Source organism: Deinococcus fonticola, from assembly GCF_004634215.1.
GTDB lineage: Bacteria > Deinococcota > Deinococci > Deinococcales > Deinococcaceae > Deinococcus > Deinococcus fonticola.
Map to the genome: position 1 here is coordinate 1 of NZ_SMMH01000021.1, position 54,840 is coordinate 54,840.

The following is a 54,840-nucleotide window of genomic DNA, read 5'->3' on the forward strand; positions in this document are numbered from 1 at the left end:
GAAGCGGCGTATTCCTACCCTCGAACGACTTCGGGACGAAGTCGAATCCTGGGTGAGCGCCCGAAATGCAGCGGGGGTAAAGATCAATTGGCAATTCTCGACCCAGGATGCCCGTCGCAGCTTTGGTCGGCACTATCAAGCTATCCGTATTAATTGAACGCTGTACTAGATCATCTGGCAGATGACCGACAGCGCAGGCGCGTCTACGCTTGAAGACATGAACTTCCTTGAATTCTTCGCCATTGCTGAGCAGGATCGAGACATTTTGAATCCGATCGGCCCGGAGAAACTGGAGAAAGTGGCTGCTTATGCTGGCCTGCGCGACGGCCTGAGCGTGCTGGATGTCGGAAGCGGCAAAGGAGCACTTTTACGCCAGTGGGCCCGGAATTGGGACATCCGGGGCGTGGGACTGGAGCTGAACCCTGCTTTCGTACAGCAGGCGCGCGAATTGACGCAGGCCGCCGGCCTGACGGAGAAGCTCTCCTTCTGGGAAGGGAAAGCGCTGGATTTTCCGGTGAAAGTGGCCGGGTATGACGTGGTCGTGTGCCTTGGCGCGACATTTGCCATTGGCACGTTCAGCGAAGCCGTCGCCTGGATGGGTGCCCAGTGAAACCGGGCGGCGTCCTGATCGTCGGGGACGTGGTTCTCAACAGTGAGCAGGCGGTGCGCGAAGCCCCCCAGAATCTTGTGGGCTGGAGCCACCTGCCGCCCACGCTGGCGGGCCGCTGCCAGGAATTCCAGACGGCAGATGTGGAACTGATCGGTCTGAGCGTGTCCAGCACCGACGACTGGGATCACTACACCAGCCTGATGTGGAGTGCGGTGGACAGGTGGGCCGCACAGAACCCCGAACACCCCAACCGAACTGAAGTACTTCAAAACGTGCAGGAAGGCAAAGTGAAATACCTGAACTGGGAGCGCGAGCATCTGGGCTGGGCGGTCATGGTGGGCCGCGTGACCGGATAAAGGGCTCAGGCCCTCATGCGGCATCAGCTTCCCTCCGGTAAAATGTTCATTCTGTGCCTCAAGCCAGCGTGGCAAGAGGCTTTCGGCGGAATTCGCAAGACGCTGCGATGACCGACACCGTGAAGGAGCGTCCAAAATGCACCCATACTCCAGTCTTCCGGCTCATAAACCGGATGCGCCTACAGACTTCCGTCTGGGTGCATCTACTCTTACTCGCTTTGCTCGCCGCCCTACGGACGTGGAGGTCTGCCATGCATAAAGTCGCTATTGTGGGCCGACCCAACGTCGGCAAGTCCAGTCTGTTCAACCGCCTGATCGGCCGGCGCGACGCCGTGGTGGCCGACTTCCCAGGTGTGACCCGTGACGCCAAAGAAGGGCTGATGCTGTACCACAACCACCGCATTACCCTGATCGATACGGGTGGGCTGTGGAGCGGCGACGAGTGGGAAGAAGCCATCCGCGAGAAAGCCGAGTGGGCCATGGAAGGCGCGAACGCCGTGGTGTTCGTCCTCGACCCGCGCGAGGGCCTCTCGGCCGCTGATTACGAGGTGGCCGACTGGCTGCGCCGCCTCGGCAAACCCGTGATTCTGGCAGCGAACAAGATTGACAGCCAGAAGCACGAAGTTTACATGGCCGAGTTGTGGGGCCTGGGCTTCGGCGACCCCGTGGCGATCAGTGCCGAGCACGCGCGCGGGCTGGATGACCTGATGGACAGGATCATGGGGCACCTCCCCGAGGACACCGAGGACGTGCCGGACATCGCCCCCATTCGCATTAGCCTGATCGGGCGGCCCAACGTGGGCAAAAGCAGCCTGCTCAACGCCATTACGCAGAGCGACCGCGCCATCGTCGCGGACGTGCCCGGCACCACCCGCGACAGCCTGGACGTGGAGTGGGATTACGGCGGGCAGCGTTTCGTGCTGGTGGACACCGCCGGGATTCGCAAGAAACCCGACACCGCCATCGAGGATTTCGCCATTCAGCGCAGCCAGGCCGCCATCGAGCGCAGCGACATCATCTGGCTGGTCATCAACGCCACTGACCTGGGCGACCATGAATTGAAACTCGCCAACCTCGCGTACGACAGCGGCAAACCCGTGATTGTCGTCGTGAACAAGTGGGACTTGGTGCCCGACGAGGAACTCAAACGCACCGAGAAGGACATCAACCAGAAACTCCACCACATTTCCTTCGCGCCGCGCGTGTACACCAGTGCCATCAACGACTACGGCATTCACGACATGCTGGCCGAGGCCATGAAACTCCACGAGAAATGGCAAAGCCGCATCGGCACCAGCGAGCTGAACCGCTGGCTGGAAGTGTGGCAGATGAAACAGCGCGTGCCCAACTTCCACGGCAAACCACTGAAGATGTACTTCATGACCCAGGTGGAAACCGCGCCGCCCACCTTCGCCATCTTCTGCAACCGCGCCGACTTCGTGACCCGCGCCTACGAGGGCTTCCTGCAAAACCGCATCCGTGAGGATCTGGCCCTGGCCGGCGTGCCAGTGCGCCTGAAATGGAAGGAAAAAGGCCCCTACAAGAAAGGCAAGAAGGGCGAGAAAGACGACGAGGAGTAATGGGCAACTCAGGCTCAATTAAACGTGCTCTGGCCCGCCGTTTCCTGAGCCTGACCACCGGAGAAGCAGCCAGCGTGCTGGTCTTTGCTGCGCTCTACCTGCATTTCCAGCAGCGGGCCGGGACACCTTTTGGCCCTGGTGTCCTTTATCCCTTTTTGATGCTGGAATTTCTACTGCTGCAAGGCTCCGCTTACTGGCTGAACCGCTGGTTACGCCTCCAGGCCGGTTCATCTGCGAACGCCAGGAACATCCGGCAAACATACCGGGGATTACGTCTGCTGAATGCCGCGCTGCTTCTGGTTGTCCCTGTGGTGATCTGGTTTGATCAGGTTCAGCTGGCGTGGTCAGTAGGCCTGGGAGTCTTTGCCCTGGTGGAGTTCATCAATTACTTCTACTGGCGCCTCTCCTACCCTGTTCCTGAATTTTTACGACGACTCGCCAGATGGAATTTTCCCTCTTCTGTCCTGGCTCGGGAGTTAAACCAACGACGGTAAATGACCGGGGCAATTCACAACTCCGGATAGAGAACCCAAGTCCTATTCGCTTCACCTTTCCTGCTCGTTTCTGGGGCAGGTCTTGAAAGGAACCCTAGAATGAAAGTTATGAATGACCAACCTCGGATTCACCTGGGATCGCTCCTGCGCTCCAGCGATGACGCGCACGCTGCGGGTGAACTGGATCACCTCGATTACTGGCAGGGCAACCAGCGCCAGACCCTGCGCTTCGCCAGGCCCGCAAAATTCAGGGTAGACGTGAACTCGCTGGGCAACGATGAAATGTACCTGCAAGGGACCTTTACGCCCACCCTGATCATGGAGTGTGCGCGTTGCTTGCGAGACGTGGAAGTGCCGCTGCAACTGAAACTGGGCACGCTGCTCAAGTACGACCCGTCGGTGGATATCCCTTACCTGGACGAAGCCGAGTCCGGCGAGGAAATCCTGATGTTCGGCGACCCGGATCTGGACTTGAGCGGTTATCTGGCAGAAACGAGCCTGCTGGCCGCGCCGCTCAGTGTGCTGCACGCGCCGGACTGCAAGGGCTTATGCCAGGTGTGCGGGCACGACCTGAACGAGGGGCCGTGCGAGCACATGGCGCAGGTGCCGGTGGAGGAGATTGACGATGAGCTGGGCATCCCGGAAGGGAAAGTGCACGCCAAGCAAAATCCTTTTGCGGCCCTGAAAGACCTGGACGTGCCGGAGGAATAATGCCGGGCGCCCCTGAACTGACGCACTTCCGCGAAGGTCTGCCGCGCATGGTGGACGTGTCGGGGAAGGCACCGACCACGCGCACCGCCTCGGCGGAGGTGTGGGTACTGTTGCCCCCGGAAGCGCGGGCGGCGTTGGAGGCCGGCACCAACCCAAAAGGTGATCCGCTGACGGTGGCGCGGCTGGCAGGCCTGGCGGGCAGCAAGAAAACGGCGGAGTTGATCGTGCTGTGTCATCCCATTCCGGTGACAGGGGCGGACGTGCAGGTGACGCTGGAACCGCAGGGCGTGCATATCGTGACCACTGTGAAGACCACAGCACCGACGGGTGTGGAGATGGAAGCGCTGACAGCGGCCAGCGTGGCGGCCCTGAATGTCTATGACATGCTGAAGGCGGCGAGTAAGGCCATCGAAGTGACGGGCCTGCGCCTGCTGACCAAGACAGGCGGGAAAAGCGGGGACTATGTCGCGCCAGCCAGGTAACGGTGGGAACGTGAGAGCATCAGGAAAGGGTCAGGCAGTCATCTAGGCATGTCCTGGGAACCTGAGCGGGCCTTTTGACGTAAAAGGATTGTATGAGGGGAGAGTGGCGCAACTTGCAGACCGCAGCGGGGGAAAACCTGCTGGACTTGCTGCACCGTGAAGCCGAGCAGTCCCTGACACCCACTGAGCAGCAGAAGCTGGAGGCTGCGCGTAGCGACCCGCAGGTACAGGCGGCCCGCCAGGCCCTGAACCACGCTGTGGCGCTGCTCAAACTCCCCATGCCACCCATGCTGCGCAGCGTTGCGCCGGACGTGGTGGCAGAGCTGACGCTGGCCCGTCAACTGGCCTCGCCAGCCATGCCGCGCTCCACCGCGCCGCAGGTTACGGAAGCCATTCAGCTTTCAGTGAAGCTGCGGCCACCGCTATTGCCGCACTCGGTCACCGATGAGGTGGTGGCGGAGATTCAGGCAGCGCGAATGCTGCAGACCCCACCCATGCCGCGCTCTGTGGTGGCTGCTGTTCTCGATGACCTGAGGTCGGCCAGGGCCCTGGGGGAAGTGCCTGCCCCGCCGCCTGCGGCTTCCCTGGCGGATAGCGTGGTCAGCCGTATCAGGCGTGACTTCTCTCCTACCAGCCCAGCCCCCCCGGAAGTGCTGCTCCCAGCTGCATCGCCTTCGAGCCCAACGCCAACCATAGGGCCAGCCCTTCACGTCCTGGCCGGCCCGCACCCACTTCAGCCCGTGGCGGTGAACCCTGCATCCCGTAACCCTGCGCCGTTCGTGCTGGTGGGCGGGTTGCTGGTGGGCCTGACCCTCTTGGCGCTCACCACCGCCTGGCCTAACCTGGCGGCGGGGGCGGTGGTGCTGCGTACCCTGCTGAACCAGGTTTCCCCGCTGGCGGGCCTGGGGCTGGCGCTGCTCCTCCTGACCAGTGTCCTGATCACCTGGCGGCCCACCCCGGCCCTGCGGACTGCCGGGGCCGGCGCCTTCGCGCTGTCGGCCATTTTGACCATCCCGGCGCTGTACAACGTGGCAGGCGGCGCAAACGGCCTGAGCATCGGGCATGACGTGACCGTCAGCGGCCCGGTCAATGGCAACGTGATTGCCATTGGCGGGAACGTTCGCCTGAAACCCGGTGCAGACGTGCGTGGCGAGGTGGTCACCCTGCTGGGCGACGTCCACCGGGATGAGGGAGCGCAGGTGCAGGGCCGCGTGAACGCCCTGCTGGGCCACGCCCCCGGTGACCGGGAGGCCATTCAGACGCGGCCCATCAATAACCTGAGCCTGGCCACGGCCGCTGCCTTCCGGCCCGTGCTGGGATGGCTGGGGGCAGCGGCCTGGCCGCAGATTTTCGTGGCCCTGACGGGAGGGCTACTGCTGCTGCTTTTCCTGGCCGGGGCGGCGCCACTGCTGGCCCGGCGGCAACGCCACGCCCCCATGCGAACCCTGGCGCTGGGGGTGCTGATGCTGTCTGCCCTGACGCTGCCCGCCATGGCCCTGGGCTTGACCGGCCTGCTGGGACCGGCCCTGCTGGTTACGGCCACGGCCGCCCTGGTGATCGCCACCGGCCTCAGCGTCAGTGTCTACGATGTCGGGCGGGCGGTCGCTTACCGCTTCAAATTGCCTGTGCCGGACGCCGTGGGCGCTTTGCTAGGCCTCAGCGCCTTCGCCGCCAGCCTCAGTTATGCCCCGCTGGCTTTCGCGCTGGCCCTCGTGGGCGGCGCCTGGGGTGCGGGAACCCTGTTCCTGACGCGCCAGCACCTCAGAAGCGCAGAGTAACTGGGGTGGAAACCGCTGCCGTTGTTCTGACGGTGACCACTCCTCAGCGCAACCCTCCAGTACGCTAGTCCTACCAGGATTTTCAGGCTACAAACAAGCAGGAGAGGAACGGGGGATAACCACTCCTCTCCTGCTTTGTGTCCTGAGTTCAGTTCAGGATGCGTTTCAGGTGCAGGTAGATTTCGTACCAGTCCTGTTTGTCGCGGGGGCGTTTGCCGCGCAGTTCAATGCGGGACAGGGTGCGTACCCAGTCAGGCGTGATCTGTGGCCCCAGGGTGGGGTCGGCGATCAGGTCAGACAGGCCCTTGGGCAGCGCGCCCTCGGTGCTGTCACCGTAGAATTCCACACCTTCGAGCAGGTCGTGGACGGTGATCTGGTACGCTCCGGCAAGGGTCTGGAGGGTCTCCAGGCTCGGGTTGGTGCGTCCGCGTTCCAGGTCACTCAGGTACGGGACGCTGATGTCAGCGACTTCCGCCACGTCCTTGAGCCGCAGCCCGCGTTCGCTACGCAGTTCGCGGAGTCTTTCGTGCAGTTTCATATTCACCTCCTGTTGCTGCGGCGTTACGTCTGTGGGTGGCGTGCTGGACGTTGTTTCCAGGCACTTTTGCCAAGGCGTGCCGCCTGGGACTGTGACCGAGATTCCTTGATTTGCGTCTGAGCAGAATCGGGCAGCCTTGGTTGGAGTGTAACACCGCTTTTCGCTACGGTCAATACAGAATGAAAGGTTTCCGTTATTGCAACCCGTCTCCCAATCTGCTAGCATCGTAACCAGAAGGATAAAACCGCGCCTAAACGAACAATTCCGTGAGGTGATGACCTCACACCTCACCTCGCAGCCCTTGCTGGAAGGAGTACCCATGCGTGCCCTCGACACCATTGCCGAAAGTATCCGAATCGGTCATGTTCATCCCACTGTCGTCCTGAACACCCTGATTGAAGTGGAGAACGAGAACGGCCTGAACGGCGTGCGCCACGTCGAACGCCACATCGAAAACGGCATGCAGTCCCTCAAGCAGCGCCAGCATCCGCACCTCATCGTTGCGGAAAAGTGGCTGGGGGCGGCCCGCGCTTACCTGCTGACCCAGGCCGAACGCAAGCAAGCTGTGTAATTTTCAGGCCCAGGAGGTCAGCGTGCAGCCGACTCCCCCACCTCCACCGCAACCGCCGCAGAAACCACGCAACGTTTCGGCCCCAGCCCCCACCATCAAAATTCAACTTCCCTAAAAAGCGTGAGGCTCCAGAATAAGTCCTGGGCCTCACGTTTTAAGGTTTGCAGCATAAGCTGAAGTCCTGCTTGTCCATCACCCACAGCGCATAGCTATGGCGATCTGTTCCACGATGAGCAGAACCGGTGTACTACTGCCATCTCTCCCAGGGCTCGGCTCTCTGGGCCAGCAGCAGGGGGCGCAATTCCCCAATCAGGTACAGGCTGCCGCACGCGACCGTCCAGGCCTGCTTTCCGACCGCTTCCAGGGCTTCTTCAGGCGAACGGGTCACGGTGACGGGAAGGTCGGGGAAATGCACTGCCAGGCCAGCGGGATCGGCGGCGCGGGGACTCAGGACGGCGCGGGTCAGAATGACTTCTGAGGCCAGGCGCCGGAGTTGCCCGGCCACGCCGCCAATGTCCTTGTCCTCCACCGCGCCGAAGATCACGGGAACCGGCGCTGCCCCCAGCGTCAGCAGGGCGTCAGCCAGGGCTTTTGCACCGTCCGGGTTGTGGGCACCGTCCAGCAGCATCCGCCCGCCGCGCCACGGCAGCACTTCCATGCGCCCAGGCCAGGCGGTGGCCTCCGTTCCCCGGCTGACCGCTTCAGGCGCCACGCCCAGGCGCAGGGCCGCCACCACCGCCAGCGCCGCATTTCGCGCCCCGTGCTCCCCCAGAAGGGACGTGCGAAAAACAAACGGCGAACGGTTCGGCAGCGTGACCCGCACCTCCGACCCCCTCCAGCCCAGCGGGTGAATCTCCAGCGTGAAGTCCACCCCGGCACTCCACAGGTTCGCACCTTCGGCCCGGAAAATGGGGATCAGCCCGCCCGCGACCCCCACCACCGCTGGCCGCTCAGGCCGCAGAATCCCGGCCTTCTCCTGTGCGATCAGTTCCTTCGTTTCTCCGAGTATCGCCGTGTGATCCAGGGCCACGTTCGTCACGACACTCAGCACCGGGTCAAGGGCATTCGTGGAGTCCAGGCGGCCCCCCAGGCCCACCTCCATGACCGCCGTGGTCACGTGCTGCCGGGCGAACAGCAGGCACGCCATGGCGGTCACGACCTCAAAGAAAGTGGCCTGCACCTCCTCGGCCAGCGGGCGCACTTCACGCAAGACCCGCAGCACCCCGGCCTCCGGGAGTTCCGCGCCGTTCACCAGGAACCGCTCGGTGAAGCGCGTCAGGTGCGGGCTGGTGAACAACCCCACCCGCTCCCCGCTCGTCTGAAGAATGCTCGCCAGGGTGGCGGAAGTGCTGCCCTTCCCGTTCGTACCACCGACCAGCACCACCCGGAAAGACCGCTGCGGCTGCCCCAGGCGCTCCAGCATGGCCCGCATGCGCTCCAGGCCAGGCTTCATGCCAAAACGCTGCCGGGCGAAGAGCCAGTGCAGATCGGTAGGTATAGGTTCTTGTTCAGGCATACCCAACAGCATACTTAATATACTTAAACCATGAAGACAGCCGGGATCAAGCATTTCCCGGCCCACTTCTTAAATAGTTGGCTGAAACTCTTTAATCGCCCTGGCGCGACATGTAGAGCGGCGCATTGAAACCACCGTAGCTACAGTCGCCATTGTACTCATTGTTATTTTTGAACCTGCCAGTGCAGGTCACCACATCGCTGCCTTTCTGAGCGGTCAAAACCCCACTATTGACATTGCCTTTAATCACCGCGTCATCAATAGACAGCGCTCCACGCAACTGGCCAGTACCCGTGAAATCGCCCTGAGCAGGCGCATCCGTTCGGGTAATGCGGATTGAAATATTGACTGAAAGGCCATATCTACTTAAGCTCCCCCTCCAGTTTCCCGTTACACTTTCGGCGGGCGGAATAACCTGCGTCGGGGTACAGCCGGCGAGCAGCAGCGCGGCAAACGGGATCACCAGGGCTTTCTTCATACCCAGGAGTATACCGAAGTGTCCGCGCCCAAGCTTAGGCGTCCGGTGAGAAGTATTTTTCCAGCACCGGGACAATCTGTTTTTTGCGGCTGATGCGGTGACCCAGGTCAGCCACCTGGCCCTGCGTCCTCACCCCGAAAGCCTCCTGCATGACTTTTTCCTCGGTGGCACTCAGGATAAAAGTCCGGTTCGTCTCGTTCAGGATGTCCACCACGCTCAGCAGCACGCCACTCAGGCCGTCTTCGGCTTTCACGGTGTCCATGGCCGCCAGCAACTCGGCCTGACGCCCGAACACGTAAGCGGGGTTGGTGGTTTCAATAACGCCCAGCCCCCACTCCTGCGGTTTTGCCGGGTCTCCGAAAGGAAAGACCTTGTAATCCATTCTGAACAGCGTTTCAGCGGGAGTATCGCCCAGGTCACTCTTGGCGGCGAACATAGCCAGGGCGTACTGCTCGACATCCTGAATGCCCGCTATGGGAGCCAGAAACTCCACGGCCTCCCTGTCATCCTGGGTGGTGGTGGGGCTGCGGAAGTGCAGCGTGTCACTCAGAATGGCGCTCAGCAGCAACTTGGCGTCCTGCACGGGGACATCCAGATTGGCTTCACGGTGGAGTTTCAGGAGCAGCGTGCCTGTGCAGCCCACCGGTTCAAAACGCAGGTAGGGCGGGTTGGCCGTGGTCAGGTCACCCAGTTTGTGGTGATCCACCACGCGCTTGACGCTCAGTTCCGCCAGGTTGCTCACCGACTGGGCGCTCTCGTTATGGTCGACCAACGCCACTGCCGTCCCTGCAGGGAGTTCAGGCAGCATGGGCGGCGCTTCTACTCCCAGCTCCTTCAGGACAAATTCGGTTTCAAAGTTCAGGTGACCCAGGCGAAAAGCCTGCGCCTCTACGCCCTGCCGCCGGAGCAGGCTGGCGTACACCAGAGCGGCAGAAATAGCGTCAGTGTCAGGGTTGGTATGGCCGAAAACATGCAGCATGACCCTAGTGTAGCAACATGTGAACAGAAGAAACCCCCGCGTTACGACGGGGGTTTCTTCCAGGAAAGTCGGTGGAGAAAGAGGCTTAGAACTTGAAGTTGTAGGCCACTTTGAAGCCCTGGGCAATCGACTCGTCGGTCTGGGTGCCAGCGCTGTTGTACACGTAGTTCTTGAACAGGCCGTAGTTGGCGGTCAGGCCGTTCCAACCCACCTGAGCGGTCAGGCCGTTGACCGTCACGTTGTTTACGCCAGCGTTGTGGTAAACGCGGTCATCGGCAGAGTTGAAGGCTTTGTCGGCAGCACCCACGTAAATGGGAGCCACGTTCTTACCAGTGTAGTAGGAGTAGCCCACGTTGGCCGTCACGCCGCTGATCAGGAAGCTGTTGAAGCCCACGCCCGCCTGAGCCAGCAGTTCGTTGGTGGTGGTGTTGGTGAACTTGCCAGTGGTGTTGCGGCCAGCGACGTTGGCGTACAGGCTGGGTTGCAGGGGCACGCCGGTCAGCACGCCGCTCGACAGCTTCACACCGTACTTGAAGGTGGTGAAGTTGTAAGCGTCGGCAGAGTAAGCAGCCGCGCCGTTGGAAGCCATGTGGAAGCGCAGCAGAGGCTTGATGGTGAAGCCGCCGAAGCTGGCGGTGTAGTCACCGTAAGCGTAGACGCTGTTGGTCTTGCTGACATTGTAGAAGGCATCGCCGACGGTGAAGTTCAGGTTCTTGACCAGGGCGTTGGTGGCAGCACCGTCGTGGCTGATCTGGGCACCGAAGGTGCTGGTCATGGCGAAGGGAACGTTGGCAATGCCCATGCCCACGCTGTTGGCATTCTTGTTGTAATCGCTGCCCATCCAGCCATTGTCAATCTTGGCAGCGATACCGTCCACCATATCGCCGTTGCGGTTGAGGCTGTTGTAGAAGGCCACCGCTTCCAGAGCGCCGAACTTGGCACCGGCTTTCACGCCGAAGCCCAGGGTGGGGTTAGCGCCGACCCAGTTGGTGAAGCGGTCAGCGTAGGCCCCCAGGGCCACGGGGCCGAGGTTGGTGCCGAGCGCCGCACCGAAGCCGACCTGGTCAGCCTTGTAGGGGTACGAGTAGCTGGAGGACATGGCGGCGTTGGCTTCGGTACCGTCGTCACCGAAGGCGGGCGAGATGGCGCGGTAGTTGGCACCGAACTTCACGATGCCCAGGTCGGCGCGAGCCTCAACGTAAGCGGCCTTGTCAGCTTCAGCCAGGGAGGTCGTGACGTTCTTGGTGAAGTTGGTCACCAGAGCGGCGTTGGAGCGGGCGCTCACGACGCCTTCACCCTTCACGGCCAGCACGCCGAACTTCAGGTCAGCGTAGGTACCGAACGCGGTGCGGGTGTTGTCCACATGGGCGTAAGAAACGCCAAACTTGCCGTCGGCACCGACTTTCTGCTCAGCTTTAACGCCCCAGTAGTTGGCGCTTGCCACGCCAGCGGCCAGCATTTCCTTGTCGTTGGTGTTACCAGCGAGAATGGTCAGCTTGGGAGCGCCAGGCAGGTTGGTGTCAATGGTGGCGACGATGCCACGGCGGCCAGAGCTATCCATGTTGTTGAACAGGTAGTCCTGGAATTTGAAGTCAGCGGCGGTGCGGTGGTACATGACCGTGAACTTCTGACCGCCAATGGTGCCGTCGGCGTTAGCGTCGTTCACGAAGACGACGGGGTCGCCAGCAGCGATGTTCCAAGCGTTCTGGGTGCGGAAGTTGATGGCGGCGTTGTTGATTACGATAGCGCCGTTGGTGGTGGCCAGTTGGCTGGCCTTCACGCCGAAACGCACGCCCGTGCCGGTGTAGGCCTGGGGAGTGTCCTCGACCGTCACATCAGCGCCGTCAGCAACATCAAACACGCCAGCGGCGAAAGTACCGGTGGTCAGACGGGTGATGTCGAAGTGGTTGGTGCCCTTGATCAGGGCAATGTTGCCGTAGGCGGCGTCGATGCTGCCGCTCACGCTGAAGCGGGGCAGTTTTTCCAGCACGCCCACGCGGGTGTCGATCGCGGTGACCTTGCCGCTGAGGTTGTCGAAGTCGGCGCGGGTAACGAAGTCGGCCTGGGCGGCTTCCACGGCGCTCACGCGGTCTTGCAGATCCAGGATGTCCTGGTTGAGCAGCACGGTCAGGTCGTTCAGGGCAGCGATGCTGCTGGCGTTGTCGTCGACGTCGGCACGCAGGGTGTCGTACTCGTCGGCGCGGGCGGTCAGGTCGTCGATCTGGGCCTGCAGGGCGGCAACAGCTTCGGCGTCACCCTGGTTGCCGGCGAGTTCTTCGACGCGGGCTTCCAGGCGGCTGAAGTCGTCCTTGCTGACGGCGTTCTCTTCCAGGTCGCTGACGCGCACACCCAGGGCGGCGAGGTCAGCAGCGAGTTCCTGCACGGCGTTCTGCAGGGCGACCAGGTCGTCACCGGCCACGACAGGAGCGGTGCCAGCGGCCATCTGCTCAAGCAGGCGGGCGATGATCACGGCGGCTTCGTAACGGGTCAGGTTCTGCGTGCCACGGAAGGTACCGTCGGGGTAGCCGAGCAGAATGCCCCGGCTGACGAGGCGGTCGATGGCGTCCTTGGCCCAGTGACCGGCGGGAACGTCGGTCAGCGCAGGCACCTGGGGCGCGCTGGCGGTGGCCGACGTCTGGGCGCTGGCCAGGCCGCCGAACATCAGGGCAGCGGTGAGAACGAGCATGCTTTTCTTCATAGGGAACCCCCAAATACGTCGTGTGGTCTGAAGCGTTTCCGACTCTGAAGGTGACGCAGGGGCGAGTTGCCGTGTTTCCTCTCCCGGAGTAATTCGCCGTACCGCGCACTTCTTCTCACACAACCTGACCGCTTCAGCCCTGGGGTTGAAAAGTCAGATCATGGGGATGATACAAGCATGAAGATCATGTGGTCAACCCTAATGTGAGAAGAAATGTTCTGTGCTGGCGGCCTTTTGCGAATTTTTTCGTCATCTGACGGTCAGTTTCGGCACCAACCATGAGAATCTTCACATATTTTTTATGCGTTGAGCGCGGCTTTCTTTTGCTGGCCTTTGAATGGGGCTGTGCCCCCGGTCAGGGCCGGGAACCTTGGGAAGCGATTAAGGGCGCAGCGCCTTCCTTTTGCCGGGTCAGGAAAGCCTTACACTGCCTTTTATATGATTCGTGTTCTCCTCGTGGATGATCATGCCCTCTTCCGGCAGGGGCTACGCAGTTTGCTGGAATCCGAGGGCATGCGCGTCATCGGTGAGGCTTCCAACGGGCGTGAGGCCATCCGGTACGCTGCCGACACGCACCCGGACGTGATCCTGATGGATATTCAGATGCCTGACCTCGACGGCGTGAAGGCCACCCAGAGCATTCTGGAGATCAACCCACAGGCCCGCGTCATCATGATCACCATGTACCGCCAGGACCGCTATGTCTTTGAGGCGGTCAAGGCTGGCGCACGCGGTTACATCCTGAAAGATGCCGACGCGGCCACGCTGATCGACGCCATCACGCGGGTGGCGGCGGGCGAGGCGCTGCTCGACCCGGAGATGGCGCAGAACGTGCTGGACGACTTCCGTGACAAACGCGAGGAACTGCCCAGCGAGAAGCACGCCGACCTCAACGAGCGCGAAACCATGATCCTGAAGTTGCTGGCGCAGGGGTTCTCGAATCAGGACATCGCGCTGCGGCTGGACATCAGCGAAAAAACGGTACGCAACCGCCTATCGGAGATCTTCACGAAGTTGCAACTGAATAACCGCACCCAGGCGGCGCTGTACGCCATCCGCGAGGGCATCGCCAACCTTGACTAGCAAAAAACGCGTACCCAGCAGGCAACCGACCGAAACCACTTTCCGGGCGGGGTGTGGGCGCGAGTGGCGGGTGATGTCGGGTGAGGCCGACCTGGCCTACACCGAGCAGGCCTTTCCGGAATGCCTGGCATGTCCGCACCGGGTGGAGCCAGAGGGCGAGCCACCTTTTTGCACATTGCGGCCGCTGACGGCGCGGCATCCTTTCGCGGGGCTGGCAGACTGGAGAAGTGAACTGGACGATTGAGGGCGACTTGCGCAGTCGCGGGTTTGCCGGTGAGGTGGGGCTGCTGGTGGCGTCGTTAGACGGCGAGGTGCTTTACCGCCACGCTGAAGACCGGGGGTTTCCGGCCGCCAGCACCATCAAAGTGCCGCTGCTGATCGCGGCCTTGCAGCGGGCACAGGCCGGCGACCTGGATCTGGACGGGCGGGTCATGATGCAGGACACCGACCGCGTGCCGGGAGCGGGCGTACTGCACGAACTGGCGGGCGGGCTGGCCCTGACGTGGCGGGACGTGTTGACCCTGATGATCGTGGTGAGTGACAACACCGCCACCAACCTGATCATCGAGCGGCTGGGCCTCGACCCTTTCAATGCCTGGTTACGGGCGCGTGGCTTGCGGGAGACGCGCCTGGTGGGCAAACTGCAACTGCCGGAGCATCTGCGCACCGAGGCGCAGCAGCGTGGCGAGCGCAATGTCACGTCGGCACGGGATCAGGCGGCGCTGCTGCTGGGGCTGGTGCGCGGGGAAGTGCTGGATGGAGAACACACCCTACTGGCCCTGGAGATCCTGAAACGCCAGCAACTCCGCGACATCATCGGGCGGCGTGTGCCCCGCGATGAGAAGGGGGAAGCGCTTTACGCCGTCGCCTCAAAAAGTGGTGAACTGAGTGGGGTTCACCATGACGTGGGGGTGCTGTATACGCCACGTCCTCTGGTGGTGGCCCTGCTCTCGCAGGGTGGGCACGACCCGCGCGAACACCCCGAGAATCGTGACGTGGCGCTGCTGGCCGACGCGCTATGGCCGCTGCTGGCACAGGCGGGACGCGCCGGCCGGGCCGGCGGGTGACGGGGACATTTAACCGCCCGGTAAGGGGCAAGATACAGCATGCCGAAGTGTGGCCAGGGCGCGTGCTGAACGCCGCTGGGAGGGCCATGGGGGCATGCTATGCTGGGCGGCATTAGGCCACTCTGAGGACTCCTTGACGTCCAGAACGCACTGGGAAAGAAGAGCGGCCATTTCATGTTTGAGGGAGAGGGAGAGTGGAGAGAAACGACGCAACCATGCCACTGGTCGCTTTATTTACGGCGGCAATCATGTGGATCCTTTTGCTGTTCCTGTTCAACAAGGAAACGGCACACGCCCCGGTCGCCGTCGATCCGGCAGTGGCGGCCAGCATCGCGCAGGATTACCCCATCATCGGCAAGCAGGTGTACGAAACGGGCAATGCGGCAGCCGGAGCCATTTCCTGCCAGGGGTGTCACGGAACGAACGGTGAGGGCGGCGCGGGGCCGAAACTGGCCGGGAACGAGAAACTGCTGAAAGACCCCGTCTATGTCCACACCATCCTGGAGCAGGGCAAGGGCGGCATGCCTTCCTACGCCGGGAAACTGGACGACAAGCAGATCTACGCCGTGGCCAACTACGTCCTGCACTCCTGGGGCAACAACATTGACGAACCCCTGACGCCTGCAAAAGTGGCGGAAGGCCAGACGAAACTCGACCCTGAAGTCCTGAAGAACCGCAGCCGTTTTGTACCGGATCACATTCAATTGCCGGAAATCTGGCTGCTGTCGTTCATCATTATTCTCGTGACTTATGGCCTGATCGGCCTGTACAGCGTGTGGGCCGAAGGGCAGGAACTGCGCCCCGGCATTCACAAGGTGCGGGCCACGCCCGTGGCGACGCTGGGCATTGTGACCAGCATGGTCATGACAGTGCTGTTCAGTTACCTGTTCGTGCGCCAGATGAACATCGATTACCAGGGCTGGGCGGCCAAGGAACCCGTCATGCCGAACGTGACCGGCGAGGGCTTCTACGCAGCCATGATCCTGCTTTCGCTGGCGGTCACGCTGGGCCTGTACAAGAAATTCTTCATGGACGGCGAGGCGCTCGTCGAGGACGCCACCGGCGAATTCCCCTGGTAAGGCCCGGCGCACCCGAACCTTTACAACGCTATACAGGAGACCGTTAAACGATGACCCGTTACAAGAGAGAAGACCCGGAAATAACGCGCCGTAAGTTCATCAACACGGCCTTCGGTGCGTCCGCAGCGGTGGGCGGCCTGGCCCTGGTCAGTGCCCTGGGCGGCGCGAACCCCGTGTTCCGCCTGACCCGTGACAAGATGCCCCCTTACAAGGGCGACATGCTGATTCACGCCGAGGGCGCCAAGGCCGGGCAACCTGTGAGTGTGGCCGACCTGAGCGACAAGATCACCCGTGCCTGGCCACAGGGCAAGGACAAGGACGGTAACCCGGTGGTGCGTAAGGGCGACCCGAACAACATCCTGGGCCTGTTCAAGTTCCCGAAAGGGCAGATCGTGGCCCCTACCAATCTGGAAGCCACCATCGACGGTGAAGTGGTGGCGTACAGCGACATCTGCACGCACGCTGGCTGCTCGGTGGCGAACGACGACCTGAAGGCCGGTCACCTGAACTGCCCCTGCCACTCCGGCAAATACTCCCCGCGTGAAGGTGGGAAAGTGACGGGCGGCCCGCCCCCGCGCGGCCTGGCGCAATTGCCCATCAAGCTGGAGGGGGACAAGATCGTGGTCACGGACTTCTTCCTGGGTCACCCGTACCCGTTCACGGAGGCCGAGTGGGAAGCCCGTAAGAAAGCAGTGGAGGACGCCCTCGCATGAACCAGTGGCTCGATGATCGCTTGCACCTGTCACGCCTGAACGATAAGTTCCTGCGTAAAGCCTTCCCGGTTCACCACAGTTTCTTCCTGGGTGAAATCACGCTGTTCAGCCTGGTGATCCTGATCCTCACGGGCATTCTGCTGGCGCTGTCTTACGAACCCAGCAATGCCATGGTCGTGAACAGCTTTGACCCCGGCACGGCAGATGCCCCGAACCTGCTCCCAGCGGCGTACCACTCCACCCTGAAAATCAACGCCATGCCGTTCGGGGATTTGCTGCGCCGGATTCACCACTGGTGCGCGAACATCATGGTGGCCGCCTCGGTCATTCACATGATGCGCATCTACTTCACGGGGGCCTTTAAAAAACCCCGCGAGATCAACTGGTGGATCGGTCTGCTCGCCATGATTTTCGCGGCATTGACCGCCATCACGGGTTACATCCTGCCTTACGACAACTACGCTTACAATACCGTGAAGGTCGTGTACGGCATCACCGCTTCGGTGCCGTGGGTCGGGCCGTGGCTGGCGCAGGCGGCGTTCGCCGGGAACTTCCCCGGTGACGGCATCATTCCGCGTATTTACGGGTATCACATCATGCTGCTGCCCATGATCCTGCTGGCCACGGTGGGGGCGCACATGCTGATCATGATCAAGCAGAAGCACACCCAGCCTCAGTACGCCAAGCGCCTCGCGTACAAGAAGATCGTGGGTGTGCCGCTGATGACGCAACAGACGCCCATCATGATCCTGCTGCTGCTGGTGTTCGCCGGGCTGGTCATGCTGTTCAGCGCTTTCGTGCCCGTTCACCCGGTCGAGTACTTCGGGCCGCCTTCCACCACGCCTATTAACAACATCAAGCCCGACTGGTACCTGCTGTGGGTGTTCGGCGCACTGGCGATCATCCCCAGCTTCGAGTTCCACGTGCTGGGCGGCATCATCGGTTCCGAGTTCACGGGGGCCATGCTGTTCCCGGCCATTCCGCTGGGCCTGCTGTTCCTGGTGCCCCTGCTGGATCGCAGCAAGGAGAACATGTACTACGCCGAGAACCCCACCAACCACCCGGTGCGGCTGGCGGCGGGCGTGGCATTCCTGGCGTTCATGCTGATCCTCTCGCTGGCCGGGTACAAACCCGACCTGATCAGCGCCGGGGTGCTGAAGTCCGAGTCGGCCAACGCGGTGCTGTGGATTCTGGTGTTCCTAGTGCCTGCCGTGGCTTACTTTGCCACCATGGCGATCGTGCGTGGTATCGCTCGCCTGCGCGAGGCGGACGAGCGTGAACGTGCGGCCCATGCCGAACTGCCCAGTCACAGCGTCCCCAGTCAGGGTGCCCACAGCCACGACTGAGCACAGACAGACAAGAAAACTGCCCCAGCCTCAGCCGGGGCAGTTTTTCTTTATGCTGGGCGAGTGGATACTCTGGCAGCCGATCTGGCCCACGAAGCGCGGCAACTGAACCTGAGCGCCCTGAACATGGCCGCCTCCCCTGAAGAGGTGGTGCGTCCTTTTGCCCAGGTGGTGCTGAATGAACTGGCCGCGCGTGGCCTGCTGGATAGTGAGCCGACAGTGGGGTGCTGGGCCAGACCCCGCTCTGGTAGCCATTAAAAAACCGCCCTGGGTGGGCGGTAGCTGAGCCTGAGTGAACTTCAGGCCTGGACGGCGCTGCTGGGGCGGCTGACCGGCACATCACTGCCCTGTTTGGCTCCGGCGGCGTAGCCGACCTGAGCGCCGAACTGCCAGGCGAGTTTCAGCATGAATTGAATAGCTTCTTCGTCGCCTTGCAAGACGAGCTGGTGCAGGTGCTCGGGAAGACCATCGGGCAGGGGCATGGCCTTGAGCTGTTCGCCGTGCTGTTTGCGGAGTTCCTCGAACCACTCGGCGTACGGGTTACGGGAGGGCGACTGCGTCATGACAGAATCTTAACATGACCACACTCAAGGTATATGAGTGGCAGGATCAGACAGCTTTGCTTTTTATGCACGATTCTATTGGCCCAAAAGTGTTACGCTTCACGCATGACTGCAGGTATCCTCTCCGAAATGCAGGGCAGTACGCCCGTCAAGGAAATCACCATCAGTGAGTTCGGCGCTCAGAAAGCCCAGGGTATTCTGGCCAGCAGTGGCAAGGAAAATGCCGGGGTTCGCGTGTTCATCAAAAGCGGCGGGTGCAGCGGCTACCAGTACGGCATGGCCATCGACGACCGCGAACTGGAAGGCGACACCATCGTGATCGACCGGGGCATCAAGCTGCTGGTCGACCAGATGAGCCTGTCACTGCTGCGCGGCAGTGAAGTGGACTTCGTAGAGAACATGATGGGCGGCGGCTTTACCGTTCATAACCCGAACGCCACCTCCAATTGCGGCTGCGGCCACTCCTTCCGCACCGACGGTGCCCAGAGCCCCGACGGAGAAGGCAGCGGGGGCTGCAGCAGCGCCTGAGTTTCCTGGCCCTGTTCCCTGTGAGGGAAGTCCGGTGCTGGGGCTTCCCTGTTTTCTATGGTGGTAGGCCGGTTCATACCCCCACTTGTTCAATGCCCGCGTCAGGTTCCTGTCCTTTTGGCTCATCTTCCGCCACTACATTGGAAGCGTCCCGAAGTCATGCACGCCGGCTGTTCACAATGACGGTTTGTCTTGACACGCCAGGGACGCGCTTTATACTGCCTTGATTATTCAACGTAACTGGTCGATTGTTGACCACCTTCCGGAGGACACCCATGAAGAAGATGCTTGCCCTTTCCGCATTCCTGCTCGGCGCTGCCGTGGCGGGGCCCGCCAACAACAGCCTCGTGATTGGCACCAGCCAGGAACCACCAAACATTAATGACCCCTGGAACACCAATAACCTGGTGATCTCCAGCGAAATCAACCAGTGGACCAGCGCGGGGTTCATTGGCCTGGATAACGACGGGAAACCCTACGCCGATATCGCCACTCAGGTGCCCACCCTGGCCAACGGCGGGTACAAACTCACCAAGAACGCCCAGGGCAAAGTGACCAGCAACAGCCTCACCTACACCATCCGCCCGAATGCCAAGTGGAGCGACGGCACTCCCATTACGGTGGCTGACGTTGAGTTCTGGCTTAAAGTTCAGAATGACGAGCGCGTGCCTGTACCCGACCGTTACCCCTACGACAACGCCAAGCTGACCAAGAAAGACGACAAAACCTTCACCCTGACCTTCAACCCGCCTTACCTGTTTGCTGAACTGGCCGGTGCCCCAGGCATTGCTCCCTCCAAGGCCATGAAAGCCGCCTGGGACGCTTTTGACAAGGACACCAAGGGCATGAAGCCCGGCGAGGCGCTGAACGACAAGTGGACGGCCTTTATCGGCAAGTTCACGACCAGCAGCGGCCTGCCTAAGGTCGTGGCTGGTCCCTTTAAGCCCACCTCCTGGCGTGCGGGCAACAGCCTGACCCTGACCCGCAACACCAACTACTGGCGCAAACCCCAGGGCGGCGAGAGCAAGTACATTCAGACTGTGATCTACCGCTTTATCCCCAACACCAACACCCTGAAAGTCAATGTGCTGTCCGGTCAGTTGGACGCGCTGTCCACTGTGGGCCTGACCTTTGACCAGGGGTTAGACATGCAAAAACGCCAGGGCAACAAGTTCATCACGTACTTCGTGCCTGGCGGCACCTGGGAACACATTGATGTGAACACCCGTGGACAGAAAGCCAAGGATCTGAACCTGGATGATGCGCGTATTCGTCAGGCCCTGATGTACGCCATGGATCGCCCGGCCATTACCAAGGCGCTGTTTGACAGCAAGCAACCTGTTTCCCACGTCTTCATTAACCCGCTTTCCCCGGTGTACAAGAAAAACGTGCAGGTCTATAACTTCGACCCTGCCAAAGCCAAGGCCCTGTTCGCTGCGGCTGGCTGGAAACCCGGCAGTGACGGCATTCTGGAAAAGAATGGCAAGAAGTTCAGCCTGAGCTTTAGCACCACCGCTGGCAACGCCGTGCGTGAACGCGTGCAGCAGATCCTGCAAGCCCAGTGGAAAGCTGTAGGCGTGCAGGTGAACATCCAGAACTACCCTGCCAGCGTATTCTTCGGCCCTGACATGCTCAGCAAGGGCGCTGAAGGCAAATGGGATCTGGCCATGTACGCCTGGAGCGCCAACCCCGTCTTTGAAGAAGGTGACCTGTTCAAGAGCGACGGTATTCCCACCTCGGCCAACGGTTACTCGGGCCAGAACAACCCCGGCTGGAGCAACGCCGAGTACGACAAACTGCACAAGGCCTCACAGACCGAGTTCGATGCCGCGCAGCGCCTCAAGAACTTTGACCGCATGCAGACCTTGTGGGCCAACGATGTCCCCTCCCTGCCGCTGTACTTCCGCAGCAACCCCTACACCCAGGTCAAGGGTTTGGTGAACTACGATTTCACGGCCTTTAACCTCTACCCCAGTTGGGACGCCTACCGCGTGGGCTGGGCCAGCAAGGGTGCCGTGTCCGCCCACACCCAGAAGTAATTCCCTTTCACTTGATGGCACTCCAGTCTTAACCGAAGCAGGAAGAGAAGGTCGTTTTACCTTCTCTTCCTGCTTCTTTTGAGCCGTTCCCATAACCAGCATCACTTTTCCGGCACGGCATGACCTACAATTGATGTTCAAAATAAAGAAGCCCCACCATCTGAGAGGAAACCTATGGGAACCTACGCCCTGCGACGTATTCTGCAAATGATCCCCCTGCTGATCCTGATCAGCGTCGTGATCTACGCCCTGACCGCCCTGCAACCCGGTGATCCTATTGATCAACTGGTGTTCGGTAACCCGCGCATCACCCCGGACGACATTGCCCGCCTGAAAGAAGCTTACGGCGTGAACACCCCCTGGTACGAGAAATACTGGGGCTGGCTGATGCGCGCCCTACGCGGCGACTTCGGGTACTCGCGCGACTTCTCGATTCCGGTCACGCAATACATATTCCAGCAGAGGTTGCCGAACAGCTTGCTGCTGACCATTCCGGCCCTGATCATCAGTACCCTGATTGCCATTCCGCTGGGCATTTTCTCCGCCATCCGGCAGTACAGCATCTGGGATTACATCCTGACCTTCCTGAGCTTCATCGGTTCCAGCGCGCCCCTCTTCTGGGTGGGTGTCATGGCAATGTACCTGATGGCCGTGTGGATGCCGCAGATCACGAACGGCGCGATTGGCCTGCCGCCCGGCGGGCTGGGCAGCGGCATCACCCCCGAAGACAGCGGCGTGCTGGCCTTCTGGGCCGACCGCCTGAAGTACATGATCCTGCCCGTCACGGTGCTGTCCATGCTGCAAATCGCGGGCACCTTGCGTTACATGCGCGCCAGTTTCCTAGAGGTCATCAACCAGGATTTCGTGCGAACCGCCAAGGCCAAAGGCTTACCGAACCGGGTGGTGCTGTACAAGCACGCGCTGCGGAACTCCCTGATTCCCATTGTCACGCTGCTGGGCCTGTCCATTCCGGGCCTGTTCGGCGGGGCGGTGCTGACTGAGACGGTGTTCTCCTGGCCGGGCGTGGGCCGGGCACTGTTCGACTCGCTGGTGTCCAAGGACTTCAACGTGGTCATGGTGTGCCTGATGACCCTAGCCTTCCTGACCGTGGTGTTCCAACTGCTGACCGACCTGATGTACAGCGTCGTTGACCCGCGCATTCGTTATAACTGAGGCCCGACCATGACCACTGCCAATGCCAACAATGACATTCAACTGAACAAGGAAAAAAGTTACTCCACCTTCCAGCTCGCCATGCGCCGCCTGCGCCGCCACAAGGCCGCCATGATCGCCCTGACTTTCATTATTCTGCTGGTACTCATGGCAATTTTCGCGCCGTCCCTGGCCCCGCACGACCCGAACGCGCAGGACTTGGGCGGCATTTACGCCCCGCCCAGCGCCAATCACCCCCTGGGCAAGGATGAACTGGGCCGTGACCTGCTGTCCCGCGTCATTTACGGCAGCCGGGTCAGCCTGGCGGTGGGCTTCGCGGTGGCGTTCATGAGTTCACTGGTCGGCACGACTATGGGCCTGCTGGCGGGCTTCCTGGGCGGGCGCACTGACACCTTCATCAGCCGCCTGATCGAGTTCATGCTGAGCCTGCCCGGCCTGCCCCTCCAGCTCGTGATTTCCGGCCTATTCCTGAGCAGCGACAAGCCCTTCATCACGAACCTGCGCGAGAACATGGGGCCAAGCGCCAGCGTCGCCATCATCATCACGGTGTTCTCTGTGTTCGGCTGGATGGGCACCGCCAGGCTCGTGCGCGGTGAAGTGCTGAAACTGAAGAACCTGGAGTACGTGGACGCCGCGCGCGCCCTGGGAGCCAGCAACCCCCGCATCATGTTCCGTCACCTGGTGCCGAACATCCTGGGCATCATCATCGTGAGCGCCACCTTCGACGTGGGCGGCGCAATCCTAGGCGAAGCGGCCCTGAGTTTCCTGGGATTCGGCATTCAACCCCCGGTCTCCACCTGGGGCAACATGCTGAGCAACGCGCAGGAAGTGGTGCTGCAATACCCCTGGATTCCCTTCTACCCCGGCCTGGCGATCCTGCTGACCGTGCTGTCCTTCAACTTCCTGGGCGACGGCCTGCGGGATGCGTTCGACCCAAGGGCACGTCGGTAACCCCGCACCCTCCGGCCCCGACAGGTGGGGCCTCCTCCCTCTCCCCTGGGAGAGGGTTTTTTGTGGGTGTGAGCTACAGGGAGGCACTGTGGCCCTTTTCTGTCTCTCAGACTCTCAGGCACTTAGACCCTTAGACTCTCTCTCATGATTGTTCTTGGCATTGACCCTGGACTGGCGAACCTGGGTTTAGGACTGGTGGAGGGGGACGTCCGCAAAGCGCGGCACCTGCACCATGTGTGCCTGACCACCGAGAGCGCCTGGCTGATGCCCCGGCGCCTGCAGTACCTGCACGGAGAAGTGTCGCGCCTGCTGGCCGAGTACCAGCCTGAGGCGGTCGCCATCGAGGATCAGATTCTGCGGCGGCAGGCCGACGTGGCCTTCAAAGTCGGGCAGGCGTTCGGGGTGGTGCAACTGGCCTGCGCCCAGGCGGGCGTGCCCATTTTCGCCTACGGCCCCATGCAGGTGAAAAAAGCCCTGGTAGGCACGGGCCGCGCCGACAAGGAACAGATTATTTACATGGTCAAGGCGCAACTGGGCGTGCGGGAACTGTTCAACAACCACGCGGCGGACGCCCTGGCGCTGGCGCTGACGCATCTGGCGCACGCACCCATGCAGGCCCGCATGAATGCGCCGCTGGTGCGTTCCTGACGACCGTGCTGGCCCTGCCCCTGTCCCTGTCCCTGCTGCTGGCCGGTGTGGTGACGGGGTGGTGGCTGTGGTTCTTCGTGCGGCGCGACCGGCACCCGGAACCCGCCTGGCTGCTGGCCCGCACCTTCGCCTGGGGCATGTTCGCCTGGCTGGTCGCGGCAGCCTTCGAGGCGAGCCTGGGCCGCCTCCTGAACAGTGACCTGCCGCTGGCGCTGCTGCTGGTGGCGCTGCTGACCGCCATCATCGAGGAGGTCAGCAAGTTCGTGGCGGCCAGCACCGCCACCACCGAACCCAGCTTCGACGAACCGATGGACGGCCTGGTGTACGCCGTGACCGCCGCGCTGGGATTCGCGCTGGTCGAGAACCTGACCTACGTGCTGGGCTTCGGCACCAATGCCGGCAACTGGCACGCGCTGGTGGCCACGCTGGCGCATGCCCTCTTCAGTGCGCCGCAGGGCTACGCGCTTGGCGGCAAGTTCTGGACGGGCGAGCGCGGCTGGCGGGTGCGCGGCCTGACCACGAGCGTGCTGCTGCACTTCGTGTTCAATAGCCTGTTGACCAGCCACCCGTCGCTGTGGCAACTGGCGGCGCTGGCGCTGGTGGTGCTGCTGATGATGCTGCTGGCGGGCCGCTTCTATCTGCAGTTCGAGGAAACGGCCCGCCAGCTCGGCACACGGCCTCAGCGCGTGCCGGATTCGCCGCGCAGGTAAGCGATCACGTCGTGGGCGCTGTACCCCAGCTTCCAGTCCGAGAGGGCAAAGATGCCGTCCCCGCTGGTCAGCAGGGGTTTTTCCACGTCGCCGTTCTTCTGGATCTGGGCCAGGCCCGCGTCGGACATCAGGGCGTTACACAGACACTTGCGGCCCACCGTGTCCTCGGGTTTGCCGCCCTTGGCCACGTACTGGTCGACCGGCTCGGAGGCGCAGCGCCAGCCCACCTTGCCGCCCTGCCAGTAGGCTTCCCGCAGGTAACCGATGTCGCACACGCGCTGACGGGCGGCGTACACTTCGGGGTTGCTGAGGGTGTCGGGCAGTTGCACCACCTTGAACGGAAACCCGGTGGGCGAGGCGAGCGGGTCGGTAAAGACGCTCAGGCGCTCCTGCTGCGCTTTGACCTGCACGCGCTCGCGGAAGTCGGCGCGGAAGCCGGACTCCTGGCAGAAGGCGAAGAGGGTGCCCACCTGAATGCCCGCCGCGCCCTCGGCTTCCGCGGCCCTCAGGGACTCGGGGGTGGCCTGGCCGCCCGCCAGCCAGAACGGCAGGCCCAGCTTGCGCATCTCCGAGAGGTCGCAGATATCGCGCTCGGTATAGATGGGCTGGCCCAATTCATCGTAGGTGACCTGACCGCGCGGCGGGGCGTTGTGGCCCCCGGCGGTCGGCCCCTCGATCACGAAGCCCTGCACCTCGCCACTGGCCTTCTTGAGCAGCACCCCGGCCAGCACGTGCGACGTGATGATCGGGTAGAACTTCGGGCGGCCCACCGCAATGCCCGCCAGGCCGTACTCGGCGGGGTCGAGCGTGATGACCGGCGTTTCGCCCTGCGGGTCGCCCTTGACGTCCAGCCGCATGGAGGCCGGTTGCCCCGCCGCGAAGGCGTCGAGCGCGCCGGGAATTTCACGCGGGATGCCCGCGCCCATAATCACCGTATCCACGCCCGCCAGCACCGCGCCGTACAGCGACGGCAGGTTGAACAGCTGCAACTTGGTGAGCAGGTTCACGCCCACCGGGTTGCTGTGCCCCTCGCGGGCCAGCCACACTTCCACGAACGCGCCCATGATCGACAGTTCCCACGACTCGCGGTGGCTGGTGAGGCTGGGCATGGGCACGCGCTTGTACGGTTTGCCCTGGCGGCCTTCCGGCAGAAAGTACTTTTTCAGGGCGGCCTGCACGCGCTCCTGGTTGGGGTACTGCGCCAGCGCCCGGCGGGTGTGCCCGCCCTCGTCACCGTCCTGAAGGCGGCGCACCAGCACGTTGTCGATGCCGGTGCCGGACACCACTCCCAGTTCACCAGTGCGGGACACGGCATTCGCCAGCACCCAGTTCGAGACAGCGACCCCCATGCCCCCCTGAATGATGCGGGGGTGGGGGGTGGACGGCACAGCGGGTAATTCAGTCATGACTTCCTTTACGACTCCTGAGGCAAGGAGAACAGAGTGGAGCGGGAGAAGGGGGAACGCCCCTCAGCATACCGCTCCAGTATCCCGCGCCTGACCCACCCCCGCCGGGCTGTTGGAACGCGGTCAAAAACCCCGCCTGGCCTTCCGCGTTACGTCCCGCGACACATGCGGCCCCTTGGACACCGCCCAGGGAGGCGTTCACGGGTTGCAGCCGAGCGGGCTGGCCGGTCAGGTGGTTGCTGAACAGGACGTGGGCATCTCCCCGGTATAGCCGCACAAGGTGAAGGGTGCGGCTGCCCCTGGCCGAAAGTGTGGCCGCTCAGCCGCAGCGGGCTGAACCCCGGCCTCAATCATGAGCGACCTGGCATGAGAGACTTGGCCATGAGCGACCTGAGCGTGGGTGAATCCTCCGGCGAGCAGTGGCGTTTCCTGCAAGGTGTCCGGGCGTTTGCGCTGCCGCACTACCAGCGCTCCGAGCGGGCGTATCACAACGACGGGCATGTGCGGAACCTGCTTTCGGTGCTGGCCCGGCACGACGTGCTGACCCCGACATTGGCGCTGGCGGTGTGGGGCCACGACCTGGTCTACGACCCGGCCCGCAACGACAACGAGGCGCAAAGTGCTGAGCTGTTCGGCGCATGGCTCCGTCAGCAGGGCGCTTCGGAGAACCTTTGCCTCAGCGTGCGCCAACTGATTCTGGCGACCAGGCACACCTCTCCACCAGCTTCGCGCCAGGAAGCACTGCTGGTGGACGCGGATCTGAGCATCCTGGGCGCGGCGCCTGCGGACTTTCAGGCTTACGAGGCGGGCATTCGGCAGGAGTACGCTCACGTTCCGGAAGGCAAATACCGCGCCGGGCGGCGGCAGGTGCTGGAACACTTCCTGAAGCGCGACCTGATTTACACCACGCCGGAGTTCATAGCCCTGGAGAAGCCGGCGCGGCACAACCTGCAAGGCAGCCTGCAACAGCTCGCTTAGTTCAGCCGATAAACTGCTGCGCCAGACAGGCAGAAGCCTTCACCTCTCCCCTGCTGATATGACAGGATGACCGTTGCCTGTGACTTCCCCGACCACCGCGCCCCCAGCTACCCACCTGATCAGCCGCCCGCCCCCGGCCCTGGCCGCCGGGCTGCTGCTGGTCATTCTGGTGGTGGCTTTCGAGTCCTCGGCGGTGGGCACGGTTATGCCGCGCATCGCCGCCGACCTGGGCGGCCTGCAGCTGTACGGCTGGGCCTCCAGCGCCTTTATGCTGGCCAGCCTGCTGGGCGCCATGCTGACCGGCCTGCTGACGGATCGGCGCGGCGTGGCGTGGGGCGCGGCCTTCAGCCTGGCGCTGTTCGGCCTGGGGCTGCTGGTGCTTGGGCTGGCCGCCAGCATGCCCGTGGTCATCGCCGGGCGCCTGATCGAGGGCGTGGGGGTGGGGGGCCTGAATGCCCTGCCCTTCGTGGTGATCAGCGCCGCATACCGCGACGAGGCGAAGGCCAGGATGCTGGCGGCAGTGTCCAGCATGTGGCTGGTGCCGGGCCTGGTCGGCCCACTGCTGGCCAGTGTGCTGACCGCGCAGTTCTCGTGGCGCGCAGTGCCCTGGAGCCTGGTCGGGCTGCTGGTGCTGGCCGCGCCCCTGTGCCTGCACCCGCTGAGAAGCCTGCCTCCTCTGGCGACCGGCGGCAGCCAGAAACGCATCCTGTGGCCCACGCTGGGCCTGATGGTGGCCTTCACCGCGCTGATCGAGGGCCTGCGGCGCCCCGACGCGCTGGGTATCCCGGTCGCCCTGGCAGGCCTGGTGGGCCTGCTGCTGAGCGCCCGGCCCCTCTTTCCCCGTGGCCTGTGGAGCCTGCGGCCCGGTCTGCCGGCCTCGCTGGCCCTGCGCGGCTTCGCGGCGTTCGCGTTGATGGGCCAGAGCTCCTTCGTGACCCTGAGCCTGCGCGAGGTACATCACCTGCCGCTGGCGGTCGTGGGCCTCAGCATCAGCGTGGGCGGCCTGAGCTGGACACTGGGCGCCTGGCTTCAGGCCCACCTGGAAAAGACCTTCGGCCCGGCCTCGCGCCCTGCGCGCATCCGCTACGGCCTGCTGGGCATCACGGGTGGCCTGCTCCTGACCGGCCTGGGCATGACCGGCGTGCTGCCCTACCCGGTGATTTTCCTGGGTGGCCTGATCGCCGGGATCGGCATGGGCACGGCCTACAACAGCAACAGCCTGCACGCCATGAGTCTCGTCCCGCCCGCGCAGGCCGGGCAGCTTTCCAGCCAGCTGGCCAATATTGAGGTGCTGATGGTGGCGCTGTCTGCCGGGATCAGCGGCGCCCTGGTGACGCGCATTCACCCGCTGGAGCAGGCGCTGACCTGCGTGGTGATCATGAACCTGCTGGCGTCTCTGATCCCCTGGGTGGCGGCGCGGCGTCTGATCCAACACTGAGGCGCGGGCGCTACACTGGGCGTCCACTCAATTTCTCGCCTGGAGGTTTCGCGTGACACACCAAGCCCAATCCGGCCCCACCCACCTCGGCAAACGCCGCAAAATCATCGACGGTCTGGAGAAAATCACCGGGCAGGCGCAGTACCCCGCCGACCTGAACCTGCCGGGCCTGGTGCACCTGCGCCCCGTGCTGTCGCCCTACCCGCACGCCCGCATTGCCGGGATCGACGTGCAGGCGGCGCGGGCCGTGCCGGGCGTGGTGGCGGTGCTGACCGGGGCCGATCTGAACGGCCCGCGCCCCGCGCACTCGCGCTCGAACATGCTGCTGGCTGGAGACGAGGTGGTGTTCGCCGGGCAGCCCGTGGCGGTGGTGGTCGCGGAGACCGAAGCGCAGGCGGCCGACGGCGCGGCCCTGCTGGACATCGAGTACCAGCCGCTGGACAGCGTGGACGACGCGGCGCAGGCCTTGCAGGACGAGGTGCTGGTGTGGCCGCAGGGCATGCCGCGCCCCGACACCAGCATGGCCAGCCTCCACGGCGGCGGCGCCAGCGAGGAGGCCGAGCAGACTCCCTCGAACATTCACCAGCGCCAGGAATTTAAGCGTGGGGACGCCGAGAAAGCCCTGCAAGAGGCACACACCGTTATCCAGCGCACCTTCCGCACGTCGCGTGTTCACCAGGCGTACCTGGAACCGCACGCGGTGGTCGCGCAGCCGGGCGTGAAAGCGGGCGAGGTGACGGTATACACCAGCACGCAGGGCCAGTACGTGGTGCGCCGCGAGGTGGCCGGGGCGCTGAACCTGCCCGAGCGCAACGTCCACGTGGTGCCCCTGAAGGTCGGCGGGGGATTCGGCGCGAAGTATGGGCTGGTGGACGCGCTGGTGGCTGCGGTGGCGCTGAAGCTGCGCCGCCCGGCCCGGCTGGTGCTGACCCGCAGCGAGGACATGCAGACCACCACCCCCACTCCCGAAATCGAGATCGAGCTGCGGCTGGGCGCGGATGCCCAGGGCAACCTGGTGGGCCTGGCGGTGGACGCCACCATCGAGAACGGGGCCTTCGTGTCGGGTCACGCCGGCATCATCGCCACCATGATCGGCGGCCTGTACCGCTGCGAGAACGTCCATATTACCGGCACCGAACTGCTGACCAACCGCCCGCCGGTGGGGGCCTACCGCGCTCCCGGAGTGCCGCAGGCCCTGTTCGCGCTGGAATCGGCCGTGGACGACCTGGCCCACACGCTGGGTCAGGATCCGCTGGAACTACGCCTCCAGAACGCGGCCGGGGGCGGCGACCTCACCGGAACGGGCCGCCCCTGGCCCGAAATCGGGTTGAAAGCCTGCCTGGAACGCGCGCAAGGACATTCCCTCTGGAAGGACAGAGGCCAGAACCTGAACGAGGGCGTGGGCCTGGCGGCGGGCGGCTGGCCGGGCGGGTTCTCGCCGGCCGGGGCGGTGTGCCGCGTGGACACCGACGGCACCGTGCGGCTGCACGTGGGCAGCGTGGACATCAGCGGCGTACACAGCAGCATGGTCTTGATTGCCGCCGAGACCCTGAACGTCGACCCGGACAGCGTGGAGATCGTGCAGGGTACCACCGACAGCGGTCCTTACGCCCCCAACTCGGGCGGATCACAGGTCACCATCAGCCTCTCGGGCGCAGTGCTGGACGCGACTCAGCAGGTCAAGAACCAGCTGCTCGACCTGGCCGCCCACCACTTCGAAACGCACCGCGACGACATCGAACTCGCTGAGGGCCACGCCAGCCTGCGGGGCGTGCCTGGCAAGACGGTCTCCATCGGGCAACTCGCGGGCATGGGTCAGCGCCTGCCCGGCGGCCCCGGCCCGGTCGTGGCCGAGGGACGCGCCGCCCTGAAAGCGGGTGCGCCGGGCTTTATCGCCCAGCTGGTGAAGGTGCGCGTCGACCCGGACACCGGGCACGTCACCCCGCTGGAAGCCGCGACCATTCAGGACGTGGGGTTTGCCCTGAACCCGCTGCTGGTCGAGGGCCAGATGCACGGCGGCAGCGCTCAGGCGTTGAGCATCGGGCTGTACGAGGGGCAGGTGTTCGCGGACGGGCAACTGACCAACCCGAACTTCATGGAGTACACCTTCCCACGCGCCGACGACCTGCCCCCGCTGGAAGCCGTGATCGTCGAGCACCCGTCCGAGCACGGCCCCTTCGGTGCCCGCGTGGTCGGTGAACCCCCCATGACTGCCGGTGCGGCCGCCGTCGCCAACGCCATCCGGGACGCGGTGGGCGTCCGGGTCACGGACTTGCCCGTGAAGCCCGAAACCCTCTGGCAGCTCATGACCCGGCAGGAATCCGGCCAGACGGGCTGACTCCGGCCGTCAGGCTGTGCCTACCAGCTCACCCCACCTCTAGATCCAGGTTCCCGGGCGTTTTCAGCGTGGCGGGAATGGCGGTCAGCAGCACCTCGTACTTGCCGGTCACGAACACCTTGAAGCCGTGCTTTTGTAGGCCGCGCCGGGCGTTCGTGACATCGGCCATCAGCAGGCTGAAGTCCGGGCGGGCAAAATTGCGCATGCGCGCGCCGTAGCTCAGGTGGCCGTCCCGGTAGCGGGCGTTCGGGAAGCCCAGCACCAGGCCGCCCGTGGGCCGCAGGTGATACTTGCGAAGGTTAGAGAGCAGCACGTCCTGGGTCACGCCGGGGCTTTGCAGCAGACTCAGGGCGACGATCAGGTCGAACTGCCCCAGCGCCGGGTCAGGCAGGGTGTTCACGTCCAGCACACGGAATTGCCAGTTCGGGTGACAGCGTTTCGCCGCCTTCAGAGCGGCGGGCTCGATGTCCACGCCCACCACCTCGAACGGCCGCTCCGGAAAGGCGATGTTCAGCGCGTCCAGTTCGCGTCCGGCGTTCACCCCCAGCGCCAGCACGCGCCCGCCCGGCGGGGGGTTCACGCGCCGCAGCGCCTCCACAAAAGTCAGCAGAAACACCGGGTCTTCCAGCTTGTCCACCCGCGCCCAGTCGCCGTCCGGGCCGTACCCCGAGTCGTCGGGTGAGGGGACGGGGGCGTATTGCCGAAAGCGCACCCTGATTTGCGTGTCAGACACGATTTCCGGTGTGCAGAGGTGCGTCTCCAGCAGGTCGGCCAGGTCGACCCACGCCGACAGCGGGCGGTGAAGGCCGGCGGCGGTGACCTCGCCCGCGTAGCGGCCCAGACCCGTGTCGGGATTGGGCGCAAGAAAAACCACGCTGCCGTGCTGTTCCAGCGCCTGCCGCAACCGGGGCAGAATCACGGCCATCGGCTCGGTCGTGAACGTGAATTCAGGCGTCACGGGCGGCAAACAGCTTCTGGTGCCCGGCGTGCATCTCACGGTAAAACGTCTCGTTCGGCACGCCGGGAACGCCCAGGTCAGCCAGAACCTCGTCGAAGGAGAAAGGCCCCTCCTGCAAACGGATGTAATAGCGGGTGTTCCAGTCCAGCAACTCGGGGCCGTGCAGCCCCCCGTGGCACGGGAGAATCACCTCGGGTTGCAGGGTTTTCAGGCGTTCAATGCTGCCCAGCAGGGCGGGCAACTGCGCCGCGTCACTCAGCAGCGGAAACGGGAATTCCAGCGCGTCCGCCGCCAGCAGGAAGCGCAATTCCGGAATCCACACTGCCACCTGATCGGGCGCGTGGCCCGGCGCGGGCAGCAGGTGCAGGGTCAGGTCGCCGCCGTCGATCACGAACTCGTGCGTGAACATCAGCGTGGGGAAAAATAGAGTGGTGTCTGCGAAGCGCTGGGGTTCCTGTGCCTGTTCCTGGGCCTGTTTGTGGGCCAGTTTCCGGGCGCTGTCCAGGCGCCGCTCCGGGTCACGCGACAGGGCGTGGGCGATGATCGGCGCGGCGAACGCCTGATCCGGCGCAAAAACTGCGTTGCCCCAGGCATGGTCGTAGTGGTCGTGCGTGTTCACCACCAGCAGTTGACGTTCCGGCAGCGCGGGCCGCAGCAATTCCATCATCTGCGCGGCTTCCTGCGGCGTGCCGAACGTATCCACGACCACCACGTACCGCTCCGTGACCACCGCGAAACAGTCCACTTCCGGCGCAGACCGGAAACACCGCACGCGCGGATCAGGCGTGGGCACTTCCATGATGATAGGAATCATCAGTACCCCCGGTGAGTGACCTTCGCGCCCTCGCTTTTCAGCCAGTCCGTGACCGCGCCCACCGCCGCTTTTACGCCCGGCGTGATGATCGGGCCGCCGAACTTCGCCAGCCGGACGAGGGTGCTGCCGTCCTCGCGGTTCGTAATGCCCACCAGCACTTCCTGCGTCAATTCGCCCTCCACGACGTGCGCCAGGGCCACCCAGCCGTCCCGGCGCAGGCTAGCGTACAGGTCGAGCAGAACAACGGTATGCCCTTTGCCCTGAGCAGTGTATTTCTGAAAATCAGTGGGGGAGAAATCGGTTGGCAGGGTTAAAATGGCGTGGGGCACGTCGTTCTCCGTTTCAGGGTAGGGGAATGTAGAACCATGTGGAACTTCCGTCTGGCGCGTGGGCGTGAAGCGGGCGTGATTCACACCCAGGCCCAGGTCACGCCACTTCAGGGCGTACTTCGTTTCGAGCGCGGCGGGCGGTGGGTCGCCCGTTTCCACCTGCATGACGCCGCTTGCCTGCGCTTCCCGGCATGCGAACTCGAAGTATTCGTCGTGGTCCGTGGTGAACAGGATGCTTCCGCCCGGTTTCAGGCGGCTGGCGGCCAGCTCGAAGAACGGGACGCGCAGCAGGCGGTGTTCTTCGTGCCCCGCCTTGGGCCACGGATCCGGAAAGTTCACGATGATCGCGTCCAGGCTGGCCTCGGGAATTACCTCGCGCACCAGCACGTCCGCGGGCATTTTCGACAGAATGGCATTGCCGATTCCTGCACTCTTCAGGCGGCGGTGCGCTTTCAGGAGCGACACGCCCGACAGTTCCACGCCCAGATAATTCGGGACTTCCGCGAAGGTCTGCGCACTGTGCTGAACATGGTGCGGCCAGAAGCGCCCGTCCCCGAAGCCCACTTCCAGCACCCAGGGCCGCTCCGGCGTGTCCGGGTACAGCCGCGCCGCCGCATCCGGGAACTGGAAGTCCGACAGGCGGAAAATGCGCGGCCCGGTCACGGGTTCCCCCCGGCAGCAAGAAGTTCGTCCGCGAGCTGCGCGGCGTCTTCCAGCACGCTGGTGTAGGTGTGTGTTCCGGGCGTGCAGCGTCCCACCGCATAAACGTGGTCGAATCGTCCCAGACGAAACCCATTCAATTCACTCCGCGCCGGAGTCAGGAAACGCACCGAGTACGCGGGCGCTCCATCGGCGGCCGGGGCCTCCTGCTCGTCGCCCACCAGCAGCACTGCCCGCGACAGGTCGTCCGCCAGGAAATCGTAAGCCACCTCCGACAGGCGCCCCGCCTCCTCGACCGAATCACCCATCAGCAAGCGGCCTTTCAGGAACGCCCCCACCGCCAGCACTCCTGAGCGCGCCTGCAACTTCGGGCCTTCCCAGGTGGACAGCGTCACCAGACCGTCCTCGCCCTCGTCCACTTCCGTCACGGTGCTCTGAAGCAGATGAAGGCCCGGCGTGCCCTCGATTTCCGCCTTCAGGTGGCGGTGAAACGCCCAACCATCAACAGGGCCGTCCACTTCCGGCGCAATCCGCTCGGCCACCCGCGCGAACACGCTGCCCGCCGGAAAATCCACTCCCGTCAGCGTCGGCTGGTACAGGTTGCCCAGGTGATCGAGCGCCTGAGACACCAGCAGCACATCCGCGCCCGCCCGCGCCAGGCGCCACGCCAGCTCCACGCCGGCCAGCCCCGCCCCGACCACTGCCACGTCGTACACGTGCCCCGGCTGAGGCTGACTACGTTGAGGTTTTGCTGGATAAAACTGCGGCCCTGACATCAGCAGAGAGTGTAACCCAACCCCACCGGCCAGACGACGCGCGTGGGGAGAGCCGCCCTGCTCTGAATCAGCGAACGTCAGTCACGCGGAGCATTGTTCAGCCTTGCCATGTACTCGGCGGTTTGCCTTTCCTCCTGCCGCTCGCTGCGGCTGAGGTATTCCCGTACGTTCGCCTGATCCTGCGCGTTCCTGTTCTGGCTGAGTTTGTATTTGCCTTCCAGGCGCGTGACTTCTATCTCGAAGGTGACGATGGCCTTGAATTGGCGCTGTTCGTACTCCTGGGGGATAGGGGCCATGTCGGGCACGAACTCCTTGACCAGACCGTACGCGATGTCGTGGGTTTTGTCTCCTTCGACGATGCGGGGCAGGCCGTAGGCGTGAATGGCAGTGTAGTTCCAGGTGGGGACAGTGGGGCTGCTGTCGTACCAGGTGGAGCGAATGGGGGCGTGTGGCCCCTGGAAGATGACCAGAACTTCCCGATTGCCAGCGTGCTGGGCGCCAAAGTGCTGCCACTGCCTGTTGGCCCGGGCCAGATGCGAGCGGAGATAAAGCCGGTCGTTTTCGGGCTGAATAAGAATGGGCAGGTGCGTGGCGTAGGGAACGCCGTCCGGCGCGGTAATCAGGGTAGCAAAGGGGTTTTCGCGCATGAAGCGGAGTTGCTCGGTGTGGTCGTCCATGCGGAAGTAGGCGGGCAGGTACATGGGGAGAGGGTAGGTGCCTGGTGGACGGGTGAACAGGGCCATTCTCCGGCAGCTGGAGCCGTCCACTTTAAGATGGGCAGGTGACGTTGAACGATGGTTACGCCTACACCTCGCATATTCAGCGGGGCGGCGTGAACGTGCTGGATTTCCTGTCGGGTGAGTTCCGGCATTCATCGCGGGAGGTGTGGGCGGCGCGGCTGGCAACGGGTGAAATCGAGCTGGACGGACGCTCGCTGCGGGCGAACGTGCGCCTGCGGGCGGGGCAGCAACTGGTGTGGCATCGCCCACCGTGGCGGGAGGAGACGGTTCCCCTGTCGTTCGAGGTGCTGTTCGAGGACGCGGATCTGCTGGCGGTGAGTAAACCTGCGGGCCTGCCGACGGTGCCGGGGGGCGGGTTCCTTAACCACACCCTGTTGTCGGCGGTGCGTGGGCGCTGGCCGACCGCCTCGCCCCTGCACCGACTGGGGCGGGGAACGTCGGGGCTGGTGCTGTGCTCGCTGACTTCACGGGCGGGAGCAGCACTCCTGGCAGACTGGCGGGCGCAGCGCGTGCAGAAGGTGTACCTGGCCCTGGCATCCGGCGTGGCGGCGCAGGATGTCTTCGAGATTCGTACCCCGATTGGCCCCGTTCCTCACGCGAAACTGGGCGAGGTGTTCGCCGCGAGTCCGGCGGGCAAGGCCGCCCGTTCGGTGGCGCGGGTGCTGGAGCGCCGCCAGGACTCGACGCTTTTCGAGGTGGAGATCTTCACGGGAAGGCCGCATCAGATTCGCATTCACCTGGCCAGCATCGGCCAGCCGCTGGTGGGTGACCCGCTGTATGTGCCGGGCGGTTCTCCCTTGCCGGAGGCACTGCCGGGAGACGTGGGGTATCACCTGCACGCCTGGAAGCTGACATTCACTCACCCGGCCAGCGGGAAGGCAATGACGTTGACCGCACCGCCCCCGGCCATACTGGAACATGAATCGTAGGTCGTGAACCCCACGCTCTACCTCTGAAGTTACGCCAGCAGTTCGGCGAAATCGTCCTCCTCGTTGTCCTGGGCGTAGGGCAGGGAGAAGGTGAAGGTGCTGCCTTTGCCGCGCTGGGATTCGACCCAGATGCTGCCGCCGTGTTCTTCGATGGCCATTTTGCAAAAAGCCAGGCCCATGCCGGTGTCGAAGCGGCCGTGCAGGGTCAGGCGGCTCTGTTCGAAGGCGGCGAAGAGATTGGGGATGTCCTCGGCGGGGATGCCCTCGCCATTGTCACGGACGCTGACATGCACCTGGTCGCCGACCACCTGGACGCTCAGGCTGATGGTGCCGCCGCTGGTGGTGTGCTTGAGGGCGTTGCTCAGGAGATTGGCCATCACGCGGCGCAGGATTTCCGGGTCGGCGCTGACGGGACTCATGTTCTGGGCGACCTGGGCGCTCACTTCGCGGTCGCGCAGGCCGCTGCCGACGTCGCCCCGGGCCAGTTCGATGATTTCGCTGAACATGGGGCTGAACACCAGTTCGCGTTTCAGGTTCATTTTTCCGGCCTGGATTTTGCGGACGTCCAGCATGTTGACGGTGAGGTGCAGCAGGTGCTGCGCTTCGTCGCGGGCCACCGTAATCAGTTCGCGCGAGTCGCCGGGGACGCGGTGGTCGTCCTCGACGATTTCGAGGAGGCCCATGACGGCGGCGATGGGGTTTTTCAGGTCGTGGACGAGCATGTGAACGAGCTGGTCGCGGATGCGCTCCTCGTGTTCCCAGTTGTCCATCTTGCGTTGCAGTTGGGCCACACGCTCCTGGTAGTCGTGGTGCTGCTGCGCGCGGCCCAGCATGTTGTTCACCTGCAAGCTGAGGGCCTGGAGCGGCGTGGTGTCGCTGATCAGGGCGTCCGCGCCCGCGCTGAGCATTTCGCCCAGGCCGTGACTGCCCACGGCCAGCCACTGGGTGGCGCTCAGTTCGCTGCGTTGACGCAGCATGGGCAGCACTTCCCACAGCGGAACGCCGGGCGTGTCGGTGTACAGCAGGGCCACGTGGGGCGGCTGGACATGCGCTTCACGCAGCAGCGTTTCGGCGTCGGGGATGTGCTGCACGTCCGTGTTTTTCAGGCTGTCTTTGAGGGACACCGCGCGGGCGGTGTCCCGCGAGACGACGAAGACGACGGGGGCGGCAGCTCTGAGCATGGATTGGCTTCAGTTTAGCATCCGGTGTGGCGGGGTTTTTGGGCAGACTTGGAGGAAGCCCCGAACCAGAGCATGAGTATGCAGCTGTATTATTCATTTTGTCGCCAGGCACAAGCGACCATGAAATAATGTTGCACACGCAAGGCATAACGCCCGGCAGCCCTTAAGCTGTTATGCATGCAGATTTCGGTACTGGGGATTCCCATGGATTTAGGAGCGGGGCGGCGCGGCGTGGACATGGGACCGTCGGCCCTGCGAAACGCACACCTGGCCGCCCGATTGCGTGAACTGGGCCACACCGTGAGCGACCTGGGGGACGTGGACGTCGCCATTCCCGAGACACTGGACAAACTGGAAACGGGCGGTCTGGTGTTCCTGGATTCCATTCAGCACGCCTGCCGAAGTGCCGCCGAGCGCGTGGCCGCCCTGCCCGAAGGCGTGTTTCCCCTGACGCTGGGCGGGGATCACAGCGTCAGCATGGGCACCGTGACCGGCAACGCCCTGCGCGGAAAACCCGGCGGCGCCCGGATGGGCCTGATCTGGGTGGACGCCCACACCGATTACAACACGCCGCAAAGCAGTCCCAGCGGCAACATTCACGGCATGCCGGTGGCGCACCTGACCGGCCTGGGCGACCCACAACTCGCCGGGTTGGGCGGCGGCTGGCACATGCGCCCCGAGGACATCGTGATGATCGGCATTCGCAGCGTGGATGGGCGCGAGCGTGACCTGATGCGTGAGGCGGGCATCAAGGCCTACACCATGAAGGATGTCGATCAGCTGGGCATGACCCGCATTTACGAGGAAACCCTGGAGCGCCTCTCGGGCACCGAGCGCCTGCACGTCTCCTTCGACGCGGACGCCCTCGATCCCACCGTCTGCCCCGGCGTGGGGACGCCTGTTCCCGGCGGCCTGACGTACCGTGAGGGCCACCTGCTGATGGAACTGCTGTGCGAGTCCGGGCGCGTGACCAGCATGGACATCGTGGAAGTGAACCCCATTCTGGACACCCTCAACCAGACGGCCGAAGTCATGGTGGGCATGGCCGCCAGCCTGCTCGGACAGCGCATCATGTGAGGCAAGCAGAAAGAAGCAAAACCAGTGGTCGAGGTCTTGAACCTCGATCTTTTTATTTACATGGGCAGGCTGTCCGGCTCCTGGGGCAGGTACGGTGCGGCTTCCTCGAAACCCTCCAGCGCCCCGGGAATCAGAAGCCAGTCGTCGCCCTCACGGGTGGCGAGGTCGCCCTGCACCATGCGGTTCAGTTCGGCCTGTACGCGCTGCTCGGCGCGGCGCACGGGCAGGTTGTCCGCGCCCTTCACCCCGCGCCAGCGCAGGAAAGCGCGGTGAAACGCAGGCAGCGCGGACAGCTCCACCCTGCTTTCGAGGGAACGCCAGGACAGGCCGGAGGCGGAATCGGTCATGCGTTCAGTGTGGCGCGAAAGGCCCGAGTCTGCCTCGTGGTTCCCTTCATGGGCGCTCAGCTTCAACGTTTTGCATGAGAGAATGGGGGAATGACCGATTCTTCCTCTGCACAGACCCACTCCGGTTTTGTCGCCATCGTCGGCAAGCCCAACGTGGGTAAAAGCACGCTGCTGAACAGTTTTCTGGGAACGAAAGTGGCCCCCACCAGCCCGCGCCCGCAGACCACGCGCCGGGGCGTGCGCGGCATTCACACGAATGGAGACCGGCAACTGGTATTCGTGGACACGCCGGGGATGCACAAGCCCAAGGACGCGCTGGGCAAGTACATGAACCACGAGGTTCACAGCGCGCTCTCCGACGTGGACGCCGTGGTGTGGGTGGTCGATCTGCGCCACCCGCCCACCGACGAGGACAGGCTGGTGGCCAACAGCGTGCGCGACCTGCCCAAGCCGCTGTTTCTGGTCGGCAACAAGACCGACGCCGCCAAGTACCCGGACGAGGCCATGAAGCTGTACTCGGCGCTGCTGGAGGGCCGCGACGGCGAAACGACCGAGACCATGCTGTCGGCACAGAACAACCCCAATGCCGTGTCTACCCTGCGCGAGCAACTGCTGGAGGTGCTGCCCGAGAACCCCTTCTTCTTCCCGGTAGGCGCCGCCAGTGACCAGAGCCGTGAAATGTGGGCGGCCGAGATCATCCGCGAGGAAGCCATGAAAAAGCTGCGTGACGAGCTGCCCTACGCCGTGGCGACCCGCGTGAACACCTGGACGGAGCGCGAGGACGGCCTGCAACGCATCGAGGGCGAGATTATCGTCGAGAAGAACCAGCACAAGGGCATGGTGATCGGCGCGGGCGGCAAGCAGCTGCGCGAGATCGGGCAGGCGGCCCGCAAGCAGCTGGAGGTCTTCCTGAACCGCAAGGTGTACCTGGGCCTGGAAGTCATCGTGATTCCGGGCTGGCGCGAGGACGAGGAAGCCCTGCGCGAACTGGGCTACGAGTAAGCGGCGGCGTGATCAGGAGGAAGTGGACAGGGGTGGTTCGTGCAGGAACCCGGCCCGGGCTTTATGCCACTTCCAACCTCCTGCCGTATCCTGAACCCGACGCCCTGGTGGCAGGGCATTCATTTTCAGGAGATTCATGATGGAACGTATTGGACTTTTTATTGATGGCGCGAACGTGTACGCGGCGGCCAAACGGCTGGGGTGGAATTTCGACCACCGCAAGATTCTGGAGCACTTCGCGGGGTACGGGGCGCTGTACAACGCTTTTTATTACACGGCGATTCCCCTGCCGATGGACGACAAGCAGAAGCGCTTTATCGACGCGCTGACCTACATGGGGTACACCGTGCGCACCCGGCCGCTGCGCGAAACGGCGGACGAGAACGGTGACACGTCCCGCCGCGCCAGCCTGGACATCGAACTGGTGACCGACCTGCTGAGCACCGAGGGGCGCTACGACGTGGCGGTGCTGCTGACCGGCGACGGGGATTTCGAGCGCCCGGTCGAGGTGCTGCGGGCGCGTGGCAAACGCATCGTGGTGGCGTGCATTCCCGAGATGACCAGTTACGAGCTGCGCAACGCCGCCGATGAATACGTGGATTTCAAGGATATTCGGGCCAGCGTCGAGCGCCCCGGTTACCGTCTGCCCAGCGAGGCGCAGGGAGCGCGCGAACGGGCGGACGGGGGACGGCCTTTTTACGCCAGTGTGGCCCTGAGTGACAGTGATGACCACTGACTCGATGACCGCCGATGAGAACCAGATCCCGCTGAGTACGCTGCCTGTTGCCCTGGATGCGTTGGGCGGCGACCACGGCGCGCCGCCCAACGTGGACGGCGCCGTGCAGGCCGCCAGGGCAGGCGTGCCGGTGCTGCTGGTGGGTGACCGCGTAAAATTGCACGCGGAACTGGGCAAGCACGCGGGCAGCAGCAGCTTGCCGCTGGAGGTGGTGGACGCTCCGGACGTGATCGGCATGAACGAACACGCCACCGACGTGCGCGGCCGGCCGCAGGCCAGCATCAACGTGTGTATGAAACTGGTCAAGGAGGGCAAGGCCGCGGCGGCCGTCAGCATGGGGCACAGCGGCGCGACCATGACCGCCGCCCTGTTCACGCTGGGGCGCGTGGGGGGCGTGGATCGCCCGGCCATCCTGACCCACCTGCCGGCGCAGGGGGGCTTCACGACGCTGCTGGACGCCGGCGCCAACACCGATGTGCGCCCCACGTACCTGGTGCAGTGGGCGCGGCTGGCCAGCGTGTACCTCAAGGTGCTGGAAGACCGTGAGAACCCCAGCGTGGGCCTGCTTTCCATTGGCGAGGAAGACCACAAGGGCAGCGGACTGGTGGTGGAAACGAACGCCCTGCTGCGCGAGCTGCACGGCAAGGGCGTGAACTTCTACGGCAACGTGGAGGGCCGTGACGTGTTCAAAGGCACCACGGACATCGTGCTGACCGACGGCTTTACCGGAAACGTGGTGCTGAAACTGGCGGAGGGCGAGGCGAAGGTGCTGTTCGGCTGGGTCAAGGAAGCCCTGAACAGCAACCTGAAAAGCAAACTGGGCGGCCTGCTGGCCCGCGACGCCCTGCGCGGCCTGGCCGAGCGCATGGATCCCAGCACCTACGGCGCGAGCATCCTGATCGGTGTGCGCGGCCTGGCCTTCATCGGTCACGGCAGTGCCGACGCCCGCGCCGTGAAAAATGCCCTGCTGCGGGCCGCGCGTGCCCACGAGGGCAACCTGATTCCGCGTCTGGAAGCGGCTTTTCAGGAACAGCCGAAGTAAACCTCAACCGTAGATGGCCGGCACGCTGACTTGATCGCGTTCCTGCCATCTGCCCTTAACACACTCATGAGAGACTGCCCTTCATGCTGGACGAATTCCTGACTCAGATTGTCAAGCCCGTGGTGTGGCTTAAACTCGCGCTGTCGCTGCTGGTGGCTTATGCCATCTACCGCTTTGGCCGCACGCTGATCCGGCTGCTGGAACCGCACGTGAATCACCGCCTGCTGCAAGGCGTGAAGTGGCTGTGGCTGCTGTTCGTGGCGGTGTGCTGGGTGGCGGTGGCGACCCACGCGGCGTACCTGCCGAGTGTGCCTCTCTTCTTCGATCTGGGGCAGGACATCTTCAACGGCCTGCGGGCCAGTGCGGGGCAGTTCCTGGTGATCGTGGCGCTCTCGCTGATCGGCTGGAACCTGGTGGGGGCACTGAGCAGGCGCATCGTGCCGGACGACGATTTCACGCGCCGCACGGTACGTATTCAGACCCTCAAAGGCGTGGTGGAAAGCACCCTGAAAGTCCTGATCGTGATCGTCACGCTGATCGGGGCCCTGCAGACGCTGGGCGTGAACGCGGCGGGCCTGCTGGCCGGGGTGTCGGTGCTGGGCATCGCGGTGGGCTTCGGGGCACAGAGCCTGGTAAAGGACGTGTTCACCGGATTTTTCATCCTGCTGGAGGATCAGTACGGGGTGGGCGACGTGATTACCGTGAACACCGGGCAACTCTCGGGCACGGTGGAGAAGTTGAACCTGCGCATCACGGCCCTGCGGGCGCTGGACGGTACTGTTCACATCGTGCCGAACGGGCAAATCAGCACGGTCAGCGTGAGCAGCAAGGACTGGTCGCGGGTGGTGGCGGCGGTGGACGTGACCTACAACGCCAACATCAACCAGGCTTTGAAGGTGCTGGAGGCCGTCAGCAACGAGCTGTACAACGATCCCGAGTGGAAGCCGTTCTTTCTGGACAAGCCGGAGGTGCAGGGCGTGACGCAACTCGCGCCGGACGGCGTGACCATCCGGGCGCTGTTCAAGGTGCAGCCCAAAAGCCAGTACGCGGTGGGCCGCGAGTTCAACCGCCGCATCAAGATCGCCATGGATCAGGCCCTGATCGAGATTCCGTCGCCGCAACGCGCCCTGAGTTTCGGGGCGGCCCCGCTGGAGATCAAGCTGGTGCGCGGTGACCGTCCGCCAGGGTCTGCTTCCACCGCTCCGGTGTCCCCGGCGGCGCCGGCCACCGAGATGACGGCGCATGATCGTCAGAACGCGCCGGTGAAACCCACCCTGACCCGTGACCCGGAGGCTGGGGAGATTCAGAGCTGAACCGGGCCGCTGAACCGGGCTGAACTTGCACCGGGTACAGACGTGGTGAATCTGACCGGCAACTTTTCCGGGTGTGTCATCGTACTGGTGGTATGAGCAAACCGAACCCCACCGTCCAGGCGACCCAGGCGCAAATCACGGATATGTTTGCCCAGAGCACCACCGTGCTGGCTCAGCCCAACCCCAACACCTTCGAGCGGTTCGAGCGGCGCGGCGGCCTGACGCAGGCGCTGGTGTTCGTGATGGTGGCGGCGGTGGTCTCGGCCCTGATCGGGGCATTCTTTGCGCCCATGCACGACACGAGTTTCTTCGGGACGTTGTTCAGCCGGCTGATCGGCATTCCCGCGCAGTTTCTGATCTTTACGGGGGCCGTGTACCTGATTGGCCGCAACCTCTTCAAAGGAACCGGCACCTTCGATGAAGTGACGTACTCGTTCGCCCTGTTCTACGTGCCCCTCAGCCTCATCGGCAGTGTGCTGGGCATCTTCGGCATTCTGAGCTGGCCGGTGCACCTGCTGGTGTTCCTGGCGATGGTGTACTACGGTTACCTGGCGGTGCAGTCCAGCCTGAACCTGCGCGACACCACCAGCTCCGTGGCGACCCTGATCCTGAGCGGCCTGGCCAGCATGTGGATCGGTCTGCTGTTCCTGTAAAAAAATCCTGCACCACAGGGGAGGCTTTAGTGGCCTCTCTTTTTTGGCTGGCCGATATAAAAAACAGAGAGCCGTGACTGAATGCGCCCCTCACAGCACACCCGGTCACGGCCTATGGCCCTTACGGCTCGCTCAGCATGTCAGGAAAACTCTTTCAAGAGTCTCACACAGCTTACAATCCCCCCGGCAATGCCCCCGCCACGTGAAAAAAAATACACCACTATGTCACCCCTGTGAAAAAACTCAAATTTTGTTCAAGTGGCGAGAAAAACTGCCCCCGCTGCGCCCCTTCAAGCGCAGGTTGGAGGGCAGCTTTCTCAATCGGCGTACGCAACGTGGTGAGGAAACGGTGCGGGCCGAGGAAAGCCAGCAGAAGCAAGCAGCCTTTAACCCCCTCACCGCGGCAACGTTGTTCTCCTTTTCTGTCCCGACGTGAATGCGGGAACAGTCCCCCACGCCGCCCACAACAGCCTTGCTGCCCATTGACAAAGCCGCCTTACACCTCGACGCCGTCCAGGCTGGCAATGCCGGACTTCAGGGCGTACAGGGCCGCCTGGGTGCGGCTGTCCAGGCCCAGTTTGCTGAGCAGGCGGCTGACGTGGGTTTTGACGGTGGCCTCGCTGACACCCTGGTCGGCGGCAATTTCCTTGTTGCTCTGCCCGTGGGCGATCAGCTGCAACACAATCGTTTCCTTGGGGGTCAGGCTCTCGCGCATCTCGCCGCCCCGGAAATCGCGCACCAGGCGGCGGGCGGCTTCGGGGTGCAACCGGACTTCACCGCGCGCAGCGGCGTGAATGGCGTCGGCCAGGGTGTCTGACGACGCGTCCTTGAGCATGTAACTGATCGCCCCGGCCTCAATCGCCCCGTTCACCTTGTGTTCTTCAAGGGTGCTGGTCAGCGCGATGACCTCGGTGTCGGGCAGCATTTTCCGCAACCGGCGGGTGGCGCTAATGCCGTCCATCACCGGCATCATCAGGTCCATCACGATCACGTCCGGCGTGAGGTGTTGCGCCTCCTGAAGGGCTTCTTCGCCGTTGGCGGCCTCGCCCACCACCTCGATGTCCGGGTCGAGGCCCAGAAAGAGTTTCAGGCCCTGGCGCACCACGGCGTGATCGTCGACAAGCAGAACGCGAACAGGTTCAGACATCAGGGAAGCCTCCGGTTAATCATCTTGCAGGTTGAATTCGCCGCTGGCGGTGTCTACGAACACGTCGAGTTGCGGGGAACTGGCGGCGGGCGTGCCGGGCGGCAGCAGCAGGGTTTCGCGGTCCGTAAAGCGCACCCGCACGCGCAGCCCCGGCGGCACGCGCAGGGTCACGTCGCCACTGACCGTGCGAATGTCCAGGTTACCGCGCGTGGCGGGCGGCACGTCGATTTGCACGTCGCCGCTGGCCGTGGTCACGGTGCCCCGGTTGACCTGGCGGGGCAGGGTCAGGGTCACGTTCCCGCTCTGCGTTCCGGCGTTCAGGGCGTCCACGACGGCCCCGCCCAGCTCCAGCTGGAGATCGCCGCTCTGCGAGTTGACGCGCAGGGCTTCGGGGGTGGCCCCCTGGGGCGCGGTGACCTCCACCCGGCCACTGCGGGTCACCAGGGCGTAAGGCCCGCCAGGACGCGACGGGAGGGCCAGATCCAGCCGGCCACTGTCGCTGCGGGCGCTCAGGGCACGCAAACGCAAGCCCGCCAGGTTGATGGTCTGGTTGCCGCCCACGGTGAGGGTATTGAGGCTCAGCGGCAAAGTCGGCGTCAACGAGGCCCGCAGGCTGTGCTGGAACGGTTCGGGGGAGGGCGGCAGCACACGGTCGTTCGCCAGCGCCTGCACATACAGTTTGGCAGTGACGTTCACGTTGCGTCCGGCGCGGCGCACGCTGACGTTGACCGGGTTGCGGGTGCGGTGGCGGGCCTCGCCGCTCAGCAGCAGCGGACTGCGCGGAGGCAGCGGATTGAGCAGCAGGTTGGCGCGGTTGGCTTCAAAGCGCAAGGTGGCGGCCTGGGCGTAATCGAAGGGCAGCGGGCCGTCCAGCGGCACCTCCAGTGGCGTGAGGGTCGTTTCCAGTCCGGGCGTGGGGCTGAAGGTCGCGCCGCGCCAGGCGACCAGCCCACCCAGGACAGCAAGGGCCAGCCCGAGCGCCATGCGCCGCAGCACGGGCCGCAGCGGGCGTGGGGGCGGCAGGGTGGTCACGCCCGGACCTCCTGCGGCGCGGCCCTGGCCACCTGACTGGCCGGCAACGTCAGCGTGAGCGTGGTGCCCTGGCCCTCGGCGCTCTGGACATGCAGGGTTCCGCCCGCCCCGGCGGCGCGTTCGCGCATGCTGCGCTGGCCCAGTGAACCCGGCCGGGGAGCCTGCGGGTCGAAGCCGCGCCCGTCATCCTGCACGGTCAAAACCACCTGAAGACCGTCCTGGCGCACGGCCAGGCACACCTGCGTGGCGCGGGCGTGCTTCACCACGTTGTGCAGGGCTTCTTGCATGACGCGGTAGGCGGCGGCCTGCGCGTCCGGCGTCAGGGGCGGTTCCTCGTTCAATTCAGCCTGCACCTTCAGGCCGTGGCGGGCTTCCAGGGCGCGGGCGTGCTGCGTCAGGGCCGCGATCAGCCCGCCTTCCTCCAGCGCGTCGGGGCGCAGGCTGAACAGCAGGGCCTTCATCTCGCTGACGCCGCCTTCGGCCAGGTTGATGGTGTACTCCAGGCTGGCCCGCGTCCGCTCGGGGTCGCGCTCCAGCGTGGCGCGGGCGGTCTTGGCCCCCAGCGAAATGCCGTACAGCGCCTGCGCCACGCTGTCGTGCAGCTCACGGGCCAGCCGGGCGCGTTCCTGCTCGCCGGCCCGCACGCCCGCCCGTTCGATCAGCTGCGCGGCGTGCAGGGCCGTCCCGGCGTGATCGGCGATGCTCAGCAAAAAGGCCAGTTCGTCCTGTCCGGGGCGCACCCCCGGCGCGTAGCCGGCCCGCAGCGTGCCGCCCTGAAGGCCGGCACTGGCCGGCAGGCTCACCGGCAGGGCGGCCAGCACCCGGTCGTCCGGGGTCACGTGCACGCTGGCCTCACCGGGCGCCGGCAGCGGCTCCAGCGGCCCACTCAGGTCGTCCGGGCCAGCCGTGGCCCGCAGCGTCCCCTCTGGGGTCAGCAGCGCCACCGTGCGGGCGGTGCTGGCCGCGCGGGCCTGCTCGGTCAGGTCAGCCAGGGTGGCTTGCAGGTCATCCCCCAGGGCCACGCTGCCGGCGGCGCGGCGCAGGGCGATCACCTCGCGCCGGGCGGCTTCCACGCCCACCTCCCGCGCCAGCAGGCCCGCCGCCAGGCGCACCCACATGCGGCCCATCAGGTTCAGCACCCCCGCCGTGACCAGCGTGGCCCCCACCCCCATCACGAACAGTCCTGCGATGGAGATTGCCGACAGGTGCCAGGTTCGGTCCCCCCAGGACAGGCGAAACCACTCCGGATACCAGAACCACAGCGGCGACCCCAGCCCCACCACCATGACCTCCAGCAGAACCACCAGTACCGCCCAGCACAGCACCACCAGCGGAAACTGAATGGCGTGAAACAGCAGCGCGCGGTAGGTCGCGCCCTCACTCAGGGTGGCCCGCAGCCAGGGCATGACGCCCTGGTACACCGGCGGCCACGCCGGACGCGCGAAGCGCAGCCCGAGGAGCCGCGCCAGCCAGCGCTGCACCTCCGCAAAGCCCCCCACCAGCCACAGGCACCCCAGCAGCAGCCCCGCGCCCACCAGCACCGGCAAGGTCGTGACGCCCGCCAGCACCCCAGCGAACATCACCCCGTAAATCACGCCGCTGAGCGGCAACGCCAGCACAATGTAAAGCGCCACGCGCACGGTACGCAGGTGCAGCACCTCGGAAAAAGTACCCTCACGCGGCGTCACCTCCTGCTGTTCCCACGGCGTCACGCTGACCATCATGCGCCAGAACTTAAGCCCACACCAGCGCAAACGCGTCCCCCTAAAGGCGGAGAGCACGCGCCGCCGGCTCATTGCTGCATGATTTCTGCACTCGGGGTCACCTTCGTCACCCTAAGGAGAGTACCTGCCTACCTTCGGGGCCAGGGGTCATGTCCATTGGCCCCTCTGCTCTACACTTCCGCTATGAGTGAACGAATACAGGTCGGATCCGCCGACACTTATCCGCCCGGCTGGCAGGGCACCGTGGATATGGGAGGCGTCAGCGTGCTGGTCGTGAATCACCAGGGGCAGTTCTACGCCCTGCGCAACAACTGCACCCACAAGGACTACCCGCTGCTGGGCGGCGACATGCAGGACGGCAAGATCACCTGCGAGAAACACGGCGGCAAATTCGAGCTGGAGACTGGCAAGGCCCGGGCGCTGCCGGCCGTCAAGCCGGTCAAACTCTTCCGTGCAGAAGTCGAGGGCGGCATGCTGTACGTGCAGGAACTGTAAAACCTGGGCACTGTGGTTCAACTTTCTTGCAGACAATCGGAACTGAACCCGTCAGGTGTGTTGGTGCTGAGCCCAGGGCTATGCAGTGGAAGCAGACCACGGAGAAACGTTATTCCCTAGGCTCGCGTCACAGGTTCGTCACACACTATCGGCAACTGTATTTTTTAGGCTTTCTTCATTTCAGGGCGCATGCGGTCTTCCTGGATAGATCGCTATGCTATAGGGGCATCCCCGCCGGATGAGGCCCTTTGTAGATCCGTTTTTTCTCTTCCAGCAGTTCTCCGAATTACGCGCTCTGTGGAACAACGCCCTGGAGCGCGGCATTCTCTGTCCTGCTCGCCTAAATTCACTGGCTCCGCTCAGACAAAATCACTGCGTTCTTTTGTCGAATGCTTTAGTAAGGATCGACATCTTCATGACGAGAAGGCAGAGCGGCAGACTTTACCGATGGAGCAATGTCGCCAGTAAGTGTTATGAGAGTACGGCTTCATGATACTCATGGCATGTCATTACGCCTCAGAACAGGGTTGCTCAGTTTTCTGCTGGCGACCTCACTGATCGGGCCGGCCCCCTTGGCGGCAGCCGCTCCGCCGCCGAGCGCCGAGCAGATCATTCAGGTCACCGGACAGGCCCTTATCACCTCGACGACCGCCAGTGCCCGACAGGCAGCGTTGGACAACGCGATCAGAAGCGCCGTAGAGCAGGTGCTGGGGGCTTACGTGCAGTCCTCGAGCTCGTTGAAAACCACCGACGAGTTCGAGAAATTCCAGCAGCAACTCATGAAGCGTTCTGATGGGTTCGGGCGGGTCGTCCAGGTGCTGGCCGAGAACCAGAACAACAACACATACACCGTCTCGGTACGGGTCGCGGTGGCCCGCCCGACGCTAGAGCACGAACTGAAAGCGTTTCTGGCGCGAAAAGGCGACCCACGCATCATCGTCGCCATTCCCGAACAGATTCTGCGTCGCCCCACCCCGGATCCGGCGGCAGAAACCGAGATTCAGCGCGCCCTGATCACCGCGGGATACCGCGTCGTGGATCTGAAACAGGCCGAGAAGAACAATGTCCGCGATGTTGTCCGGGGCACCGTTTCGGCCCAGGGTCTTCAGGAACTGGCCACGCGCTACCAGGCCGACCTGTTGATCACCGGGGAAGCTTTTGCCGAGGAGTACGGCAACGTCCTGGGACAACGCGCCTACACAGCGCGCCTGGAAATGAAAGTCATCGACCTGGCGACCGCACAGATTATTTTCAGCGACGCCTTTACGGGCACCGGCATGTCGGCCACCGATTCCGTCGCCGGAAAAACGGCCTTACAGAATGTCGCCAAGGTCGCCGCACCCAACCTGCCCAAGGCCCTCCTGACCTGGCTCAGCGGCAGTGGGCAGGCGGCTTCCCGCACCTTCAGCGTCCGCCTGAGCGGCGTTCCCAGCTTCAAGGTCTTTAGTGAAACCCTGGCGTCCCTGCGAAATACTCAGGGCGTTCACGCCGCCCTGAGCCGCCAGTACGACGCCGCCGGGACGCTGGTGGAAGTGGAGTTCGACGGTTCGCCGGAAGACCTGGCGGTGGCCCTCGAAGACCTGGGCCTGAAGGTCACCGGCCTCAGCGCGGGCGAAATCTCCGTCTCCTATTAACCGTCTTTCCTCAACAAAGGAGTTCAACATGAAGTATCTCCCCGCTTTCCTTCTCCTCAGTGCAGGTCTCGCGCAGGCGCAGGACAGCACGCCCATCACCCCTCAGCAGTTCGTGAAGTCGGAGGGCATCAAACAGAGTTACACCGTCCAGCAGCAGCAGATCAGCCCGGTGGACTCCTTGAAGATGCTGATGCAGTGCATGGCCCCCGCCACCACTCCTTACGATGCCAACGCCGACGGCCAGAACGATACGCTGCGCGTGTACGGTTTCGGGGTCGTTCCGGCGGCCCTCTACAAAGCCAAAGGGGTGATGGCCCTTTCCCCCGCCGTCCAGAAAGCCGACCTGAAGGCTATGGGCGCGGCCGCCGAGGCGCTGGCAGGCGTGCGCGTCCGAACCGTGAAAGGCGAGGGCAGCGTAGACAGCACCGCCACCACCTTCAAGAACAACGAGCTGAACCTCTCCAACGTGGCGGTCGAAACCGTGTTCAGTGCCACATCCAGCCGTTCGGAGGCCCTGCTGCGGGGCGGCCGCGTCACCGGGCACCGCCTGGTCAGCCTGGGCGAACAGGGCCTGTGCGTCGTTTCCCGTTACGAACTGCCGCTCGATCAGCGGGCGGCGGCAGGGTCGGCCACCCGCTCGCCCGAAATTCCCGGCGTGACCCCCAGCAGTCAGACCCAAGGGTTTCCCCTGCCCGCCCCCGGCCAGACCGGCGATTTCTGAACCGAGCTTCCTGATCCCTTTCCCTGTCCCTGAAGGAGTAACCCATGAAAAACACCGTGACTGTCCTGCTTACCACTGCCCTGCTGATCTGCCCCACTGCTCAGGCCCAGACCGCTGCTCCGGCCACGCCCGCCCCGGTGGCCACCGCGCCCGCCCTGCCAGACGGACAGGTGAATATTGCCGTGGGCAGCATGAAGTGCAAAGCCCAGAAATGCTACTCGGGGCTCGGGGACGGCATTGCCGACGCCCTTACCACCGCCCTGCTGAACACCGGAAAATTTACCGTCTATGAACGCGAGAACACCGGCCAGTTGACGGAAGAGGCCTTTCTGAACGGCGGCACGGATTTCCAGGGCGCCGACGTGCTGATCTTCGGGGCCATCACGCAGTACGAGCCGCAGGCGTCCAGCGGCGGCCTGTCCTTCATGGGCGTCTCAGTCGGCAAGAAAAGCAGCACCATTGCCATGGACTTGCGCATTGTGGACGCCAAAACCCGCCGCATTATCGGAGCGACCCAGGTTCAGGGAAAAGCTGAGGGCGACAACTTCAGCCTCAGCGGCATTCTGCCCATGAATGTCGGCGCTCAGTCCAGCCCGCAACTGGAGGCCGCCATTTCACAGATGCTGAACAGTGCGGCGCAGCAACTCCTGCTGAAGGTGCCCGCCACCTACTACAAAGTGCAGTAAAGAGCCTGCTGGAAGCGTTGGTGTTCAGGTGCAAGCTTCAGCGAGCACGCCACAAATCGCTTCAAATAGAAAAAGGCCACCGGGCATAGGTGGCCTTTTTTGCTGTAGTGCCCTGCGCGTTTTACAGCTTGTTGTCGCGGCGGAGGTTGTCGAGCACGGTGGCGTCGTCGCCGGGGCGGTTGGCGGTCTGCTCGCTGATGTGGGGGGGCGTCATCTTGCTGGGCGGGGTGTAGTTGGGGTTGGGGTCAATGGCACCCTGAATGTGCTGGTCGACCACGCCTACGCTCAGGGGCGCACCGAGGCCGTCCGAGGGAAGCACGCCTGCCACCAGGCCGGTGCCCGCGCCCAGCGCGGCGGTGCTTTCGGCGCCCTCGTATTCGGGGCGTTGCAGGTGGTGCTCCATAGCCTGCGGATCACGCGTTGCCAGGTGATCGAACTGGCCCGTGACTTCCTTGGCGTCCGGCACCGTGACGGGCTGGTACTTGCCCTGATCGGACGCGCCCACGCGGTCGTCGGCGGGCGTGGTGGTATTGATGGTGCTGGGATCCGTGTCCTTCGGGTCGCGGGTCTCGAAGCCGGTGACGGCCCCGGTCTGTCCGATGAGCTTGGTGTCTTCAGGCATGCTTCAGTGTGAACCAGCCTGGCCCCCCCTGTCATACTCGTTTTCTTCAGGTTCGGCGCCGGCGTCTCGCAGGAGGTTCAGGACGCCCTCATGGTTCTCCTGGGCGGCCAGCATCCAGGCGCTGCGGTCATCGGCGGTGCGCCTGTCCGGGGCCGCCCCGTGCGCGAGCAGAAGCGCCACCAGGTCGGTGTTGCCGTTCTGCGCCGCGCCCATCAACGGGGTGAAGCCGTCCTGCTGCACGGCGTTCACGTCCGCGCCCGCCTGCAGGAGCGCCTGCACGGTACCCAGGTGGTTGCCGGCCACAGCCGAGTGGAGCGGCTGCACCTGCATGGCGTTGCGGCTGGCCGCGTGTACGTCCGCGCCGCGCCGCAGCAGTTCCGTAGTCAGTTCCTGATGCCCGAAAAAGGCCGCCAGGCCCAGCGCCGTGAAGCCGTCCGGGCTGAAAGCCTGCAACAGCTGCGGGTCGGCCTCCAGCTCCTCCATGACCTGCGCCGTCTGGCCGGCGGCGGCCGCCTCGAACAGCGTCAGCGGCGCGCCCGCATCGATCAGCAGTTGCACGATGGCGGGCCGCCGGTAATAGGCTGCGAACAGCACCGGCGAAAGGCCCGATGGGCTGCTGGCCGTCAGCAATTCGGGTTCGGCCTCGATCAGCAGGCGAACCCCCTCGATGTTGTGGGCATGAATGGCGGCAAACAGGTCAGTGACGGCGTCGGACATGCCCCAGGGTAGCGCCCCAGGAGAAGGGGAATTGGGGCCGCCCCTGCCCCACTGCGCTCAGCGCGCCTGAATCACCATGCCGATGCCCATGCCGCCGCCGATGCACAGGCTGGCGACGCCAGTTTGCTGGCCGGTGCGGCGCAGCTGGTGGATCAGGGTCACCAGCACTCGGGCGCCGCTCGCCCCGATGGGGTGCCCCAGCGAAATGGCGCCGCCGGTGATGTTGACTTTGGCAGGGTCGGCTTTCAGGTCGTGCACGACGGCGAGGCTCTGGGCCGAGAAGGCTTCGTTCAGCTCGAACAGGTCGACATCTGCGACAGTCATGCCGGCCTTTTCCAGCGCGACGGGAACGGCGCGGGCGGGGCCGATGCCCATGATGCTGGGATCGACGCCGATGTTGGCGTAGGAAACGATTTCGGCGAGGATGGGCAGGCCGTTCGCCTGGGCGTACTCCTCGGTGGCGATGACCAGCATGGCCGCGCCGTCGTTGATACCGCTGGCGTTCCCGGCAGTCACCGTACCCTCCTTCTTGAAGGCGGGTTTCAGTTTTGCCAGCGCCTCGGCGGTGGTGGCGCGGGGGTACTCGTCCCGGTCGAAGGTGACGGGGCCTTTGCGGCTGGGCACCTCCACGCTGACCAGTTCGTCGGCGAAGTGACCGCCTTCCTGCGCGGCGGCGGCGCGATTCTGGCTTTCCAGCGCGAAGGCGTCCTGCATTTCGCGGGTCAGGTTCCACTGCTCGGCGATGTTCTCGGCGGTGATGCCCATGTGGTACTTGCCGAACACGTCGGTCAGGCCGTCGACCAGAATGCTGTCCTGCACCTCGCCGTGCCCCAGGCGGTAGCCTTCACGGGCCTTGGGAAGCAGGTACGGGGCGCGGGACATGCTCTCGGTGCCGCCCGCCAGGTAGAGTTGCCCGTCGCCGGCTTTCAGGCCCTGCATGGCGCTGACCACGGCCTGCAGGCCGCTGCCGCACATGCGGTTCACGGTGATGCCAGGCACGCTGTCCGGCAGGCCCGCGCCGCGCCCGATCTGCCGGGCGACATTCATGCCCTGTCCCGCCTGCAGGACGTTGCCCACGATCACGTCCGCGATGTCCTCGCCCTTCACGCCGTCCAGCACACCCCGGGCCGCCGCGATGCCCAGTTCGGCGGCGGACACGTCCTTGAGGCCGCCCATGAAACTCCCGATGGGCGTGCGTTTGGCCGCCACGATCACCATTTTTGTCATGCCTTCAGTTTACGGGGCGGGCGTTACAGGGGCAGGTCACTTGCGGGGGGACTTGCCAGGAAACCGCAGAGGTGTATATTGATAAACGATAATATCGAGGAACGATAAACACGGCTGCTTTTCCTGCCAGTGAGGCCACATCCTGACCTCCTACAGCACAGTCGTCCCCACCCACCCCTCGCACCTTCACAGGAGTCACGCCATGTCCCCCAGCCTGTCCACTTCCCTCCCACTCCGGCTACTGGAACTCCTGATTGGTCTGTTCATGCTCCTGACCGCCCTGGGCGTGATTTTCACGCTGGTGAGAATCCTAGGCGGATATTCCTTCAGCCTCACGATCAATGACCAGGCCATTAAGAATCCCGCCGGGTGGATGTACGGCCTGTTCGTGCTGCTTTCGCTGGTGGTGGAATGGATGGCGTGGCTGCTGCTGCGCGTCATTCGGCGGGCGCGACAGGGACAGATTTTCTCGCTGGCGAACGTCCATGACCTGCGCCTGCTGGGCTTCGTGGCGCTACTGTGGTGGCCCGCGCCGCTGCTGCTTCAGCCACTCATCACCGGGGAACTCCGCGCTGGCGGCGACATCAACACCAGCAGCCTGCTCAGCTCCCCGCTGACGGCGGCCCTGATTCTTTTCGTGTTCGCTGAGGTGCTGCGCGAAGGCATGCGCCTGCGTGAATCCGAACAGCACCTGCGCGAAGAACAGGAACTGACGATCTGATGCCCATTCGCGTGAACCTCGACCGGATGCTGGAGAAACGGGGCATGACCCTCTCGGAACTGTCCACGCGCGTGGACATTACCCTGGCGAACCTCAGCATCTTGAAAACCGGGAAGGCCCGCGCCATGCGCTTTAGCACGCTGGACGCCATTTGCCGCACCCTGGAATGCCAGCCCGGAGACCTGCTGGAGTGGGTGGACGGCCCACCTGACCCGGACGAGTAAACAATCAGTCCTCGGCAGCGGGCGTGGGCAGTTCCGCGTGCGGTTGCGGGTCGTTCTTCGTACTCAGCACCGTGGCCAGCACCACCAGCGCCCCGCCCATGAAGCCACGCAACCCCACCCGCTCACCAATCAGGAAGAAGCTGAAGAGGCTGGCCGTCACTGGTTCCAGCGCGTAGATCAGGCTGGCTTCGGCGGCGCTCACGTGCCGCTGCCCGATGGTCTGAAGGAGGGTGGTCACGGCGGTGGCGACCACGCCCAGGTACAGCAGTGGAAGCCAGGCGTCCGGGGGCGGCATGAGCTGACCGGGCGTGGCCAGGAAGGCCCACACCCACGCCAGGACAGTAACTCCGGCCAGTTGCGCCAGCGTGAATGGCAGGGGTTGGTGGCGGTGCGCCATGCGCTCCAGCGTGACGATGAAGGCCGCGTAGGTCACTGCGCAGGCGATGGCCCAGGCGTCCCCGACGACGAAGGCCCCGCCTTCC

58 protein-coding genes (1 of these 58 only partly in view) are annotated in these 54,840 nt (G+C 64.1%); 37 read left to right on the forward strand and 21 right to left on the reverse strand.

Annotated elements, in window-relative coordinates; translation table 11 throughout:
- Positions 1-217 precede the first annotated feature (217 nt).
- The 7 genes from E5Z01_RS12590 (at position 218) to E5Z01_RS19545 (ending at position 6,011) form a co-directional block, all read left to right on the forward strand.
- The gene (locus E5Z01_RS12590; RefSeq protein ID WP_167757910.1) at positions 218-610 is read left to right on the forward strand and encodes an SAM-dependent methyltransferase; all 393 of its coding nucleotides are present in this window, start codon (positions 218-220) and stop codon (positions 608-610) included.
- On the forward strand, positions 607-966 hold the full coding sequence (locus E5Z01_RS12595; RefSeq protein WP_135229690.1) for a hypothetical protein: 360 nt from the start codon (positions 607-609) through the stop codon (positions 964-966). The genes E5Z01_RS12590 and E5Z01_RS12595 overlap by 4 nt, the downstream gene beginning before the upstream one ends.
- Before the next feature lie 251 nt (positions 967-1,217).
- A complete protein-coding gene (gene der, locus E5Z01_RS12600; protein WP_135229691.1) occupies positions 1,218-2,546 on the forward strand; it encodes a ribosome biogenesis GTPase Der in 1,329 nt (442 codons plus the stop codon).
- On the forward strand, positions 2,546-3,040 hold the full coding sequence (locus tag E5Z01_RS12605) for a hypothetical protein (protein ID WP_135229692.1): 495 nt from the start codon (positions 2,546-2,548) through the stop codon (positions 3,038-3,040). Before der ends, E5Z01_RS12605 begins: the two co-directional genes overlap by 1 nt.
- Before the next feature lie 108 nt (positions 3,041-3,148).
- On the forward strand, positions 3,149-3,751 hold the full coding sequence (locus tag E5Z01_RS12610) for a YceD family protein (RefSeq protein ID WP_135229693.1): 603 nt from the start codon (positions 3,149-3,151) through the stop codon (positions 3,749-3,751).
- Positions 3,751-4,233, forward strand: coding sequence for a cyclic pyranopterin monophosphate synthase MoaC (gene moaC / locus E5Z01_RS12615; RefSeq protein ID WP_135229694.1), 483 nt, complete (start codon positions 3,751-3,753; stop codon positions 4,231-4,233). The genes E5Z01_RS12610 and moaC overlap by 1 nt, the downstream gene beginning before the upstream one ends.
- Positions 4,234-4,325: 92 nt before the next feature.
- A complete protein-coding gene (locus E5Z01_RS19545) occupies positions 4,326-6,011 on the forward strand; it encodes a bactofilin family protein (RefSeq protein WP_167757911.1) in 1,686 nt (561 codons plus the stop codon).
- A 148-nt stretch (positions 6,012-6,159) separates the two neighbouring features.
- Here the strand turns inward: E5Z01_RS19545 and E5Z01_RS12625 are convergent, their stop codons facing one another.
- Entirely contained in the window at positions 6,160-6,549 is a 390-nt protein-coding gene (locus tag E5Z01_RS12625) for a helix-turn-helix domain-containing protein (protein WP_119763816.1), read from the reverse strand.
- A 274-nt stretch (positions 6,550-6,823) separates the two neighbouring features.
- Between E5Z01_RS12625 and E5Z01_RS12630 the strand changes: the two genes are divergently transcribed.
- Complete coding sequence (locus E5Z01_RS12630; protein ID WP_338069152.1) at positions 6,824-7,120, forward strand: hypothetical protein; 297 nt, start codon at positions 6,824-6,826, stop codon at positions 7,118-7,120.
- Positions 7,121-7,367: 247 nt separating this feature from the next.
- Here the strand turns inward: E5Z01_RS12630 and E5Z01_RS12635 are convergent, their stop codons facing one another.
- The 4 genes from E5Z01_RS12635 to E5Z01_RS12650 form a co-directional block, all read right to left on the reverse strand.
- The gene (locus E5Z01_RS12635; RefSeq protein ID WP_240738377.1) at positions 7,368-8,636 is read right to left on the reverse strand and encodes a bifunctional folylpolyglutamate synthase/dihydrofolate synthase; all 1,269 of its coding nucleotides are present in this window, start codon (positions 8,634-8,636) and stop codon (positions 7,368-7,370) included.
- Between the two features lie 91 nt (positions 8,637-8,727).
- Entirely contained in the window at positions 8,728-9,114 is a 387-nt protein-coding gene (locus tag E5Z01_RS12640) for a hypothetical protein (RefSeq protein WP_135229695.1), read from the reverse strand.
- 34 nt (positions 9,115-9,148) lie between these two features.
- Entirely contained in the window at positions 9,149-10,093 is a 945-nt protein-coding gene (locus tag E5Z01_RS12645) for a manganese-dependent inorganic pyrophosphatase (protein WP_135229696.1), read from the reverse strand.
- A gap of 85 nt (positions 10,094-10,178) precedes the next feature.
- Positions 10,179-12,779, reverse strand: coding sequence for an S-layer homology domain-containing protein (locus tag E5Z01_RS12650; protein ID WP_338069153.1), 2,601 nt, complete (start codon positions 12,777-12,779; stop codon positions 10,179-10,181).
- Positions 12,780-13,229: 450 nt separating this feature from the next.
- Between E5Z01_RS12650 and E5Z01_RS12655 the strand changes: the two genes are divergently transcribed.
- From E5Z01_RS12655 to E5Z01_RS12685, 7 genes are all read left to right on the forward strand, one after another.
- Positions 13,230-13,874 (forward strand): response regulator transcription factor, encoded by a 645-nt coding sequence (locus E5Z01_RS12655; RefSeq protein WP_119763826.1) that lies wholly within the window; start codon positions 13,230-13,232, stop codon positions 13,872-13,874.
- Positions 13,867-14,118, forward strand: a complete 252-nt coding sequence (locus tag E5Z01_RS12660; protein ID WP_135229698.1) for a hypothetical protein — start codon at positions 13,867-13,869, stop codon at positions 14,116-14,118. The genes E5Z01_RS12655 and E5Z01_RS12660 overlap by 8 nt, the downstream gene beginning before the upstream one ends.
- Positions 14,102-14,941: a serine hydrolase gene (locus tag E5Z01_RS12665; protein WP_135229699.1), complete on the forward strand. Its 840-nt coding sequence runs from the start codon at positions 14,102-14,104 to the stop codon at positions 14,939-14,941. The genes E5Z01_RS12660 and E5Z01_RS12665 overlap by 17 nt, the downstream gene beginning before the upstream one ends.
- 194 nt (positions 14,942-15,135) lie before the next feature.
- On the forward strand, positions 15,136-16,020 hold the full coding sequence (locus E5Z01_RS12670) for a c-type cytochrome (protein ID WP_167757912.1): 885 nt from the start codon (positions 15,136-15,138) through the stop codon (positions 16,018-16,020).
- 50 nt (positions 16,021-16,070) lie between these two features.
- The gene (locus E5Z01_RS12675) at positions 16,071-16,733 is read left to right on the forward strand and encodes a QcrA and Rieske domain-containing protein (protein ID WP_135229701.1); all 663 of its coding nucleotides are present in this window, start codon (positions 16,071-16,073) and stop codon (positions 16,731-16,733) included.
- Positions 16,730-18,079, forward strand: a complete 1,350-nt coding sequence (locus tag E5Z01_RS12680) for a cytochrome b (RefSeq protein ID WP_135229702.1) — start codon at positions 16,730-16,732, stop codon at positions 18,077-18,079. Before E5Z01_RS12675 ends, E5Z01_RS12680 begins: the two co-directional genes overlap by 4 nt.
- A 63-nt stretch (positions 18,080-18,142) precedes the next feature.
- A complete protein-coding gene (locus E5Z01_RS12685) occupies positions 18,143-18,337 on the forward strand; it encodes a hypothetical protein (RefSeq protein ID WP_135229703.1) in 195 nt (64 codons plus the stop codon).
- A 41-nt stretch (positions 18,338-18,378) separates the two neighbouring features.
- Here E5Z01_RS12685 and E5Z01_RS12690 read toward each other — a convergent pair whose 3' ends face one another.
- Positions 18,379-18,642 (reverse strand): DdrH, encoded by a 264-nt coding sequence (locus tag E5Z01_RS12690; RefSeq protein WP_135229704.1) that lies wholly within the window; start codon positions 18,640-18,642, stop codon positions 18,379-18,381.
- A 105-nt stretch (positions 18,643-18,747) separates the two neighbouring features.
- Here E5Z01_RS12690 and E5Z01_RS12695 point away from each other — a divergent pair, with 105 nt between their 5' ends.
- From E5Z01_RS12695 to E5Z01_RS12720, 6 genes are all read left to right on the forward strand, one after another.
- Positions 18,748-19,170 (forward strand): HesB/IscA family protein, encoded by a 423-nt coding sequence (locus tag E5Z01_RS12695; protein ID WP_119763839.1) that lies wholly within the window; start codon positions 18,748-18,750, stop codon positions 19,168-19,170.
- 275 nt (positions 19,171-19,445) lie between these two features.
- On the forward strand, positions 19,446-21,209 hold the full coding sequence (locus E5Z01_RS12700; protein WP_135229705.1) for a peptide ABC transporter substrate-binding protein: 1,764 nt from the start codon (positions 19,446-19,448) through the stop codon (positions 21,207-21,209).
- Between the two features lie 174 nt (positions 21,210-21,383).
- Entirely contained in the window at positions 21,384-22,382 is a 999-nt protein-coding gene (locus tag E5Z01_RS12705; RefSeq protein WP_135229706.1) for an ABC transporter permease, read from the forward strand.
- A 9-nt stretch (positions 22,383-22,391) separates the two neighbouring features.
- A complete protein-coding gene (locus E5Z01_RS12710) occupies positions 22,392-23,333 on the forward strand; it encodes an ABC transporter permease (protein WP_135229707.1) in 942 nt (313 codons plus the stop codon).
- Between the two features lie 144 nt (positions 23,334-23,477).
- Positions 23,478-23,981 (forward strand): crossover junction endodeoxyribonuclease RuvC, encoded by a 504-nt coding sequence (gene ruvC, locus E5Z01_RS12715; protein ID WP_135229708.1) that lies wholly within the window; start codon positions 23,478-23,480, stop codon positions 23,979-23,981.
- A gap of 5 nt (positions 23,982-23,986) precedes the next feature.
- A complete protein-coding gene (locus tag E5Z01_RS12720) occupies positions 23,987-24,691 on the forward strand; it encodes a PrsW family intramembrane metalloprotease (RefSeq protein ID WP_420810847.1) in 705 nt (234 codons plus the stop codon).
- On the opposite strand, the gene E5Z01_RS12725 is transcribed toward E5Z01_RS12720, so the two are convergent.
- Positions 24,661-26,097, reverse strand: coding sequence for a nitronate monooxygenase (locus E5Z01_RS12725; RefSeq protein ID WP_240738388.1), 1,437 nt, complete (start codon positions 26,095-26,097; stop codon positions 24,661-24,663). The genes E5Z01_RS12720 and E5Z01_RS12725 overlap by 31 nt on opposite strands.
- 366 nt (positions 26,098-26,463) lie before the next feature.
- Between E5Z01_RS12725 and E5Z01_RS12730 the strand changes: the two genes are divergently transcribed.
- The 3 genes from E5Z01_RS12730 to E5Z01_RS12740 all read left to right on the forward strand — a co-directional run bounded on the left by E5Z01_RS12730 (position 26,464) and on the right by E5Z01_RS12740 (position 30,851).
- Positions 26,464-27,075, forward strand: a complete 612-nt coding sequence (locus E5Z01_RS12730) for an HD domain-containing protein (protein ID WP_240738390.1) — start codon at positions 26,464-26,466, stop codon at positions 27,073-27,075.
- Positions 27,076-27,154: 79 nt separating this feature from the next.
- Positions 27,155-28,513, forward strand: a complete 1,359-nt coding sequence (locus E5Z01_RS12735; protein ID WP_240738391.1) for an MFS transporter — start codon at positions 27,155-27,157, stop codon at positions 28,511-28,513.
- Positions 28,514-28,565: 52 nt separating this feature from the next.
- Positions 28,566-30,851: a xanthine dehydrogenase family protein molybdopterin-binding subunit gene (locus E5Z01_RS12740; RefSeq protein ID WP_135229710.1), complete on the forward strand. Its 2,286-nt coding sequence runs from the start codon at positions 28,566-28,568 to the stop codon at positions 30,849-30,851.
- 28 nt (positions 30,852-30,879) lie between these two features.
- Here the strand turns inward: E5Z01_RS12740 and E5Z01_RS12745 are convergent, their stop codons facing one another.
- The 5 genes from E5Z01_RS12745 to E5Z01_RS12765 all read right to left on the reverse strand — a co-directional run bounded on the left by E5Z01_RS12745 (position 30,880) and on the right by E5Z01_RS12765 (position 35,089).
- The gene (locus E5Z01_RS12745; protein WP_240738393.1) at positions 30,880-31,809 is read right to left on the reverse strand and encodes a class I SAM-dependent methyltransferase; all 930 of its coding nucleotides are present in this window, start codon (positions 31,807-31,809) and stop codon (positions 30,880-30,882) included.
- Entirely contained in the window at positions 31,799-32,623 is an 825-nt protein-coding gene (locus tag E5Z01_RS12750; protein WP_135229711.1) for an MBL fold metallo-hydrolase, read from the reverse strand. The genes E5Z01_RS12745 and E5Z01_RS12750 overlap by 11 nt, the downstream gene beginning before the upstream one ends.
- Complete coding sequence (trmB, locus tag E5Z01_RS12755) at positions 32,623-33,615, reverse strand: tRNA (guanine(46)-N(7))-methyltransferase TrmB (protein ID WP_240738397.1); 993 nt, start codon at positions 33,613-33,615, stop codon at positions 32,623-32,625. Before trmB ends, E5Z01_RS12750 begins: the two co-directional genes overlap by 1 nt.
- Complete coding sequence (locus tag E5Z01_RS12760; protein ID WP_135229712.1) at positions 33,612-34,388, reverse strand: FAD-dependent oxidoreductase; 777 nt, start codon at positions 34,386-34,388, stop codon at positions 33,612-33,614. Before E5Z01_RS12760 ends, trmB begins: the two co-directional genes overlap by 4 nt.
- A gap of 77 nt (positions 34,389-34,465) precedes the next feature.
- Positions 34,466-35,089 carry an FMN-binding negative transcriptional regulator gene (locus tag E5Z01_RS12765; RefSeq protein WP_135229713.1) on the reverse strand — a complete coding sequence of 208 codons (624 nt, stop codon included), beginning with the start codon at positions 35,087-35,089 and terminating at the stop codon, positions 34,466-34,468.
- An 80-nt stretch (positions 35,090-35,169) separates the two neighbouring features.
- Between E5Z01_RS12765 and E5Z01_RS12770 the strand changes: the two genes are divergently transcribed.
- Positions 35,170-36,057, forward strand: coding sequence for an RluA family pseudouridine synthase (locus E5Z01_RS12770; protein WP_135229714.1), 888 nt, complete (start codon positions 35,170-35,172; stop codon positions 36,055-36,057).
- A 29-nt stretch (positions 36,058-36,086) separates the two neighbouring features.
- On the opposite strand, the gene E5Z01_RS12775 is transcribed toward E5Z01_RS12770, so the two are convergent.
- Positions 36,087-37,238, reverse strand: a complete 1,152-nt coding sequence (locus E5Z01_RS12775) for a sensor histidine kinase (RefSeq protein ID WP_135229715.1) — start codon at positions 37,236-37,238, stop codon at positions 36,087-36,089.
- 177 nt (positions 37,239-37,415) lie between these two features.
- Between E5Z01_RS12775 and rocF the strand changes: the two genes are divergently transcribed.
- Positions 37,416-38,315 (forward strand): arginase, encoded by a 900-nt coding sequence (gene rocF / locus E5Z01_RS12780; protein WP_135229716.1) that lies wholly within the window; start codon positions 37,416-37,418, stop codon positions 38,313-38,315.
- A 56-nt stretch (positions 38,316-38,371) separates the two neighbouring features.
- On the opposite strand, the gene E5Z01_RS12785 is transcribed toward rocF, so the two are convergent.
- The gene (locus E5Z01_RS12785; RefSeq protein WP_135229717.1) at positions 38,372-38,662 is read right to left on the reverse strand and encodes a hypothetical protein; all 291 of its coding nucleotides are present in this window, start codon (positions 38,660-38,662) and stop codon (positions 38,372-38,374) included.
- 90 nt (positions 38,663-38,752) lie between these two features.
- Here E5Z01_RS12785 and era point away from each other — a divergent pair, with 90 nt between their 5' ends.
- The 5 genes from era (at position 38,753) to E5Z01_RS12810 (ending at position 43,408) form a co-directional block, all read left to right on the forward strand.
- Entirely contained in the window at positions 38,753-39,664 is a 912-nt protein-coding gene (gene era, locus E5Z01_RS12790) for a GTPase Era (RefSeq protein WP_119763865.1), read from the forward strand.
- A gap of 139 nt (positions 39,665-39,803) precedes the next feature.
- Entirely contained in the window at positions 39,804-40,400 is a 597-nt protein-coding gene (locus tag E5Z01_RS12795; protein ID WP_135229740.1) for a LabA-like NYN domain-containing protein, read from the forward strand.
- Positions 40,390-41,442, forward strand: coding sequence for a phosphate acyltransferase PlsX (gene plsX, locus E5Z01_RS12800; protein WP_240738400.1), 1,053 nt, complete (start codon positions 40,390-40,392; stop codon positions 41,440-41,442). The genes E5Z01_RS12795 and plsX overlap by 11 nt, the downstream gene beginning before the upstream one ends.
- Positions 41,443-41,525: 83 nt before the next feature.
- A complete protein-coding gene (locus E5Z01_RS12805) occupies positions 41,526-42,755 on the forward strand; it encodes a mechanosensitive ion channel family protein (protein ID WP_135229718.1) in 1,230 nt (409 codons plus the stop codon).
- A gap of 92 nt (positions 42,756-42,847) precedes the next feature.
- Positions 42,848-43,408 (forward strand): YIP1 family protein, encoded by a 561-nt coding sequence (locus tag E5Z01_RS12810; protein WP_135229719.1) that lies wholly within the window; start codon positions 42,848-42,850, stop codon positions 43,406-43,408.
- Positions 43,409-43,904: 496 nt separating this feature from the next.
- On the opposite strand, the gene E5Z01_RS12815 is transcribed toward E5Z01_RS12810, so the two are convergent.
- Genes E5Z01_RS12815 through E5Z01_RS12825 form a run of 3 tightly spaced genes read right to left on the reverse strand, consistent with a single transcriptional unit; the run spans position 43,905 to position 47,311 of the window.
- Positions 43,905-44,555, reverse strand: coding sequence for a response regulator (locus tag E5Z01_RS12815; protein ID WP_119763873.1), 651 nt, complete (start codon positions 44,553-44,555; stop codon positions 43,905-43,907).
- Between the two features lie 15 nt (positions 44,556-44,570).
- Positions 44,571-45,587: a DUF4097 family beta strand repeat-containing protein gene (locus E5Z01_RS12820; protein ID WP_240738402.1), complete on the reverse strand. Its 1,017-nt coding sequence runs from the start codon at positions 45,585-45,587 to the stop codon at positions 44,571-44,573.
- Positions 45,584-47,311, reverse strand: a complete 1,728-nt coding sequence (locus E5Z01_RS12825; RefSeq protein WP_135229720.1) for a sensor histidine kinase — start codon at positions 47,309-47,311, stop codon at positions 45,584-45,586. The genes E5Z01_RS12820 and E5Z01_RS12825 overlap by 4 nt, the downstream gene beginning before the upstream one ends.
- 183 nt (positions 47,312-47,494) lie before the next feature.
- On the opposite strand from E5Z01_RS12825, the gene E5Z01_RS12830 reads away from it, so the two are divergent.
- The 4 genes from E5Z01_RS12830 to E5Z01_RS12850 all read left to right on the forward strand — a co-directional run bounded on the left by E5Z01_RS12830 (position 47,495) and on the right by E5Z01_RS12850 (position 50,847).
- Positions 47,495-47,806: a non-heme iron oxygenase ferredoxin subunit gene (locus E5Z01_RS12830; protein ID WP_135229721.1), complete on the forward strand. Its 312-nt coding sequence runs from the start codon at positions 47,495-47,497 to the stop codon at positions 47,804-47,806.
- 503 nt (positions 47,807-48,309) lie between these two features.
- Entirely contained in the window at positions 48,310-49,440 is a 1,131-nt protein-coding gene (locus E5Z01_RS12840) for a flagellar assembly protein T N-terminal domain-containing protein (protein WP_135229723.1), read from the forward strand.
- Between the two features lie 28 nt (positions 49,441-49,468).
- Entirely contained in the window at positions 49,469-50,161 is a 693-nt protein-coding gene (locus tag E5Z01_RS12845) for a hypothetical protein (protein ID WP_119763883.1), read from the forward strand.
- 44 nt (positions 50,162-50,205) lie between these two features.
- Positions 50,206-50,847, forward strand: a complete 642-nt coding sequence (locus E5Z01_RS12850) for a CsgG/HfaB family protein (protein ID WP_119763885.1) — start codon at positions 50,206-50,208, stop codon at positions 50,845-50,847.
- 121 nt (positions 50,848-50,968) lie between these two features.
- Here E5Z01_RS12850 and E5Z01_RS12855 read toward each other — a convergent pair whose 3' ends face one another.
- The 3 genes from E5Z01_RS12855 to E5Z01_RS12865 are packed head-to-tail and all read right to left on the reverse strand — an operon-like array spanning position 50,969 to position 53,413.
- Positions 50,969-51,469: a hypothetical protein gene (locus E5Z01_RS12855; protein WP_135229724.1), complete on the reverse strand. Its 501-nt coding sequence runs from the start codon at positions 51,467-51,469 to the stop codon at positions 50,969-50,971.
- Between the two features lie 3 nt (positions 51,470-51,472).
- Entirely contained in the window at positions 51,473-52,186 is a 714-nt protein-coding gene (locus tag E5Z01_RS12860; RefSeq protein ID WP_135229725.1) for an ankyrin repeat domain-containing protein, read from the reverse strand.
- 57 nt (positions 52,187-52,243) lie between these two features.
- The gene (locus tag E5Z01_RS12865) at positions 52,244-53,413 is read right to left on the reverse strand and encodes an acetyl-CoA C-acetyltransferase (protein WP_135229726.1); all 1,170 of its coding nucleotides are present in this window, start codon (positions 53,411-53,413) and stop codon (positions 52,244-52,246) included.
- A gap of 202 nt (positions 53,414-53,615) precedes the next feature.
- On the opposite strand from E5Z01_RS12865, the gene E5Z01_RS12870 reads away from it, so the two are divergent.
- Together E5Z01_RS12870 and E5Z01_RS12875 are read left to right on the forward strand one after the other, a co-directional pair.
- The gene (locus tag E5Z01_RS12870; protein ID WP_135229727.1) at positions 53,616-54,134 is read left to right on the forward strand and encodes a DUF2975 domain-containing protein; all 519 of its coding nucleotides are present in this window, start codon (positions 53,616-53,618) and stop codon (positions 54,132-54,134) included.
- The gene (locus E5Z01_RS12875) at positions 54,134-54,358 is read left to right on the forward strand and encodes a helix-turn-helix domain-containing protein (RefSeq protein ID WP_135229728.1); all 225 of its coding nucleotides are present in this window, start codon (positions 54,134-54,136) and stop codon (positions 54,356-54,358) included. Before E5Z01_RS12870 ends, E5Z01_RS12875 begins: the two co-directional genes overlap by 1 nt.
- Positions 54,359-54,362: 4 nt before the next feature.
- On the opposite strand, the gene E5Z01_RS12880 is transcribed toward E5Z01_RS12875, so the two are convergent.
- Positions 54,363-54,840: the 3' portion of a DMT family transporter gene (locus tag E5Z01_RS12880; RefSeq protein WP_135229729.1), read on the reverse strand. The gene runs 443 nt beyond the window's last position; only the last 478 of its 921 coding nucleotides appear in the window; its start codon lies off the right edge, out of view; its stop codon occupies positions 54,363-54,365.

What these genes read in the sequence shown, in the direction of transcription:
- der (WP_135229691.1), top strand. Translation starts at nt 1,218, where the DNA reads ATGCATAAAGTCGCTATTGTGGGCCGACCCAACGTCGGCAAGTCCAGT.
- E5Z01_RS12605 (WP_135229692.1), top strand. Translation starts at nt 2,546, where the DNA reads ATGGGCAACTCAGGCTCAATTAAACGTGCTCTGGCCCGCCGTTTCCTG.
- E5Z01_RS12625 (WP_119763816.1), bottom strand. Translation starts at nt 6,549, where the DNA reads ATGAAACTGCACGAAAGACTCCGCGAACTGCGTAGCGAACGCGGGCTG.
- E5Z01_RS12760 (WP_135229712.1), bottom strand. Translation starts at nt 34,388, where the DNA reads ATGTCAGGGCCGCAGTTTTATCCAGCAAAACCTCAACGTAGTCAGCCT.
- E5Z01_RS12785 (WP_135229717.1), bottom strand. Translation starts at nt 38,662, where the DNA reads ATGACCGATTCCGCCTCCGGCCTGTCCTGGCGTTCCCTCGAAAGCAGG.
- E5Z01_RS12645 (WP_135229696.1), bottom strand. Translation starts at nt 10,093, where the DNA reads ATGCTGCATGTTTTCGGCCATACCAACCCTGACACTGACGCTATTTCT.
- E5Z01_RS12750 (WP_135229711.1), bottom strand. Translation starts at nt 32,623, where the DNA reads ATGATTCCTATCATCATGGAAGTGCCCACGCCTGATCCGCGCGTGCGG.
- E5Z01_RS12865 (WP_135229726.1), bottom strand. Translation starts at nt 53,413, where the DNA reads ATGACAAAAATGGTGATCGTGGCGGCCAAACGCACGCCCATCGGGAGT.
- E5Z01_RS12855 (WP_135229724.1), bottom strand. Translation starts at nt 51,469, where the DNA reads ATGCCTGAAGACACCAAGCTCATCGGACAGACCGGGGCCGTCACCGGC.
- E5Z01_RS12610 (WP_135229693.1), top strand. Translation starts at nt 3,149, where the DNA reads ATGAATGACCAACCTCGGATTCACCTGGGATCGCTCCTGCGCTCCAGC.
- E5Z01_RS12590 (WP_167757910.1), top strand. Translation starts at nt 218, where the DNA reads ATGAACTTCCTTGAATTCTTCGCCATTGCTGAGCAGGATCGAGACATT.
- E5Z01_RS12825 (WP_135229720.1), bottom strand. Translation starts at nt 47,311, where the DNA reads ATGATGGTCAGCGTGACGCCGTGGGAACAGCAGGAGGTGACGCCGCGT.
- E5Z01_RS12730 (WP_240738390.1), top strand. Translation starts at nt 26,464, where the DNA reads ATGAGAGACTTGGCCATGAGCGACCTGAGCGTGGGTGAATCCTCCGGC.
- E5Z01_RS12805 (WP_135229718.1), top strand. Translation starts at nt 41,526, where the DNA reads ATGCTGGACGAATTCCTGACTCAGATTGTCAAGCCCGTGGTGTGGCTT.
- E5Z01_RS19545 (WP_167757911.1), top strand. Translation starts at nt 4,326, where the DNA reads ATGAGGGGAGAGTGGCGCAACTTGCAGACCGCAGCGGGGGAAAACCTG.
- E5Z01_RS12860 (WP_135229725.1), bottom strand. Translation starts at nt 52,186, where the DNA reads ATGTCCGACGCCGTCACTGACCTGTTTGCCGCCATTCATGCCCACAAC.
- E5Z01_RS12655 (WP_119763826.1), top strand. Translation starts at nt 13,230, where the DNA reads ATGATTCGTGTTCTCCTCGTGGATGATCATGCCCTCTTCCGGCAGGGG.
- E5Z01_RS12810 (WP_135229719.1), top strand. Translation starts at nt 42,848, where the DNA reads ATGAGCAAACCGAACCCCACCGTCCAGGCGACCCAGGCGCAAATCACG.
- E5Z01_RS12705 (WP_135229706.1), top strand. Translation starts at nt 21,384, where the DNA reads ATGGGAACCTACGCCCTGCGACGTATTCTGCAAATGATCCCCCTGCTG.
- E5Z01_RS12775 (WP_135229715.1), bottom strand. Translation starts at nt 37,238, where the DNA reads ATGCTCAGAGCTGCCGCCCCCGTCGTCTTCGTCGTCTCGCGGGACACC.
- E5Z01_RS12650 (WP_338069153.1), bottom strand. Translation starts at nt 12,779, where the DNA reads ATGCTCGTTCTCACCGCTGCCCTGATGTTCGGCGGCCTGGCCAGCGCC.
- E5Z01_RS12830 (WP_135229721.1), top strand. Translation starts at nt 47,495, where the DNA reads ATGAGTGAACGAATACAGGTCGGATCCGCCGACACTTATCCGCCCGGC.
- E5Z01_RS12690 (WP_135229704.1), bottom strand. Translation starts at nt 18,642, where the DNA reads ATGACGCAGTCGCCCTCCCGTAACCCGTACGCCGAGTGGTTCGAGGAA.
- E5Z01_RS12840 (WP_135229723.1), top strand. Translation starts at nt 48,310, where the DNA reads ATGTCATTACGCCTCAGAACAGGGTTGCTCAGTTTTCTGCTGGCGACC.
- E5Z01_RS12795 (WP_135229740.1), top strand. Translation starts at nt 39,804, where the DNA reads ATGGAACGTATTGGACTTTTTATTGATGGCGCGAACGTGTACGCGGCG.
- E5Z01_RS12845 (WP_119763883.1), top strand. Translation starts at nt 49,469, where the DNA reads ATGAAGTATCTCCCCGCTTTCCTTCTCCTCAGTGCAGGTCTCGCGCAG.
- E5Z01_RS12870 (WP_135229727.1), top strand. Translation starts at nt 53,616, where the DNA reads ATGTCCCCCAGCCTGTCCACTTCCCTCCCACTCCGGCTACTGGAACTC.
- E5Z01_RS12815 (WP_119763873.1), bottom strand. Translation starts at nt 44,555, where the DNA reads ATGTCTGAACCTGTTCGCGTTCTGCTTGTCGACGATCACGCCGTGGTG.
- E5Z01_RS12875 (WP_135229728.1), top strand. Translation starts at nt 54,134, where the DNA reads ATGCCCATTCGCGTGAACCTCGACCGGATGCTGGAGAAACGGGGCATG.
- E5Z01_RS12635 (WP_240738377.1), bottom strand. Translation starts at nt 8,636, where the DNA reads ATGCCTGAACAAGAACCTATACCTACCGATCTGCACTGGCTCTTCGCC.
- E5Z01_RS12630 (WP_338069152.1), top strand. Translation starts at nt 6,824, where the DNA reads ATGACCTCACACCTCACCTCGCAGCCCTTGCTGGAAGGAGTACCCATG.
- E5Z01_RS12710 (WP_135229707.1), top strand. Translation starts at nt 22,392, where the DNA reads ATGACCACTGCCAATGCCAACAATGACATTCAACTGAACAAGGAAAAA.
- E5Z01_RS12765 (WP_135229713.1), bottom strand. Translation starts at nt 35,089, where the DNA reads ATGTACCTGCCCGCCTACTTCCGCATGGACGACCACACCGAGCAACTC.
- E5Z01_RS12700 (WP_135229705.1), top strand. Translation starts at nt 19,446, where the DNA reads ATGAAGAAGATGCTTGCCCTTTCCGCATTCCTGCTCGGCGCTGCCGTG.
- E5Z01_RS12725 (WP_240738388.1), bottom strand. Translation starts at nt 26,097, where the DNA reads ATGACTGAATTACCCGCTGTGCCGTCCACCCCCCACCCCCGCATCATT.
- E5Z01_RS12695 (WP_119763839.1), top strand. Translation starts at nt 18,748, where the DNA reads ATGACTGCAGGTATCCTCTCCGAAATGCAGGGCAGTACGCCCGTCAAG.
- E5Z01_RS12850 (WP_119763885.1), top strand. Translation starts at nt 50,206, where the DNA reads ATGAAAAACACCGTGACTGTCCTGCTTACCACTGCCCTGCTGATCTGC.
- plsX (WP_240738400.1), top strand. Translation starts at nt 40,390, where the DNA reads ATGACCACTGACTCGATGACCGCCGATGAGAACCAGATCCCGCTGAGT.
- E5Z01_RS12680 (WP_135229702.1), top strand. Translation starts at nt 16,730, where the DNA reads ATGAACCAGTGGCTCGATGATCGCTTGCACCTGTCACGCCTGAACGAT.
- ruvC (WP_135229708.1), top strand. Translation starts at nt 23,478, where the DNA reads ATGATTGTTCTTGGCATTGACCCTGGACTGGCGAACCTGGGTTTAGGA.
- moaC (WP_135229694.1), top strand. Translation starts at nt 3,751, where the DNA reads ATGCCGGGCGCCCCTGAACTGACGCACTTCCGCGAAGGTCTGCCGCGC.
- rocF (WP_135229716.1), top strand. Translation starts at nt 37,416, where the DNA reads ATGCAGATTTCGGTACTGGGGATTCCCATGGATTTAGGAGCGGGGCGG.
- era (WP_119763865.1), top strand. Translation starts at nt 38,753, where the DNA reads ATGACCGATTCTTCCTCTGCACAGACCCACTCCGGTTTTGTCGCCATC.
- E5Z01_RS12675 (WP_135229701.1), top strand. Translation starts at nt 16,071, where the DNA reads ATGACCCGTTACAAGAGAGAAGACCCGGAAATAACGCGCCGTAAGTTC.
- E5Z01_RS12640 (WP_135229695.1), bottom strand. Translation starts at nt 9,114, where the DNA reads ATGAAGAAAGCCCTGGTGATCCCGTTTGCCGCGCTGCTGCTCGCCGGC.